Source organism: Saccharopolyspora sp. NPDC050389 (assembly GCF_040655595.1).
Classification (GTDB): Bacteria; Actinomycetota; Actinomycetes; order Mycobacteriales; family Pseudonocardiaceae; genus Saccharopolyspora.
Genome location: NZ_JBFAKG010000031.1, coordinates 56,881 through 100,719, shown reverse-complemented (window position 1 = coordinate 100,719; position 43,839 = coordinate 56,881). Strand labels below are relative to the sequence as shown.

Genomic DNA, 43,839 nt, shown 5'->3' with positions numbered 1-43,839 from the left:
GTGGTGTCGCTGGTGACGCGGCCGAAGCCGGAGGCGGAGTTGGTGGGGTTGGTGTACGGGTTGACGCCGCGGGCGAGCCTGCAGGCCTCGACCAGCGGCGCGGACGCGGGCTGGTACCGGCGCCCGGGCCTGCTGGCGGGGATCGCCCTGGTCCTGATCATCGCCCTCAACATCATCTTCGGCTGAGGAGGAACCGACATGGCGAAGACCTCGGGCACCGTGGGTGCCTTCGACATCCGCACGGTGATCGCGCTGCTGTTCGGCATCTTCGGCGCGGTGCTCGTCGTCGTCGGCGCGACCGACGGCGCGGACGAGATCACCAAGTCCGCCGGTATCAACATCAACCTCTACTCGGGCATCGGCATGCTCGTGTTCGCGGCCGCGCTCGCGGTGTGGGCCCGGCTGCGGCCGATCGCCGTCCCCACCGGGAACGACGCGTCCTGACCCGGGAAAGCGCGAGGGGCGCCATCGGCCGGGCAACTCGGTCGATGGCGCCCCTCGCGTCGCCGTGAACTGCGCGTTTGCCGTGATTTGCCAACCCTGCCGTCCCTCGTTGGGATAGCGTTGCGAGCTGTGATCGCGAGACGTGCGGTGCTCGTCGGGCTCCTGCTGATCCCGCTGGTGGCCGGCTGCACCGCGGAGCCTCCCGAGACTCCCGCGAGCAGCAGCCCGTCACCGTCGGCCTTGCCGGGCCCGCCGGCGCCGCTGCCGGGCTCCACACCGCCGGGCACGCGACTGCGATTCGGCGACAAAGCGGTGATCACCGTTGGATGGGACGACGCCCCGTCGCGGGTGGGCGTCATCGTCACCGGCGTGGAAATGGCCCCGCCCGAGGACACGGCCGCCTTGCGTTCCGCCTTCCCGGAGAGCGTCAGCCGCTGGGCGTACTTCATCCGCACCGTGCGGGTCAACGAGGACGGCGAAACCAGCGGCAACAGCGGACCGTCGGTCTACGGCGAACTGGGCGACGGCGACGCCGGCGAGTTCCGGCTGCTCAACTCGAACCTCTACCTGCCGCACTGCACCGTGCACATCCACCCGCCGGCGGACTGGTACGCCCCAGGAGGTCGGTTCGAGACCTGCCAGGTCGTGTTCGCCGACCCCGACAGGGTCCGGCTTCACATCGATGGCGGAGACATCTACTGGGAGTGATCCGGCTTCCCGGACACGTGCGGGGCGCCCGTTCGGTCATGGGCGCCCCGCACGCCGGCTTTCACGGGTTGGGAATCGCCACGACCATGCCGCGCAGTTCGTAGCCGCCGATCGCGTCGTTGAACGAGACGCGCGGCCCCTTCTGCATGTGCACGCCGGGCACGGCGAACAGCTTCTTGAGGAAGACGTCGGTCTCCATGATCGCGATGTTCGCGCCGGGGCACTTGTGCGCACCGTCCCCAAAGGACAGTCCGGGAGCGGAGGCGTCGTTGAGGGGGCGGGCCGGGCACACCTCGAGCGGCCGGTCGCCCATCGCGTGCGGGTCGGCGTTCGTCGCGCTGACCTGGATGTCGATCACCTCACCGGTCGGCACGGTGACCGTTTCCTCGTCCTCCGTCGGCAGCTCGACCGGTGCCGTGGTGCGCCGCCGGATGTGGCCGACGACCGGCTCCAGGCGCAGCAGCTCGTGCAGGATCGCGAGCCGCTCGGGCTCCTCGGCGGCGCGGTAGCGGTCGCGCAGCGGCTCGTCGGTGAACAGGTGCCACGCCGCGAGGTTGACGAACTCGCGGGTGGTGACCATGCCCGCGGCGGCGAAGGTGATGCACTCGCCGAGGATCTCGGCCGACGAGCAGCCTTCGTCGAGCAGGTGCGAGATCAGGTCGTCGCGGCGCTGCTTGCGGCGCGCGCGGACGGCGGGCCGGACGTCGCCGAAGTAGATCCCGGACCAGTTGGTGGCCTGCCGCCACACCCAGTAGAGCCCGTGGAGGCTGGTGAAGCCCGGTTCGCCGAACTCCTCCGGGAAGAACCGCTCCAGCCGGTGCTGGAGGCCGGGGCGGCTGTCGGTCAGCCCGATCACCGCGCACGCCACGTCGATGGCGAGGTTGAAGCTCAGCTCCGAGAGCTGCGCCTGCCCGGCGCCGCGGAGCTTGTCGAGCTGGGCGTCCGCCACCTGTTCCATGAGCTCGCGGTAGTTCTCGTCCACCCGGCGCGGCGTGAAGTACTTGGCGGTCTGGCGCCGGTGCTCGCGGTGCTCAGGTCCGTCCCGGTACAGCACCGGGCGCCGGATCTTGGCGGGCATCTTCTCGACCGTCTCCACCCCGAGGCCGGCCTGGACGGTGTCGGTGCTGCGCAGCGCGGTGCGCGCCGCGGCGTAGCCCCGGATCGTCCAGACGCCGTCGGAACCGCGGCTGACCGGGCAGCCGTTCTCGGGCTCGTCCCGATCGATCTTGCGTGCGTTCGTCCCGTCGGTCGACATCGGCGAACCGGTCCTTTCCACAGCCGGGTGGTCGAACATGATCCACTTCTTGTAGCAGCCCGGGACCACCCGGCGCACTGGTCTGCGTCGGTTCGTAGCGGAAATTTCACCGGCGACGCCGGGTGGCCGGGTGGTTTCAGTCGGTCACGCCAGTCGGGCGGTAGGGTGCGGCACGCGGGGTGTTCGGGGCCGTTGTGACTCACCCAATAGGATGACGGCCGACGTCGGTCTTGAGGAGTTACGCACCGTGAAGTGGCAGTTCGGCCCTTACCGGGTGGATGGCTTGATCGCGCGGGGTGGGATGGGCGAGATCCTCCGCGCGTACGACACCCGCCACGACCGCGTAGTCGCCCTCAAACTGTTGGCCCAGAACCTCGCCGCCGACGAGGAGTTCCGCGAGCGGTTCAAGCGGGAGGCGCACGCGGCAGGCCGGCTGCGGGAGCCGCACGTCATCCCGATCCACGCCTACGGCGAGATCGACGGCAGGCTCTACCTCGACATGCGCCTGGTCGAGGGCAGCGACGTCGGGTCGCTGCTCGCCGCCCATGGCCCGATGCGCCCGGCGGACGCGGTGGCGGTGCTGGAGCAGGTCGCGGAGGCGCTGGACGCCGCGCACCAGGAAGGCCTGGTGCACCGGGACGTCAAGCCGTCCAACATCCTGGTCAGCCACAGCGGATTCGCCTACCTCGTCGACTTCGGCATCGCCGCGTCGCTGCGCGCCTCCGCGACGCTGACCTCCACCGGCTACACCGTCGGCACGCTCGCCTACATGGCTCCGGAGCGGTTCGACGACGGCCCGCTCGACCACCGCGTGGACGTGTACTCGCTGGCCTGCGTGCTGTACCAGTGCCTGACCGGCGCGAAGCCGTTCGCCGGGGACACCGCGGCGTCGCTGATCAACGCGCACCTCAACCACGCGCCGCCGGTGCCGACCGGCGCCCGCAGCGACATCCCGCGCGAGTTCGACCAGATCGTCGCGCGCGGCATGGCGAAGAACCCGGCCGATCGCTTCGGCAGCGCCGGCGAGCTGGCGCGGGCGGCGCGCCAGGCGCTGACCAGCGTCACGGCGATCCCGCCGCAGTTCGCCGCGCTGCCGGCGGAGCCGAAGCGGAAGGGCGCCGCGCGCTGGGTGTACGTGCTGGCCGGGGTCGGCGTGGTCGCGGCCGTGGCCGGCGTGGCGGCCTTCGCAACCACGATGAGCAACGAGCCGGGCCGGGCGATTCCGGCCGAGGACCGTTCGCCGCTGCTGACGCAGACGAGCACGGTGCTGACCTCGGAGCCGCCGCCGTCCAGCACGCCGCCGCCTCCGCCGCCGTCCTCCGCGCCCGCCCCGCCGCCGGTGCAGGACCCCGCAACGCAGGCGCCGGAAACCCAGGAGCCGGCGGAGGATCCGGAGACGCCGCCGGCGAAGCCGACGCAGACCAAGTGGTGCCAGTCGGTCAGCTACGAGGGAGCCGAACGCGGCAACGGCTGCTTCGAGGCGGTCGGCGACCACCTCTTCGCGCAGGACACCAGCAAAGACGGCATGTGGATCAAGACGGTTTCGGAGACCGACTACGGCCGCAAGGACGAGTGCAAGGACACCAACACCGCCGAGGGGCCCCCGGTCGACTGCAACCTGGATCTGAGCGAGAAGGGCAAGGTTCGCATCAAGGTCGAGCTCTGGGACGGCAAGACCAAGGTCAGCGAGAGTCCCTGGTCGAAGTTCGTCCCGATCGGCCAGTGATCGCGCCGGTTCAGGCGGTGGGCCACAGCTCGGCCGCGGCGATGCGGGTCGGGCTGAACTCCTGGATCGTCGCCACCGCGGCGCCGCTGGTCACGAACGGGTCGCTGGCCACCGCCGCCTTGACCTCGGCCCGGCTGCCGTCGAGCACCATCATTCCGCCGGTCCGCGGCTCCAGTCGGCCCGCCAACCGGACGAGGCCGCGGGCGAAGGCTCCATCCGGGTTGTCGTAGTGCGCGTCGAGCAGCGAGTCGATCTTCGCCAGGTCGGTGTAGTTCAGGAGCACGAGGAACATCTGTCGGCCTTCCGCTGCTTGGCTGTCACAGCCAGCAAAACGTGCCGCGGCGGGGCTGTCCAAGACCGGTTCGCGGGCAGGCCATAGGCTGGTCCTATGGCCTCGGCGTCGGATGATTCGGGTGGGACCGAACTGCGGCATCTGCGGTATTTCGCCGCGGTCGCCGAGGCGGGCACGATCACCGAGGCCGCGCGCCGGCTGCGCATCGCGCAGCCGAGCCTCAGCCAGCAGATCCGGTCGCTGGAGCGCCGGATCGGCGTCGAGCTGTTCCGCCGCAGCGCGCACGGGATGGAACTCACCGGTGCCGGGCGGGCGCTGCGCGACGGCGTCCGGCAGGTCTTCGACGCGCTCGACTCGGCGGTTGCCGCCGCCCGCGACGCACCGCTGTCGGCGGCGGTCGGGGTGTGCTCCGGAGTGCCGAGCGAGCTGATCAGCCGGGTCGAAGCGGCGCTGGGAGAGGCGTGGCGCTCCGAATCCGCGACACCGCTGGAGATCTGCTTCGAGCCGGTGGACTCCGCGCGGCAGGCCGAGCTGCTGCGCCGGGGCGAGCTCGACTTCGGGCTCGTGCGGCGGCCGATCGCGGACGACGGCCTGAAAGCGGTCACCGTGAGCGATGAGCCGCTCGGCGTGGTGGTGCACGGTTCGCATCCGCTGGCATCCCGGACCACAGTGGACTGGGCGGATCTCGCGGGGCAGAACCTCTTGTGGTTCCCCGATTCCCGGGCACCCGGCTACGCGGCGACGATCCTGGCACACCTCGACCGGCAGGGCTGGGCGCCGGAAGTCGTGCGCGCCCGGCACACCAGTCACGCGCTGTTCGTGCACAACCTCCGCAACGACACCGTCGTGGCTCTGCGGCCCAGCGGCGCGGTCGCAGACATACCCGAGCTCGTCTGGTTGCCCTTCGCCGCCGACCCCCCGCGCGAGCGACTCGCGCTCGCCACCACCAGCAGCAGCACCTGGGCGCCGCTGCTGGTGGCCGCGGCGAAGCTCGTCGGGTGACTGGACCCGGGCCGCCGGGTCACAGCCGCGGGTCGACGGGCTCGGATTCCAGTGCCAGCACGGCGAAAACGCACTCGTGCACCCGCCACAGCGGCTCGCCCCGCGCGACCCGCTCCAAGCCCTCCAGGCCGAGCGCGTACTCGCGGGTGGCGAGGCCGCGCTTGCGGCCGAGGGATCGCTGGCGGAGGCGCTCCAGGTTCGCCGCCTCGGTGTAGTCGGGTCCGTAGATGATCCGCAGGTACTCGCGCCCGCGCACCTTCACGCCCGGCTGCGCCAGGCCGCGCTGCCCCCTGGTGAGGTTCGCCGCCGGCTTGACCACCATGCCCTCGCCGCCGTCCCCGGTCAGCTCCTCCCACCACGCGACGCCCGCCGCGATCGAGGCCGGATCGGTGGTGTCCACGGCGAGCCTGCGGGTTGTGGCGAACAGTTCCGGGTCGGTGCCGACGAGCCGGTCCGCCACCGCCAGGTGCCATCCGTGCTCGCGGTCGTGGTAGGTCCGGCCCTCGGTGGCCAGCACCTGGAACGGCGCGAGCCGCACTCCGGTCAGCCCCTCGGTCGGCCAGCAGTACCTGCGGTACGCCTCGCGGTAGGCGTCGGCATTCGCCGCCCGAGCAACGGTTTTGGCGTGCAGGTCGGCGACGTCGACGCCGCGTTGCGACGCGGCGGCCAGGATCTCCACGGCACTGGGCAACGCCGCCGACGCCGCAGCGCCGACCGCGGCGTACTGGTCCATGATCAGGCCGCGAGCCTTCGCGCTCCACGGCATGAGTTCGGCGTCCAGCAGCAGCCAGTCCGTCGACAGCTCCTCCCACAGCCCAGCCGAAGCCACGGCCGCGCGCACGCGGCCGAGCAGCTCCTCGGTCTGGTCGGGCGCGAAGAACGGCCTTCCGGTGCGGGTGTGCACTGCGCCCGGGCCGTCGATGCCGAATCTGGTCATGCCCGTCGAAGAATCCCGGCACACCAGCACGATGGCTCGCGAGCCCATGTGCTTCTCCTCGCACAGCACGTCCTGCACGCCCGCCGCGAGGTAGCCGGAGAAGGCGTCTTCGGGGTGCTCCAGCACGTCGGGACGCCTAGAGGTGGCGACCGGCGCCATGGTCGGCGGCAGGTACAGCAGCCACCGCGGGTCGATCGCGAAGCGGCTCATCACCTCCAGGGCCGCGGCCGCCCGCTCGGACTGGACGGCGATCCGCCCGTGGTGCCGGGTTTCCACCGAACGACGGCCCGCGACGTCGTCGAGGTTGAGCACGTGCGGCTCCCGCCGCGACACCGAATCCGCCGCCGGCGGCAGCTCCTCGGGCGGGAGCAGCGGGCGCTTCGGCTCGTACCAGACTCGGTGCGCCCGCACCGAAACGACCTCGCGCTCCGGGTAGCGCAGCGCCGTGAGCTTGCCGCCGAAGACGCAGCCGGTGTCCAGGCACATCGTGCCGTTCACCCACTCCGCCTCGGGCATCGGAGTGTGGCCGTAGAGCACCATCGCCTTGCCGCGGTAGTCGCTGGCCCACGGGTAGCGCACCGGCAGCCCGAACTCGTCGATCTCGCCGGTGGTCTCGCCGAACAGCGCGAAGCTGCGCACGGCTCCCGACGCCCGGCCGTGGAAGTGCTCGGGCAGCCCGGCGTGGGCCACCACGAGCTTGCCGTCGTCGAGCACGTAGTGCGCGACCAAGCCGTCGCAGAACTCCTCCGCCCGCTTGCGGAATTCCGCGGGCTCGGCGGAGAGCTGCGCCAGCGATTCGGCCAGGCCGTGCGCGATCTTGACGTTTCGGCCGCGCAGCGCGCGAACGAACTTCTGCTCGTGGTTGCCGGACACCACCAGCGCGGTCCCGGCCTCGGCCATGCCCATGACCAGCCGGAGCACGCCAGGGGTGTCCGGGCCGCGATCCACCAGGTCGCCGACGAACACCGCGCGCCGGCCTTCCGGATGCGCGGCGCCGGTGGCGCGCCGCTCCTCGTCGCGCTCGATGGCGTATCCGAGGGATTCGAGCAGCTCCTCCAACTCGGCGCGGCAGCCGTGCACGTCGCCGATCACGTCGAACGGCCCGGTCTCGGCGCGCTTGTCGTTGAGCAGCGGCTCGATCTCGACGGTGGCCGCCGCCACCTCTTCGACGCTGCGCAGCACGTGCACGCGCCGGAAACCCTCGCGCTGCAACGACTTCAGCGACCGGCGGAGCTCGGCGCGGTGCCGCCGGACGACCGGCGCGCCGAAATCCCGGTCGGGGCGGGCCGCGTTGCGCTCCAGGCACACCGACTCGGGCATGTCGAGCACGATGGCGACCGGCAGCACGTGGTGCTTCCTCGCCAGCTCGACCAATGTGGACCGGGAGCCGCGCTGGACGTTGGTGGCGTCGATGACCGTGATCCGCCCGGCCGCCAGCCGCTTGCCCGCGACGTAGTGCAGCGCGTCGAAGGCGTCCGCGCTGGCCGACTGGTCGGATTCGTCGTCGGCGACGAGGCCGCGGAAGTAGTCGCTGGAGAGCACCTGCGTCGGCGCGAAGTGGTCGCGCGCGAAGGTCGACTTCCCCGAGCCAGAGGCGCCGATCAGCACCACCAGTGCCATGTCCGGAATGGACAGCCGCATCACGCCACCGCCGTCCTGGTGAACACCGCGAGCTGCGTCGGCGCCCCGACCTCGGGATCCTCCGGCCCGACGGGCAGGTGCTCGACGGCGTAGCCGTGCCGGTCGGCCACGCCGCCGGCCCACTGCCGGAACTGCGGCCGCGTCCACTCGAAGCGGTGGTCGGAATGCCGGAACGCACCGGCGGGCAGGTTCTCGAAACGCACGTTGTACTCCACGTTCGGGGTGGTCACGACGACCGCGCCGGGCCGGGCGGCGGCGAACACCGCGTGCTCCAGCGCGGCCAGCCGGGGAGGGTCGACGTGCTCGATGACCTCCATGAGCACGGCCGCATCGAATCCGGCGAGGGCGGCATCCACGTAGGTCAGCGCGGACTGGCGCAGCGCGAGCCGCTCGCGCTGGCGCTCGGGAAGCCGCTCGAAGCGGCGCGCGGCGACTTCGAGCGCGCGGGCCGACACGTCCACGCCGACGATCTCGGTGAACGAAGGCTCCTGGATCAGGTCGTGCAGCAGGGCCCCGCCGCCGCAACCGAGGTCGAGCACGCGGCGCGCCCCGCTCGCCTTGAGCGCGGCCAGCACGCTGCCGCGGCGCTGCACGGCCAGCGGAACGTCCTGTTCGGACGTTCCGGTCACCACCGGCTCGGTCAGCGCGTCGTCCAGCTCGTCGGCGCCGGATTCGGCCAGCTGCGCCAGGGCCGAGCGGACGTAGGACTTGCGGTGCGCCAGGTACCGGCTGCTGATCAGCTCCCGCTCGGGGTGATCGGCCAGCCAGCCGTCACCGGCCCGCAGCAGCTTGTCCACCTCGTCCGAGCCGACCCAGTAGTGCTTCGTGTCGTCAAGCACGGGAATCAGCACGTAGAGGTGCTTGAGCGCGGCGGAGACGCGCAGGTCGCCGGACAGCCGCAGGTCCACGTAGCGGGAGTCGCCCCAGCCCGGGATCTCCGGCTCCAGCGGCACCGGCGCGGCCTCGACCCGCCAGCCCAGCGGCTCGAACAGCCGCGCGGCCAGCTCCGCGCCGCCCCGGCACGGCAACGCGGGAACCCTGACCCGCAACGGAATCGGCGTCTCGGCCAACTCCGGCCGCGCATCGCAACGCCCGTTCAGCGCGGTCCGGAACACCGAACCCAACGCCACCGCGAGCAGTGAGCCCGCGGCGTAGGGCCGGTCGTTGACGTACTGGCCCAGCGCGAAGGCGTCGTTGCGCTTGCCTCGCACCAGCTTGACCGGATCGACGTCCAGCAACAGCGCTGCGGTGCACTCGTCCTCCGCGGCGACCGGGTAGAAGACGTGCGCCGTTCCACCGGCCACCGGGAAGGCTTGCGCCTTCTCCGGATGCTTGTGCAGCAGGAAGCCGAGATCGGAAGCCGGTCGGTGCGTGGTGGTGAGGGTGACGAGCACGGCCACAGTGTGCCCCAACACCCGGCACCGGCGAACCTCCATTTTCAGAGGCTCGAGCCGCCCGCGACGTACGCCGACGGGCGTACGGCAGGAGTCGATTGCGGCCCGATGTGCCGGCGGGGGAGCCCGGCCAGAGTTGTTCCTGCGGCGCTCGGACCGTCCCGGCGCCGATCCGCAAGCCTTCGGGAGGCGATCGTGTCGAACCGGCCGGCACCGACCAAGCGCGGCGCGCGTCGGCTTTCACCGCGCGCCTACAAGCTGTGGAGCTCGGTCCACCTCGTCGTCGCGGCCGGATGGCTGGGGGTCACGGCGGCCAAGCTGCTACTCGGCCTGACCGCCGTGCTGACCGCCGCACCGCCTCGCGCGGAAAGCCTGTACCTGGCCACGGACGCGATCGACATCGCATTCCCGCCGCTGGCGATCGCCACGCTGCTGTCCGGCATCGTGCTCTCGCTGGGCACCAGATGGGGCCTGCTGCGGCACTACTGGGTGGTGACGAAGCTGGTGCTGACCGTCGCGGTGATCGTGACCGCGGTGCAGCTCGAAGACCGGTACGTGCGCCGCGCGGTACCGGCCTTGGAATGGCGGGACGAGGGCACGTTCTTCGACGCTCAGCCGTGGTCGGCCGGCCTCCTGCTCGCCCTGCTCGTGCTCCACTTGATCATGCTGCTGGTGGCGACGGTGCTGTCGGTCTACAAGCCGTGGGGCAAAACGCGAAAACCCGCACCGCGCACCGAAACCACCAGTCCGGCACGAATATAAGAGTCTGTCAGGGGTACTTGGTACGTTCTCACGAACTGGTTCGGAGAACTGCGGAGGTACATCGCATGACCAATGGGGCGCCACCGGACATCGAAGTGAAGCCGTGGCGCGAGCGGTCGAACACGATCGGGATCCTCCCGGGAAAGGCCAGCGAGCAGACCGAATCGCTGCGGCGCGTCGTTTCCCAACTGCCACTGCCGGGCGGGAGCCGGATCGACCTCCTGTCGGCCCAGGGCGACCCCAAGACGGTCTCCTGCGACAGCCTCTGCCGGAACCAGCTCACCCGCGGGGCCTTGGTCATGCGCGGGACGGACTCCGAGTGGGTCGCGACCTCTGAGGCGCTGCACTGGTTCGAATCCGACGACAGCGCCTTCCTCGCTCACCACCTGCACGCGAACGTAAAGCTGTTCGGCGAACTCCTCGCGGAGGTGAACGACGAGACCCGAACCGCCGACCTGCTGCAGTTGGCCGGACGCTACGGCCTGCATTGGACGAGCCCAGATCAGATCTTCCGGCGGCTCGGGTGGTTGCAGAGCCTCGGTCTGGTGGAACGCTGGGGCTTCAGCAAGCTGGTGGTTACCGAACAGGGGCGCGACTTCCTGTCGTCGATCGAGCTCTGCCGACCCGAAGAGGCGCTGGGCCAGGTGTCCAACGGCACCGAGGAGCAGGCGGAACTGGACGAGGCGAGCGCGAGCGTGGCCGCGGCGATCGCTGACCTCGACGCCCAGAAGCTCGCCGAGCGCAAGGTCCTGATCGGCTACATCCCGCGCGGGCAGAAGGTCTCCGGCCGTCCCATCGGTTCCGGTCAGGCAGGTGTGCTGGAAGCAATGCGGAACTTCGTCGAGTTGCTGGGCGACGGAGCTTCTACCGACGAGTTCTTCCGGCGGGCCAACGAGCAACTCGGGCTGAAGAAGAGCTCCTTCACGCAAAGCATGCACACGTTCCGGAACATGCGGCTGATCGACATGATCTCCTTCAACCGCTACGCGCTCACCCGCGAAGGGGAGACGCTGTTGCAGGCCGGAAACGAAGTCGATCTCATCCGATTCCTGCACACCCGCTACCGGTTCGTGGGCGAGCTCCTCGCACACCTGGAATCGACCACGCCGGTCGCCGAACTCGTGGCGGCCGCAACCGAGCAGTTCGGTTTCCACCAGGTCGAAGGCGGTGAAATCCGCACGCGCCTCGGCTTGATGGCCGACGCGGGTCTGGTGGAACGCATCGACTGGACCCGGTACCGGTCGACCTCGACCGGCCGGTTGCTCGCGGAAGAGCTGCTCTTGGAATCCCCGACCACAGCGGAATCCGCTCCGCGACAGGAATCACCGGCAGATGGGCCGGACAACTCCGCGCTCGCCCAGGTGACTGCCGATCTGCGGCGCTGCTCCAGGCTCAGCGACGCGACCAGCAGCGACTTCGAGCAGGCGGTGGCGAGGGCCTTCGAGCTCTTCGGCTTCCGCTCCGAACACCTCGGCGGCAGCGGGCGAACCGACGTCCTCGTGACGGCGGAGTTGTCGGCCGCGGACAGCTTCCGCTCCATCGTCGATGCCAAGGCTTCGGCGACCGGCTTGATCGGCGACAATTCGATCAAGTTCGACGCGCTCAAGGATCACCAGCGGAAGCACCGCGCGGATTTCGGCATGGTAGTCGGGCCCGACTTCTCGAGCCGGGTCAAGGAGTGGGCTGCCAACAACAGGTTCACGCTCCTGACCGTGGACGAGTTGATCGGGCTTCTCGAACGCCATCAGCGGACCCCGCTGACGCTGCCCGAGCTGAAGGGGCTGTTCGAGCACTCGGACTCCGATCTCGCGGAAGTCGAAGAGCAGTACGACGAAGCCGAGCACTCCGCCAAGATCCTCACCCGCCTCGTCGACATGCTCTACCAGGAGGCGAACGAAGAGGACCCGGTCGCCGAGGGCTTCATCAGCGTGGAGAACCTCCACTACGTGCTCAGGAAGGAGATGACGCCTCGGCCGTCGCGGACGGCCATCGAGGATGCCCTGCAGTTCCTGGCCAGCCCACTGGTCAAAGCGGTCGTCCAGCGCCAGGACAAGTACAAGCTGGTCGACGCGCCGTCGAACATCATGCGGCGGCTGTGCGGCTTGGGAACCGGGCTCGACGGACTCTCCGTGGACGACGGCGCCGACTAGGCGCGCTAGTCGGCGAGGCCGGATTGGTAGGCGAAGACGACGAGCTGGGCGCGATCGCGTGCGCCCAGCTTGATCATCGCCCGGCTGACGTGGGTTCGGGCCGTCGCCGGGCTGACCACCAGGCGCTCCGCGATCTCCTCGTTGTTCAGGCCCTCCGCGACCAGGCCGAGCACCTCGCGCTCCCGTTCGGTGAGCGTGTGCAGCTGCGGGTGCGGGCGGCGCGACCGCGGTGCCATCGACACGAACTCCCGGACCAGCTGCCGGGTCGCCGACGGCGCCAGCAGCGCCTCGCCGCCGGCCACCAGCCGGATCGCCCGGAGCAGGTCGACCGGTTTGGTGTCCTTCAGCAGGAAGCCGCTGGCACCGCCGCGCAGCGCGGCGAAGACGTACTCGTCGACCTCAAAGGTGGTCAGCACGATCACCTTGGTGTCCGGCAGCTCCGGGTCCGCGGTGATCCGCCGGGTGGCCTCCAGCCCGTCGACGCCGGCCATCCGCACGTCCATCAGGATCACGTCCGGCCGGTGCTCGCGCGCCGCGGCCACCGCCGCCAGCCCGTCGGCGGCCTCGCCGACGCAGGTCAGGTCGTCCTCGTTGTCGAGGAGGGTGCGCAGTCCGATGCGGACGAGGTCCTGGTCGTCGACGATCAGCACGGTGATCATGGATGTCCTTCGATGGGCAGGCGGGCGTGCACTTCGAACCGGCCGTCCCCGGTGGGACCGGCGGCGAACTCGCCACCCAGCGCCGCGACGCGCTGCCGCATGCCGGGAATGCCGAGCCCGCCGCTGTCGCCAGGCGAGCCGGTGAGCGGGTTGGTGACCGTGATGACCAGCGCATCGGCCGCGTAGTCGAGCGTGACCGACGCGCGCTTGTCGCCGCTGTGGCGCAGCACGTTGGTCAGCGACTCCTGCAGGATCCGGTAGCCGGTCAGGTCGACCGAGGCAGGCAGCTCCCGCGGCTCACCGGTGGTGGCGAGCTGGACCTGAACACCGGCCTCGCCCATCCGCTTCCGCAGGTCGTCGAGCCTGGCCAGGCCCGGCGTCGGGCCCTGCGAGGCGGTTCGGCGCACCACGGCCAGTGTCGCGCGCAGCTCCTCCAGCGCATCGCTGCTCGTGCGGCTGATCGCCTCCAGCGCGACTTCGGCCTGCTCCGGTTTCTTCGGCAGCACGTGCAACGCGACGTCCGCCTGCATCTTGATCGCGGCCAGCCCGTGGCCCACGACGTCGTGCACCTCCTGCGCGATCCGCAGCCGCTCGTCGTCGACGCGCTGGCGCAGCGTCTCGGCCCTGGCCCGCGCCGCCGCCTCGCGTTGCAGCCGGACGACGAGGCCCACCGCGAACGGCACCACCACCCACGCCGAACCCGGGATCACGCCGAACAGTCCGGGCAGCGCGCCGCTGGTGAAGATGTGGACCAGCAGCATGAGCAGGGCGGCGAGTGCCGTCGGCGCCGAGGTGGCCGGCGGGCGGTGCCTGGCGGCCGAGTAGACGGCGATCATCAACGCCAGCAGGATCGGGCCGTAGGTGTAGTCCAGCACCAGGTAAGTCGAGGTGAGCGCGGCGGCGACGAGCAGCGTCGCGACCGGCTGGCGCCGCCGCAGCACCAGGACCAGCCCGGTGGCGGCCACCAGCCCCACACCGATGGCGTCGACCGGCCGGTGCGCGGTCGCGGTCCAGCGGTCGGCGCCGAGCGTGCCGACGATGCCGACCAACGTGACCAGGGCCGCGAGGACGACGTCCCCGATCAGCGATTTCATCCCGCGCATGCTGGCAGTTTCCGCGATGCGCGCGCCGCGCGGGTCGTCCCAGGAGCGAACATCCGCCTACTCTCCCCGACGTAGTCGCGGCGCGAGCTCGGGGAGGCGTCGCAGCCACGCCCGAGGTCCGGGAGTCTCGCATTTCAGCGCGGCGACCGCTGCGGCGCTTTCGATCCTGGCCGGGATGCCGGATCCGGGCTCGCAGGCGAAGAAGCAGTAGGCGCCGTGGAAGACGTCGCCCGCGCCGAGCGTGTCGACCGCCTGGATGTGCGGTGGCGGCACCGCGCCGTGATCGCCGTCGTGCCACCAGCGGACCGGGTCGGCGCCGTGCGTGGTGATCACGGTCGGAACGCCCTGGTCGACCAGGGCTCGGGCCGTCGCATCGGCGGTTGGCGAGCCCGGCACCCGGAAGTCGGCCGAGGCGATCACCGCCTCGGCGCGTGGCAGCAGCGGCCCCATGGCCGGCTTCCAGCGTCCGGCGTCCACCACGATCGGCGCCGATGCCGCGTCGACGGCCGCGTCGGCGAGCACCGGGTGGTGGCCGTCGAGCAGGACGATGTCGGCCGCGCCGACGAGTTCGGCCAGATCCGGCGCCCGGTGCACCTGCAGCGCGGTGGTGTCGATGCCGACGACCGAGCGCTCCCCGGTGCCGCGGGTGACCGCGACGGCCGACACCGGGGCGTCCGCGGTCCGGTCCTCGGCCGCGTCGACGACGGTGACCGAGCAGGACTCCAGATCGGCCCGGATGACCGCCGCGACCGGGCTGCGGCCGATCGCCGTGACCAGCACCGCTTCGCCACCCAACCCGGCGAAGGTCACCGCCGCGTTCGCCGCCGGCCCGCCGGCCGCGACGAACTGGGCGGCCGCGGTGGCCTTCTGGTCGGCGGCCGGGCGCGCGTCGACGTGGTGCACCACGTCCAGGGTGGTCAGGCCGACGAACACGCCGCGCGGTGGTGCAGCCATGCTGACAGTGTAGGGAAATCGGGCACCGCTTCCGTCCTCAATGGGCCGATCCGGTGGCCACCGGGGAAAGACTTGTCCGGCCATGGTCGCGTTCTTACGATGCCGGTGTTGATCAGTCGGAAAGAGCTTTGAACGCACGCCCTCGACGTGGAGGCATCATGTTCAAACGGGGCCTGACCATCGCGGCCGCACTGCTGGCGCTGACCGCAGCAGGATGTTCGGCCGAACGCGAATGGGGCGGCGGATCGGCGAGCCCGACCGGCACGGCCAAGATCGGCCTGATCACCAAGACCGACACCAACCCGTACTTCGTGCAGCTCCGCGAGTCCGCGAAGGCCGCCGCCGCGGCGCGGGGCGCCGAATTCATCGCGCTGGCCGGGCAGTTCGACGGCGACAACGACGGCCAGGTGCGGGCGATCGAGAACTTCGTGCAGCAGGGCGTGAACACGATCCTGATCACGCCGAACTCCTCGACCGGCGTGCTGGACGCCATCGCCCGCGCCCGCCAGGCGGGCATCCTGGTCATCGCCCTGGACACCGCGACGGAACCGGCCGACGCCGTCGACGCGACCTTCGCCACCGACAACTTCGAGGCCGGGCGGCAGCAAGGCGCGTACGCCAAGGCCGCGCTCGGCGCGACGCCGCCGAAGCTGCTGATGATCGACGGCACCGCCGGATCCTCCGTCAACACCCTCCGCCACAACGGATTCCTGGCGGGGATCGGCCTGGCCGAAGGCGCGCCGGAGATCCGCGGCACCCAGAACGCCAACGGCGATCAGAACCTCGCCCAGCAGGGCGCGGAAAACCTGTTGGCCCGCACCAGCGACATCAACGTCGTCTACACGATGAACGAGCCGACCGCGCGCGGCGCGCACGCGGCGCTGCAGGCGCGCGGGCTGGCCGAGCCGGTGGTGATGGCGTCGATCGACGGCGGCTGCGAAGGCGTGGCGAACGTGGGCGCCGGGCAGATCCGGGCCACCGTGATGCAGTTCCCGGGCAAGATGGCGCAGCTCGGTGTCGACGCCGCGGTGGAATACGCCAAGACGAAGCAGAAGCCCAGCGGCTTCCACGACACCGGCTCCGTCGTGATCACCGACCACCCGATGCCGGGCGTGCGCAGCGAGACCGTCGCCTGGGGCGAGCAGAACTGCTGGGGCGACAAGTGACGACGCTCCGCGCGCCGGAGACCGGCGAGCGGCCGAGCGCACGCGAGTTCCTCCGGCGTGCGCCCGCGGTCGGGCCCGCGCTGGCGCTGCTCGTGGCGATCGCGGTGTTCTCGGTGTTCACCGACACGTTCCTGAACCCGGACAACCTGTCGCTGGTGGTGCAGCAGTCGCTGGTGATCGCCACCCTCGCGCTCGGCCAGACGCTGATCATCCTCACCGGCGGCATCGACCTGGCCAACGCCTCGGCCGCCGTGTTGGCCACCCTGATCATGGCCAAGCTGGCGCTGGGCGGCGCGCCCGGTTTCGTCGCGCTGCTGCTGGGAATCGCGGCCACGGCGGCCATCGGCGCGGTGGTCGGATCGCTGGTGACGCAGGTGCGGCTGCCGCCGTTCATCGTCACCCTCGGCATGCTCACCATGCTCACCGCGGTGGCGAAGCTGTTCGCCGACGGCGAGGCGGTGCCGACCGGCGACGCGCTCCTGACCTGGCTCGGCACCCGCCGCTACCTCTTCGGCGGCATCGAGATCACCTACGGCATGACGTTGGCGCTGCTGCTGTACCTGGCGGTCTGGTACGCGCTGACCAGAACCGCCTGGGGCAAGCACGTCTACGCGGTGGGCAACGCGCCGGAGTCGGCCCGGCTCGCCGGGATCAAGGTCAACCGCACGCTGCTGTCGGTGTACGTGGTGGCAGGCGTGATCTTCGGATTGGCTGCGTGGCAGGCGCTCGGCCGGGTGCCCAACGCCGACCCGAACGCCTACCAGCTGGGCAACCTCGACTCGATCACCGCGGTGGTGCTCGGCGGCACGAGCCTGTTCGGCGGCCGGGGATCGGTGCTGGGCACGCTGATGGGGGCGCTGATCGTCGCGGTCCTGCGCTCCGGGCTGACGCAGCTGGGCGTCGACGCGCTCTACCAGGACGTCGCCACCGGGGCCCTGGTGATCGCGGCGGTCGTGGTGGACCGGGTGACGAGGAGGAACGGCTGATGGTGCCCACGCTTTCCGCTCGCGGCCTGGTCAAGCGCTACGGCCGGGTGACCGCCATCGACGGCGCGGACTTCGAGGTCCGGCCCGGCGAGGTGCTGGCCGTCGTCGGCGACAACGGCGCCGGCAAGTCGAGCCTGATCAAGGCGCTCTCCGGGGCGCTGATCCCGGAAGCGGGCGAGATCAGGGTGGACGGCGAGGTGGTGCACTTCCGCGGGCCGCTGGACGCCCGCCGGTACGGCATCGAGACGGTGTACCAGGACCTGGCGCTCGCGCCGGCGCAGGACATCGCGTCGAACATGTTCCTGGCGCGGGAGAAGCGGCACCCCGGGCTGCTCGGGAAGCTGTTCCGGAAGGTCGACCAGGGATGGATGCGCGCCGAGGCGCAGCGGGTGCTGGACGAGTTGGGAATCGCGGTGAAATCCATCGCGCAGCCCGTGGAAACGCTGTCGGGCGGGCAGCGGCAGGGCGTCGCGGTGGCCCGGGCGGCCGCCTTCGGCACCAAGGCGGTGATCATGGACGAGCCGACGGCGGCGCTCGGCGTGGCGGAGTCGGGGAAGGTGCTCGCGCTGATCGACCGGATCCGGCAGCGCGGCCTGCCGGTGGTCCTGATCAGCCACAACATGCCGCACGTCTTCGAAATCGCGGACCGGATCCACGTGCACCGGCTCGGCCGCCGGGTCGGCGTGGTGACGCCCGGCGAGCACAGCATGAGCCAGGTGGTGGGGTTGATCACCGGAGCACTGGTGCTGCGGGAAGACGGCGAACTGGAGGAGGTCTCGTCCGCGGTGCGGACGGGCCTGGGGGATTAGGGATGGTGTCGGTACCGGCCGCTGAGACTCGGCGCGGAAGCGCCCGGTTTCAGGTGCGCGATGTCAGGCCCTGGTGAGGCCGCCGTCGACGTCGATCACCGTGCCGTTTACGTAGCCCGCTCCCGGGGTGGCCAGCCAGGCCACCGCGTCCGCCACCTCTTCTGGCGTGCCCAGGCGGCCCGCCGGGATTTCGCTCGTGTCGTAGGCGTGCCCGGCCGTCATCCGGGTGGCGATCGGGCCGGGGGCCACCGCGTTGCTGGTGATGCCCAGGCGGCCCACCTCGCGGGCGATCCAGCGGGTCATGTTGATGACGCCCGCCTTCGACGACGCGTAACCGACACCGGAGCGGCCGCCGCTGCCGTCGGCGTGCACCGGGCCGGTGCCGCCGGTCTTGCCGGAGATCGACGCGATGTTGATCAGCCTGCCGCGGCGGGCGTTCTCCATGTGCGGGAACACCGCGGCCTGGCAGCACAGGAACGCGCCCAGCAGGTTGGTGCCGAGGTCCGCCATGAATTCGGCTGCGGTCGTGTCGGCGAACGAGGTGCGGTGCGCCGTTCCGGCGCAGTTGACCACCACGTCGACGCCGTCGAAGCGCTCCGCCGCCTCGTCGATGGCTCTGCGGACCGCCTCGGCGTCGGTCACGTCCAGCACCTCGGCGTGGCCCGCGCCGAGCTCTTCGCCGACCGCGCTCACCGCCGGGCTCGCGTCGAACAGCGCGAGCCGGTCTCCGCCGAAGCGCTCCGCGATCGCCCGGCCGATGCCGCCCGCCGCCCCGGTGACCACCACCGCGCCCATCAGTGCACCTCCGCGTCGTCGTTCCGGCGTGCCACCACCGCGGTCGCGGCGGCGAGCAGGCCGGCGCCCACCAAGAAGAAACCGAGCACGTAGAAGCCGTCGGCGACCGCGCCGCCCGCGGCCGCGGCGCCGACGATCAGCGGGCCGACGATGCCGCCGAAGTTGCCCGCCACGTTGATCAGGCCCATCGCCGGGCCCGCCTGGTTGCGCGGGATGTACTGCAGCGCCCACGCCCAGAACGGCCCGAACGCCGCGTACAGGCCGACGCCCGCGATGATCAGCATGATCATGTTGCCCAGCAGGCCGAGCGTGACCACGTGCTGCACCAGCAGCGTCGCGCCCGCCAGGAACATCGGCACCACCACGTGGCGGCCCCGCCGGTCCGGCGCCGCGTCCGACGCCTTCGCGTTCAGGTACATCGCCACCGCGGCCAGCACGAACGGGATCGCCGAGAGCACGCCCACCGCCGCGATGCCGCTGGTCGACAGCTGGCTCAGCAGGCTCGGCAGCCACAGGCCGAAGCTGTAGAGGCCGGTGATCCACAGGAAGTAGATCACGCAGAACGTCCACACCATCGGGCTGCGCAGGACCTCCAGGAACGAACCGTTCTCGCGGGACGCCGTGGATGGTCGTTCCGCCAGGAACCGCCGCTCCGCCTCGGACAGGAAACGGTCCTGGGCCGGGTGGTTCGAGCCCCAGTAGGCGAACACCACGGCCAGCACCAGGGGCGGGATGCCCCAGACGATGAACATCGTCTCCCAGTTGAACGCCGCGATCAGCCAGCCCGCGGTGGGCGCCATGATGATCGACGAGATCGGCAGCGCCATCTCCGAGAAGTTGATGGCCCGGCCCCGCTCCGAGTCCGGGTACCAGTTCATGAACATCACCGCGAACGACGGCCACACCGCGCCCTCGGCGAGGCCCATCGCGAACCGCACCGCCAGCAGCTGGTAGTAGCCCGACACCAGGCCGGTGGCGATCGCCGCGGCGCCCCACACCACCAGGGTGCCCACGATCACCCACTTCGGGCCGAAGCGGTTCGCCAGCATGCCGCCCGGCACCTGGGTCAGCACGTATCCCCAGAAGAACGCCGACAGCAGCACGCCGAGGACCGTCGACGACAGCTGCAGCTCCTTCACCATTTCCGGGGCGGCCACGCTGATGTTCTGCCGGTCGGCGAACGCGACCGTGTAGATCAGGAACAGCAGCAGGCCGATGCGCCACCAGCGGGCCCTGGGCACCGAAGCGGCGGCCGGTTTCGCGGCTGCGGCGGGTCTTTCGGACATGGCGGCCTCCTTGCCACCTCGCGGCGGTCGGGTTCGGATGCGTTGGTCAGGCGGCCTTGGCGTGCAGGCCGCCGTCCACCGGCAGGGCCACGCCGTTGATGTAGGCGGCCTCGTCGGAGGCGAGGAACAGCGCCGCGTTGGCGACGTCCCAGGCCGAGCCCATCCGGCCGGTCGGGCTGCTCGCGTCGCGTTCGGCGCGCATCGCCTCGGCGTCGCCGTGCTCGCCGGCCAGTTGCTGGTAGATCAGCGGCGTGTGGATCAGCCCCGGCAGGATCGCGTTGACGCGGATTCCCCTGTCCGCGTACTGCAGCGCCAGCGACTGGGTGAGCTGGTTGACCGCCGCCTTCGACGCCGAATAGGCCGGGTACGGGTAGCCCGTCCAGCGGATCGACGCCAGCGACGAGACGTTGATGATCGCCCCGCCCCGCTCCGCCAGGTGCGGGATCGCGTGCCTGCAGGCGCGGAACACGCTGGTGACGTTGATGTCGAAGGTGCTCGTCCAGTCCTCTTCGGACAGTTCGGTCGGCCCGCCGAGCCTGGTCACGCCGACGTTGTTGTGGACGATGTCCAAGCGCCCGTGGACGTCGACCGCGCGGGCGATCGCGGCGGCGACCTGCGCGCCGTCCGTGACATCCGCGACGACCGGCGTGCAGTCGCCGCCCGCGGCCGTGATCGCCTGGTAGGTGCCGCGCAGCGCGGCCTCGTCGCGGTCCACCGCCACCACCCGTGCGCCGTGCTCGGCGAAGGTGACCGCGGTGGCAAATCCGTTGCTGACGCAGCCTTCCGGCGCCGCCACGGCGCTCGCGCCTGCGCCGAAGACGATCGCGGTCTTCGCGTCGAGCCTCCTGGCCATCGGGTCACCTCGCTTCTTCGCCGGCCGGAATCGGCTCCAGGAACAGCTCGTAGGTGATGGCCACCGGATTCGCCCCGGAGATCAGCTCGCCGCCGAACACCTGGCCGGATTCGCCGACGAGCGTCGCGGTCAGCGTCGCCGCCGGCACGCCGCGCGCATCGGTGCGGACCTCGCCGACCAGGGCGATCACCTCCACCGCCGGCCCCGGCACCTCGATGACCCGGTCGGCCACCCGCAGGCGCGCGCCGACCAGGCTGCCGACGCTGGCCCGCACCAATGCGGCGCGGAAATCCCGCGCCAGGCAGAGCTTTTCCACCGCCTGCACGATGTCCTCGTTGGGTTTGACGCGGGCGACCAGCACCTCCCGCGTCCCGGTGGGTGTCTGCACGGTTGCGGCTCCTTCCGGGCGGTGGTGGAAGATCGGCAGGTTCGTCTCGGCATCCGGCGCGGATTCCAGGCGCACCCCGGACAGCGCGTCGACGACCGCCCGGGGCGGCGGATCGCCGATCTCGGTTTCCGGCAGCAGGTGACCGGCCCGCACCACGCCGTCGGCGTCGACCCACAGCGCGTGGCAGTGCATCCACCTGGCGCCGTCGCGGAGGCCGAGCGTGGCCGAGGCCAGCACGAGGCTCACCGGCCGCCGGTCTTCGATCGGGTCGGAGAAGGTCGCGACCCGGCTGCCGTCCGGGCAGTGCGCCGGGATGCAGTAGCGCAAATGGCCGAAGGTGCCGCCGACGAGTTCGGCCTTTCCCGCGGTTCGGCCCGTCCGCTCCAGCGGCTCCCACAGCGCGTCCAAAATGGACGAATCCGGTGCGAGGTGCTGGATGCGGCGCAGCGCGTCGGCGCGGTGGGCGTCGACGCGCAGCGCGTCGGCCGGGCCGGGATGGCGCAGCAGTTCCGGGCGGGCGAACGGGAGGCTCATGCCGACTCCGCCCGGTCGGCGGCGAGCCGGTCCTTGATGGCCCGCTTGGCGATCTTGCCGTAGCCGGACTTCGGCAGCTCGTCCCAGAACAGCAGCCGCTTCGGCATCTTGTAGCGGGACATCTGCGGCGCCAGCCAGTCGCGCAGCGCCGCCGCGGTCAGCTCGCCGCCCGGCCGCGGCACGCACACCGCGACGCCGACCTCGCCCCACTCCGGGTCCGGCACGCCGACCACCGCGGCCTCGGTGATGCCCGGATGCGCCAGGATCTTCTCCTCGATCTCGCGCGGGTGGATGTTGGAGCCGCCCGAGATGTACATCTCCGAGACCCGGCCGGTGATGTAGAGGAAGCCCTCCTCGTCGAGCATGCCGAGGTCGCCGGTGCGGAACCAGCCGTCGCGGAAGGACGCGGCGTTGGCCTCCGGGTTGTTCAGGTAGCCGTGGAACACCGCCGGGCCGCACACGCAGATCTCGCCCTGCTGCCTGGCGGGCAGCTCCCGCCCGGTCTCGTCCTGGATGCTGATCTGCATGCCGACGCGCGCCACGCCGCAGCTGCCGAAGTTCAGGCCGTCGGGCAGCGGGCGCTCGTGGTCCTCCGGCGGCAGCACGGTGATGTTGCCGGTGACCTCGCCCAGGCCGTAGTACTGCACCAACACCGGGCCGAGCTCCTCCAGCGCGCGCAGCTGGTCCGACCGGTACATCGGCGCTCCGGCGTAGATGACGTGCCGCAGGCCGCGGTGGTCGTGCTGGCGCACCGCCGGGTGCTCGACCAGGCGTTTGAGGATGGTGGGGACGGTGAACATGTTGCTGATCCGCTCGGTTTCCACCAGCCGCCAGGCCTCCGCCGGATCGAAGTGGTCGGCGGCGGGGAGGACCGTCTTGGCCGCGCGCGCCACCTGGGTGAGGAAGTGGATGCCGGCACCGTGCGAGAGCGGGGCCACCGCCAGCGACGCGTCCCGGTGGTCGGTGCCGGGCATCAGGTCGCACAGGTGGTTGGTGACCACGAAACCCATCTGGTCGTGGCCGAGCACCGCGGCCTTCGGCCGGCCGCTGGTGCCGGAGGTGAAGAAGTACCAGCACGGATCGTCCCGCCCGACCGGAGCCGGCCGCACCGCTTCGCCGCGCCGCCGGGCGACCGCCGAGGCCACCGAATCGGAGCCGCCGCCGGCGATGCTCAAATGGAGCCGCAGCCCCGGCACCGCCTCGGCGACCGCCGCCGCGTGCTCCGGGTAGTCGGCGTGGCCGATCCAGGCGACCGGCCGGGCAACCTCGGCCAGGTCGACGACCTCCGCGGGCGTCAGGCGGAAGTTGGTCGGCACGAACACGGCCCCGGCGAACCAGCACGCGAACATCGCCTGGATCAGCTCGACGTGGTTGGGGGAGTGAACGAGCACCGCGTCCCCGGGCCGCGCGCCGGCCGCGCGGAGCTCGGCGGCCAGGGCGCCGACGTCGGCGTGCAGCTCCCGCCAGGTCCAGCGCCGGTCGCCGTGGACCACCGCGTCGCGCTCGCCGTGCCGGCGGGCGGCCTGCACCAGCAGCTCGCCCAGGTTCATCGCGCGCCGGGTGATCGGCAGCCGCTCGCTCACCGGACACGCTCCAGGACGGACGCGTAGTTGGCGACCGCCGCGCCGCCCATGTTGAACACCGCCGCCAGAGCGGCCCGCGGCAGTTGCAGGTCACCGGCCTGGCCGGTGACCTGCATCGCGGCCAGCACGTGCATCGACACGCCCGTGGCGCCGATCGGATGGCCCTTGGACTTCAGCCCGCCGGAGACGTTGATGGGCAGCTTGCCGTCCCGCTCGGCCAGGCCCTCGTCTACCACCCGCCGGCCGCGGCCGCGCTCGGCGAGCCCGAACGCCTCGTACTGCAGCAGCTCGGCGATGGTGAAGCAGTCGTGGGTTTCGATCAGGTCCAGGTCCTCCAGAGTGATGCCGGCCTCGCCGAGTGCGGCGCCGAACGCCTGCCGGGCACCGGCGAACTCCAGCGGATCCCGGCGGCTCAGCGGCAGCGCGTCGTTGGCGTGCGCGCGACCGCGGAATCCGACCGCGCGGGCAGCGCGTGCCGCGACGTCCGGTGCGGCCACCACGACGGCTGCGGCGCCGTCGGAGACCAGCGAGCAGTCGGTGCGGCGCAGCGGATCGGCGACCAGCGGGTTTCGGTCGGAGACGGTGTTGCAGAACTCGAAGCCGAGGTCCTTGCGGATCTGCGCCCACGGGTTGGCCGCGCCGTTGCGGTGGTTCTTCGCCGCGATGCGGGCCAGCACGTCGTGCTGGTCGCCGTGGCGTTCGAAGTAGGCGGCGGCGATGGCGCCGAAGACCGCCGCGAAGCTGCCGTAGGCGGCTTCTTCCTTGCGGTAGCTGGCGGACAGCAGGATGTCGCCGACCTCGTCACCGGGCACTCCGGTCATCTTCTCCGCGCCGAGCACCAGCGCGGTCCGGCCGCGCCCGGCGGCGACGAAGTCCAGCGCCGCGAACAGCGCCGCCGAGCCGGTGGCGCAGGCGTTCTCCAGGCGGGTCGCCGGGATCCGGCTCAACCGCTCGTCGCCCGCGCCCACCAGCGCCGCCTGGAAGTCCTGGCGGGAGAAGCCGTTGTTGTAGACGCCGACGAAGATGCCGTCGACGTCCTCGGCAGGCAGCTCGGCGTGCGCCAGCGCGTTCGCCGACACCGCGGCCAGCAGGCCTTCCGTGTCCGGTTCGGGGCGCTTGCCGAACGTGGTGTGCGACCAGCCGATGATCTGCGGGCTTTCGACCGCTCGGGTCACCTCTACCTCCTCGGGGTCGGTTCGCCGCCGGCGGCTTCCAGCAGCCGGCACTGCACGACGTGGGCCTCGCGGTGCAGCAGTTCGGCCAGCTCGCGCTGCCGCTTCAAGCCCAGGCGCTGCTCGGTGGTGGCGATGCTCAGCGAGGCCCGGACGACGCCGTCGGTGTCGCGCACCGGCACGCCGACCGCCCAAGAGCCGGGGAAGATCCGGCCGTCGTTGAGGGCGTAGCCGCGCTGCCGGGTCCGGGCGACCAGCCGGCGCAGCACGGGCTCGGGCAACAGCCGGTAGGCGCGGCCGAGGACGTCGGCGTTGCGCCCGATCACCGCATCGACCTCGGAGTCGTCCAGCGCGGCGAGGATCGCCAGGCTGCCCGCGCCCGCGCCGAGCGGGTGGAAGTCGCCCGGCTGCAGGGCGTAGTTGCGGATCGGCGCCGAGGCGTCCTCGCGGTGCAGGCAGACCGAGTAGTCGTCGCGGCGCACGGTGAGGAACGCGGCGTCGCAGCAGAGCCTGGCCAGCTTCGCCAGCGACGGCAACGACAGCCGGTGGATACCGAACCGCCCGGCGGCCAGCACCCCGAGCACATGCGACTCCGGCCCGAGGTGGTAACGCTGCGTGCGCGGGTTCTGCTCGACGAAACCGTTGTGCAGCAAGGCGGTCAACAGCCGGTGCACGGTCGGCTTGCGCAGCCCGCTGGCCGCGACCAGCTCGCCGAGCCCGACGCCGCGATCGGTGCCGCCGCCCTCACTGCCGAGCAGCCGCAGCAGGAGCAGCGCCCGGTGCGCGCTCTGCGTGCCCGGCAACGGCTCGCCAGGCGCGGCGCTGATCCGCGATACGGACTCGGAAGTCGCCGCGTTCCGCATGATCACCAGCTCCCTCACCGTTGCCGGAACCGTGCTGTGCGTCACGCTAATCGACCACGAGCGCCGCCGGTCCGACATGTGGACCACCGCGTGCGGGTGCGACCAGCCCAGCGGCGGTGTACAACGAGTGCGTCACGCGGACAACGGCGTGCCTCCTGGTGCGCCTGCGCAGCTGCCCGCCTGTTATCAGGAGGTCGTGCTGTGAGAATTGTGTGCATCGGAGCCGGCCCCGCCGGCCTGTACTTCGCCATTTCGGCGAAACTGCGGGACGCCGGGCACGACATCACGGTGATCGAACGGGACCCGCCGGGCGCCACGTACGGCTGGGGCGTCGTGTATTGGGAAAACCTGCTGGACACCCTGTACCGCAATGACAGGGAGAGCGCGGAGCGGATTCGCGCCGCCTCGACTCTGTGGCAGGAGCAGGTCATCGCGTTGCGCGACCGGGACAAGGCTTATCTCGGGGGATATGGATACAGCATCAACCGCGCCCCGATGCTGGAGATACTCACCGAGCGGGCGATCCAGTTGGGAGTGGATGTCCGGTTCGAACACGCCGCGGAGGATCTGTCGGAGTTCTCCGACGCCGATCTGATCGTGGTGGCCGACGGCGCGAACAGCCGCATCCGGCAGCGCTACGCCGAGGAGTTCGGCACCCAGGTGGACCAGGGCCGCAATCCCTACATCTGGCTGGGCACGGACCGGGTGTTCGACATGTTCACCTTCGACTTCGAAGAAACCCCGGAAGGCTGGATCTGGTTTCACGCCTATCCGTCCAGCGCCGGCATCAGCACCTTCATCGTCGAATGCCAGGACGCCACCTGGCGGCGACTCGGCCTGGACCGGCTCGACCCGGAGGACGGCGTCCGGCTGCTGGAGCGGATCTTCGCCGGCCCGCTGCGGGGCGGCTCGCTGATCAGCCAGTCCCGCGGGAAACCCGCTTCGTGGCAGCGGTTCACCCAGGTCTACAACCAGACCTGGCAGCACGACAACATGATCCTCATCGGCGATGCCGCGCACACCACGCACTTCACCATCGGCTCCGGAACGCGGTTGGCGATGCTGGATGCGATCGTGCTCGCGCAGAACCTGTTCGACCACGGCGATCCGACCGCGGCGGTGAAGGAGTTCGACGAGGAGGGCCACGCCCAGCTTCGCCTGGCGCAAACCGCCGCGCGCACCAGCATGGCGTGGTTCGAGAACCTCGACCGCTACGCCGACCGCAGCGCGGTGGACTTCACCTACGCGATGGCCGGCCGCCACGGCGTGCAGCCGCCGTGGCGGTACCAGCAGCACCTGGTCAACCAGAACCTGTTGGTGCGCAAGGGGAAGCGGTTGGCCGGCGTCGGTCAGCGGTGGGTGCGCGCCCGTCGGCGCGGCGAGTCCTGGCGCTAGTTGGGCAGTCGGCCGTCCGGCCGGGCCGGTGCTTCCGGCCCGGCCGGACTCTCCGGGTGGTGCAACCGGTAGAGGTGGGCGTAGCCGGTGTTGTTGGCCAGCAGCTCTTGGTGGGTGCCGGCCTCGGTGATCGTCCCCCGATCCAGGTAGATGATCTGCTGCGCATCGCGCACCGTGAGCAGGTTGTGCGAGATCACGATGGTGGTGCGGCCGGCCATCAGGCGACGCAGCGGCGCGAGGATCCGCTGTGAGGCTTCGGCGTCCAGGCTGGTGGTGGGCTCGTCCAGCAGCAGGATCGGGGCGTCGCGGATCATCGCGCGAGCGATCGCGATGCGCTGCCGCTGCCCGCCGGAGAGCAGGCGGCCGCGCTGCCCGACGCGGGTGTCGTAACCCTCCGGCAGCCGCTGGATGAACTCGTGCGCGTCGGCCGCCTCGGCCGCTTCGACGAGCCGTTCGTGGCTGGCGTCCGGGCGCCCGGCCAGGATGTTGTCCGCGATGGTGCCGTCCAGCAGCAGCGTTTCCTGCAGCACGATCGCGATGTTGGCGCGCAGCGCGTTGATGTCCACGGCCCGCACGTCGGTGCCGTCCAGCAGGATCCGGCCGTGGGTGGGGTCGTAGAACCGCAGCAGCAGCTTGGTGAGAGTGGACTTGCCCGCGCCGCTGGCGCCGACCACGGCCGTGGTCTGGCCGGGCAGGGCGCAGAAGCTCACCCCGTGCAGCACGTCGGCGGCGGTGTCGGGGTAGCGGAAGGTGACCCGGTCGACCTCCAGGCGGCCGGTGATGCGCCGCGGCAGCGCGATCGGGTGCGCCGGGTTCTCCACCAGCGGGCGCTGGTCGAGCAGGTCGATGATGCGCTCGGCGCTGGCGGCCGCGGCGAAGACGGTGTTGGACAGCTGGCCGAGGCTGCGCACCGGGGTGTAGAGCTGGGACAGGTAGACCAGGAACACCAGCAGGCCGCCGAGGCTGATCCGGTCCGCCGACAGCTCGTAGATGCCGACACCGAGGATCGCCATCACACCGAGGACCTCCAGCAGGTCGACCAGCGGCGAGAACAGCGCGCCGACTCGAACGGAGGTCAGCGCGGCGGCGACGTTGCCGCGGCTCTGCCGGGCGAAGCGGTCGATCTCCGACTGCTCCCGGCCGTAGGCCTGGATCAGCGGCGCGTTGCCGAGGCTTTCCTCGGCGACGGTGGCGATCGAGCCGCTGCGGCCGCGGACCTCGCGGGATGCTTCCCTGATCCGCCGCGCGAAGAACTTGGCGATGACCCAGAACAGTGGAGCGCCGACCAGCGACACCAGGGCCAGCAGCCAGTCGAGGTAGAACAGCACCCCGGCGAACAGCAGGACCTTCACCACCGAGGCGAAGGTCTGCGCGACGCCGGAGAGCACCAGGCTCTCGATGGCGGCCACGTCCCCGGTGAGCCGGGACAGCGTGTCGCCGATGCGCCTGCGGTCGAAGAAGCCGACCGACAGCGTGTGCAGGTGGGCGAAGACCTTGGTGCGCAACTTGTTCAGGAAGTTCTCGCCGATCCACGTCGCCAGGTACTGCCCGCAGAAGTCCAGCACGCCGGACACCAGCGTTATCACCGCGTACGCCGCCGCGATGGCGGGGAAGAGGGAGAAGTCGCGCGGGGCCAGCACGTCGTCGATGAGCACCTTGAACAACCAGATCGCGGCGGCGTCCAGCATCGGCGCCACCAGCACCAGCAGCAGGCTGAGCAGCAGCCAGCCGCGATACTGCCGCGCATCCGGCCAGAAGCGGCGGAAGACCTCGCGCAGCCGCACCGTTGGCGCGCGCTCGACCAGCCCTTCGGTGTCCCGTTCGGCCGGCCGGAACAGCCAGTTCACCAAGCCCGGCAAATCCTCACCCCCCAAGCACAGGCGTAGCTCCCACCCCTCGGGAGTGGGAGCTACGCGCTGACGAAACGGTCAAGTGAACGTCAGGGGTTGCTAGCAGCCCCAGCCGCCCCAGCCGCCCCAGCCGCCCCAGCCGGAGCCGCCCCAGCCGCCCCAGCCGCCCCAGCCCCAGCCGGAGCCCCAGTTGCCCCAGCCCCAGCCGCGGCCTCCGCCCCAGCCCCAGTTGCTGCGGAACCGGTCGAACCTGAACGAATCCTTGATCTGCATTCCAATCACCATTTTCGGAATCGATGCACGTCGCGTGCCGGACACCGTGCGGTCCGGCACGCGCTTGCACGCAGCGCATGGAGATTCCAGTCCTCCGCATGCCATCCGGGCAGATCGATCTGGGCCCTGGATCGAACGTACGCCCGATGGGAGCTTCGTGGCATGCGGACCGGCCGGAAATCATTTTCCCTGCGCCGGGCCACTTCGCCGGTGAGTCGGTCTTCCCCAGTAGCCGATGTCATTTGGCACTGACCTCGGCCGGCTCTTTCCTTGATGTGACCGGTTCCCACCCTAAGTGGTCGACCCGGGGAGGACAAGCCGACTTTCGCTTTGACTGGACGGATTTTTTCGCCTTTGCGACGACACTTCCGCCGCGCCCGCCCGAACCCGGGTATTTGGTCCCTAGCTTTTTCGAAAGCCTGTTTCCGGTGTTGGGCGAGTGGGTATTGGACGCGATCCTTTTATATTCCTGTCCGCTTCTTCAGTGGTCGGAAATGAATCATGGAGATGTTTTCGCCCAACGTGGATGGCGGTGGGTTGATAAGTATCGGACAGCGCGGTTGGTGAATGAATTGTCGGCCGCCGCGCCGACGGCAGGGCCGGTCAGCTGCCGGCGAAGAGGTGCTGGAGGAACGTGGTCAGCGAATTGACCATGGCGCTGATCCCCGCCACCACCATGTCGAACCCGGACCGAACCACGTCGGCCGCACCGACCGGGTCGCGCACCAGCAGCGAGCCGCAGACGATGACCAGGAGTGCCACGATCACGATCACGGCCTTGCGATTCATGAGATCAGCCTCCTGTCCGGCCCCCGGCGCCGACGAGACCTTACCCGGCCCGCGCGCGCCGCCTCTCACCCGCGTGGGGGAAGCCGATCACATCAGGCCGCCGATCACAACCGGCCGCGCCGATGCCGCGCGGGAATGGGCCTGGTCAGCCGGAGGCTGACGCGGGAACTGATCTCCCGCAGCAACTCCACCCACTCGGTGGGGTCGTGCCGGTACTGCTCGGACTGCCAGCCGATGCTCACGCTTCCGTAGGGCTCGTCGCGCAGGAAGACCGGCACCGCGAGGGTCGCGACGCCGAGGTCGTACTCGCCGACGGTGTAGGCCCAGCCGCTCGCCCGGATCTCGGCGAACTGCGCCTCCAGTTCGGCCAGGTCGGTCACGGTGCGGTCGGTGAACCGGGCCAGCGGCCGGTCGGTGAAGATCCGCGACCGCAGCTCGTCGGGGAGGAACGCGTAGAAGGACTTGCTCGTCGCGCCGGCGTGCGCCGGGTAGAGCTCGTTGGTCAGCGGGTAGTCCCGCAGCCTGCCGTCGGCGCCCTCCGCGACTACGACGCAGCGCATGTGCGCGCTGTCCGGTAGCGCCAGCAGCGCGCTGTGCCCGGTCGCCTCGGCGAGCTCGGCGAGTAGCGGCCGCACCAGGATGTCCAGGGCGCCGGCCTGGTCCCACATCCGGCCGAGGTGCAGCGCCGCCGGGCCGATCCGGTAGCGGCGGTTCGCCGTGTCCTGCACCAGGAAGCCGCGGTGCGCGAGCGTCGCCAGCAGCCGCTGCGCGATCGAGGTGTGCAGGCCGAATTCGGCGGCGACCTCGGTGACGCCCCACTCCGGCCTGCCGCGGTCGAAGGCCAGCAGCACCTGCAGTGCGCGGTCGGCGGTCTGCGGCAATCCGGGCGGCGTGCGGCGGTCCGTCTCGAAACCCGACATGACCCCATTCTGCGGGGAGCCCGTCGCGGTGGGTGCCGCGGCGGTGTTTTCTGTGCGAGGCTCGGGAAAACGACGACGAATTCGAGTTTCCTGGAGCGTCGATGAGCAACCCGGAGTACCAGCACCTGCTGACCGAACAGGACGGTGCGACCGTCCGGATCACCATGAACCGCCCCAAGAGCCGCAACTCGCTGTCGGCGGAGCACCTCGCCGAGCTGCGCCGGGCCTTCGAGGCGGCCGCCGAGACGAAGGCGACCGGGATCGTGCTGGCCGGCGCGGGCCCGGTGTTCAGCTCCGGGCACGACTTCGGCGACATGGCCGACCGCGACCTGGCCGGGATGCGCGAGCTGCTGCGGCTGTGCGAGTCGCTGATGCGCACCATCCACGCGGTCCCGCAGGTGGTGGTCGCGCGGGTGCACGGGCCGGCGGTGGCGGCCGGCTGCCAGCTGGTGGCCACCTGCGACCTGGCGGTGGCCGCCGAGTCGGCCGGGTTCGCGCTGCCCGGCGGCAAGGGCGGCTGGTTCTGCCACACCCCGGCGGTGCCGGTGGCCCGCTCCATCGGCCGGAAGCGGCTGATGGAGATGGCGCTCACCGGTGACCTGATCGACGCTGAGACCGCCGAACGGTGGGGCCTGGTGAACCAGGTGGTGCCCGACGCGGAGCTGGACGCGGCCGTCGAGGCGCTGCTGGCGCGGGCCACCCACGGCAGCAGGCACGCCAAGGCGGTCGGCAAGCAGACCATCTACGCGCAGCTGGACCGGCCGGAAGCCGACGCCTACGCGATCGCCACCGAGGTGATGGCGGCGACGTCGCAAACCCCGGACGCGCGCGAGCGGATGCAGGCGTTCCTGGAGAAGCGCACCCCGACCTTCAGCGACTGAGCCGGGAGCGCCTCGCCGTGACTTTCTGCTCTGGACCGATCAGCCGTGTCGTGCGAACGATGGTGCCTGGCCCGGAGTGCGTGAGGTCGTGGTGGTGGTGTTCGGTTCGATCATCGGAAAGCGTCCGCGAGGAGCGCGGCGCTGGTTCGGCGACGGGTGGTTGCCGCGGCTGCCGCGCCGCGTCCGGCGGCTGCTGGCGCTGGGATGACACGCGTCTCGGCCCCGTCGTACGACACCGTGTGCTCGGCGCTGTCCTTGGCGTGCCGGGCGCCTTCAGTCCACAACTGCCAACCGTGGCGGTGGCTGCTCGCTGAACGATCGGTGCAGTTGTTCCTGGACCTGTCCCGGCTGCCCGAGGCGCTCGACCCGACGGGACGCGCGCAGGTGATCAGCTGCGGTGCCGCGCTGCACCACGCGCGGATCGCGTTCGCCGCGCTCGGCTGGCGGGCGCTGGTGCACCGGCTGCCGAACCCGGCCCAACCGGGACACCTGGCGTCGATCCAGTTCAGCCCGCGCGACCACGTGGCCCCGGAGATGGTCGCGCTCGCCGGCGTGGCGGGGCAGCGGCGCACCGAGCGGCGGTCGTTCCGGGCGGAGCCGGTGCCGTCGGAGCTGCTGACGACGCTGCGCGCCGCGGCCGAGACGGAGCACGGCGTCCTGGTGCGGGCCGCTGAGCACCGTTCGGTGGTGCTGGAGGCCTTGCGGCGGGCCGGGCAGTACCGGGAATCCGCCGCGTACCAGAGCTCGGTCGCTGAGCAGGACGATCCCGAGCCGGTGGTTCCGGTGCTCGGCGACGAGGCGGTGTTCGCGGTGCTGGCCACCCGAGGCGACCGCGTCGACAGCTGGCTGGCGGTGGGGGAGGCGCTCAGCGCGGTCCTGCTGGCGGCGGCGCGCGACGGCCTGGTCGGCTGCCCGCTGAACCACCTGGGCGAGGTCGAAGAGGAGCGCGAACGAGTCCGGGCGACGGTGCTCGGTGGGGCGGGCCATCCGCAGCTGGTGCTGCGCCTGGGCTGGCCGGCATTCGAGGCGGCGCCGCCGCCGACGCCGCGCCGAGTGCTCGCGGATTCGATGGAAGTGCTGCCTCTTCGCCGCTGAGCATCCACAGTGGACCTATGCTTCGAGTGGAAGACGGGGATGTCTGCTGAGAGGCTTGGCGCGTGCAGGACAGCGGATTTCGAGCGGGCAAGGCCGATGCGCGGTCGGTGCGCCGCTGGCGACGACGGCTCGCCGACGAACGCGAGGAGGCCGAGGTCTACCGGGAACTGGCCGCCCGGCGCTCCGGTGAGGAGCGGGAGATCCTGCTGGGCCTCGCGGAGGCCGAGGCGCGGCACGCCGCCTACTGGGAGGAGCTGCTCGGCGACGAGGCCGGGCCGGTGCGGCGCGGCAAGTTCCGGATGCGGGCGCTGGTGTTCCTGGCCCGCCGGTTCGGGTCGGTGTTCGTGCTCGCCCTGGCGCAGCGCGCCGAAAGCCGCTCGCCGTACGGCTCCGACCGCGATGCGCCGCCGGCGATGGCCGCCGACGAGCGGATCCACGAAGAGGTCGTGCGGGCGTTGGCCGCGCGCGGGCGCGCCCGCGTGTCGGGCACCTTCCGGGCGGCGGTGTTCGGCGCCAACGACGGCCTGGTCAGCAACCTGGCGCTGGTGCTGGGCGTCATCGGCGGGAACGTGTCGACCTCGACGGTGCTGCTCACCGGCCTGGCGGGGCTGCTGGCCGGCGCGCTGTCGATGGGGGCAGGCGAGTACATCTCGGTGCGCTCCCAGCGGGAACTGCTGGCCGCCGCGGCTCCGAATCCGGAAGCCCGCGCCGTGGTGCCCTACCTCGACGTCGACGCGAACGAACTCGCCCTGGTCTACCGGGCCCGGGGGATGTCCGCCGAGGAGGCCCAGCGCCGCGCGGACGCCTTGCTGCGCAACCCCAAACCGGCGGTGCCGCAGGCCGAGAAGCCCGCCGACGATCACGAGATCATCGGAACCGGCATGAAGGCGGCGATCTCCAGCTTCGTCTTCTTCGCCTCCGGCGCGCTGGTGCCGGTGCTGCCGTTCGTGTTCGGCCTTTCCGGCGGCCTCGCGGTCCTGGTCGCCGCCGTGCTGGTGGGGCTCGCGCTGATGCTCACCGGTGCCACCGTCGGCGTGCTCTCCGGTGCCGCGCCGCTGCCCCGCGCCCTGCGGCAGCTCGCCATCGGCGCGGGAGCAGCGGCGGTGACCTACCTGCTCGGGTTGGTCTTCGGCGCGACCGTCGGGTGAGTCACCGGTCCAGCCGGGCCATCCCGGCGGGCGTGTAGCGCTCGCCGGCGGCGGCACCGGGCGGGAACTTCGCGGACAGCTCCGCCACGACCGCCGGATCCAGCCGCGTCGTGGCGGCGTGGATGTTGGCCTCCACCCGTTCGATCCGGCGGCTGCCCGGGATCGGCACCACGTCCTCGCCCTGCGCGAGCAGCCAGGCCAGCGCGAGCTGCGCCGGGGTGAGCCCGAGGACCTCGGCGCGTTCGCGCAGCGGCCGGGTCAGCTCGATGTTGCGGCGCAGGCTCTCCTCCTCGAAGCGCGGGTACCGCTTCTTGCGGACTTCGAAGTTCTCCACGTCCGAGACGTCGCTGAACGCGCCGGTCAGCACGCCGCGGCCCAGCGGCGAGTACGCGACGAGCGCGACGCCGAGTTCGCGCAGCGCGGGCAGCAGCTCGGCCTCCGGGTCGCGGGTGAACAGCGAGTACTCCTGCTGCACCGCGGCGATCGGGTGCACCGAGTGGGCGCGGCGCAGGGTGATGGCGCTGATCTCGGAGAGGCCGAGGTGCCGCACCTTGCCCGCCTGCACCAGCTCGGCCAGCGCCCCGACGGTGTCCTCGACCGGCGTGGTCGGGTCGAGCCGGTGCAGGTAGTAGAGGTCGATGTGGTCGGTGCCCAGCCGGGCGAGGCTGGCCTCGACCGCCTGGCGCACGTATTCGGGGCGGCCGCCGCCGCTCTCCTTGTTCGCGCCGAACTTGGTGGCCAGCACGACCTCGTCGCGGCGCTTCGCGAGCAGGCCGCTGATCAGCTCCTCGTTGTGCCCTTCGCCGTAGGCGTCGGCGGTGTCCAGGAAGTTGACGCCGAGGTCGACCAGCTGGTCGAGCAGCCGGGCCGACTCGGCGTCGTCGGCGGCGCCGTACACCCCGGACAGGCCCATCGCGCCGTAGCCGATGGCACTCACCAGCGGGCCGCTGCGGCCCAGTTCGCGGCGGGGCAGGGACGGTTGGGACACGTGCGCTCCGATCGGTGTTGTCGATTTCGGGTCCGCCACCAGCCTAGGCCCGCCGCGCCGCCCGGCCCATCATCCGGACTGGCCACAAAGGACTGTCAAAGTTCGAAGCCGGCGCGCTTGTCGGCGGGGACGAGTTCCAGGTAGTCCGGGTGCGTGCTGATCCAGCGGCGGACGAACGGGCAGTACGGCAGCACCGCGAGGCCGCGTTCCCGGACGTCGTCCAGCGCCGCCCGGACGAGCACGCTGCCCAGGCCACGGCCCTCGAACCGGGAGTCGATCTCGGTGTGCACGAACGCGATGGACTTCGGGTGCAGCCGGTACTCGGCGAAACCGGCCTGCTCGCCGTCGGCGCGGATCTCGAACCGGTGGGCGTCGGGGTTGTCCACGACCTCGGTCTTGGTGGGGCTGGTCAAGTTCGGCCTCCAGGTGCGTCGGCGTTGGTCCCGTCGATTGTGCACGCCGCCTGGGATGGGGGAGGCTGACCCGGTGAGCAACGTGGAACACGATCCGGCCGAACTGCGCTGCGGTGGCGTGGCGACCGCGGCCGGGCAGGAATGCGAACTCCTCGAACCGCGCACCGTGCCACTGGGTGGTCCGCGCGCGATGCTGGTGGGCCGCACCCTGCCGAATCGCGACCGGCGCATGGTCGGCGCCTGGTGCTTCGCCGACTTCTACGGCCCGGCCGACATCGCCGGGGCGCCGGGCATGCAGGTGCCGCCGCATCCGCACACCGGCCTGCAGACGGTGAGCTGGCTGCTCGACGGCGAGGTGCTGCACCGCGACAGCCTGGGCAGCGAGCAGCTGGTGCGGCCGGGCGAGCTCAACCTGATGACCGCGGGTTTCGGCATCTCGCACTCTGAGGAGTCGCCGGCCGGTCACGGCCCGGTCCTGCACGGCGTGCAGCTGTGGGTGGCGTTGCCCGGCGACCGGCGCGACGTCGCGCCGCACTTCGAGAACCACGACGACCTGCCGGTGCTGTCCACGGCGGACGGTGCCGTGACGGTGCTGATGGGCGAGCTCGCCGGCGCCGAGTCGGCCGCGCGGACCTACACGCCGCTGGTCGGCGCGGACCTGTCGATCGCGGCGGGCCGCACGCTGCGGCTGCCGGTGGAGGCGGAGTTCGAGCACGCCGTGCTGGCGGTGTCCGACGGCGTTTCCGTCGACGACCGGCCGCTGGCCCGCGGCAACATGCTCTACCTCGGGCGCGGCCGCCGCGAGGTGTCGGTGCGGGGCGACGGCCCGGCGCGGGCGATCCTGCTCGGTGGCGTGCCGTTCGGGGAGGAGCTCGTCATGTGGTGGAACTTCGTCGGGCGCTCGCACGACGAGGTCGCCCAGGCCCGGGCGGAGTGGGAGCACGGCCGCGTCACCGCCGAGCCGGACGGCCGGTTCGGGGTCGTGCACGGCTACGACGGCCCGGCCCTGCCCGCGCCGGAGCTGCCGAACGTCGAGCTGCGGGCCCGCGGCCGGACCCGCCGGCCGAGCTGAGCCGATCGGCCGAGCATCCACTTCGGCCGGACCGGCGCACGATTATCCACAGTGGACCGGACCGGGCGCCGTCGCGGAGGTGCTCCGCGCCGAGGAGTTGGCCGACCGGTGCAAGTCAACTGACGTTGTGCACGGTTCGCGTGACCGGTGTGGACACGTTGCCAACTTTCCTCGGGCTGCGCTCTGGCCGAGACTCGGGGTTTCGGACGCGAGCGAGGAGACGTGGCATGACGGAGCTGGCCGACCTCCCGGCCGTGGATCTGGTGGCGGCGTACCGGGCGGGCGAGGCGTCGCCGGTCGAAGCCGTCGATGCGGTGCTGGCGCGCGCCGATTCCTGCGAGCCCAAGCTGTGCGCTCTCTACGCGCCGGATCCCGAAGGGGCCCGCGCCGCGGCCCGGGCGTCGGAACGGCGCTGGCGCGCCGGTGAACCGGCCGGGCCGCTGGACGGGGTGCCGGTGACGGTCAAGGAGAACATCGCCACGAAGGGGACGCCGGTGCCGCAGGGCACCGCGGCCACCGAGCTGATGCCGGCCGTCGAAGACGCTCCGGCGCCGGCGCGGCTGCGCGAGAGCGGTGCGGTGATCTTCGCCAAGACCACCATGCCCGACTACGGCATGCTCTCCTCCGGCGCGTCGAGCTTCCACCACCTCTCCCGCAATCCGTGGGATCTGACGCGGACCCCCGGCGGTTCCAGCGCCGGAGCGGGCGCGGCCGCCGCCGCGGGCTACGGGCCCCTGCACGTGGGCACCGACATCGGCGGCTCGGTGCGGCTGCCCGCCGGTTGGTGCGGGGTGGTCGGGCTCAAGCCCAGCTTCGGCCGCATCCCGGTCTCCCCGCCGTATCCCGGCCGGGTCATCGGCCCGCTGGCCCGCACGGTCGCGGACGCCGCGCTGCTGACGTCGGTGCTGTCGGCTCCGGACGCGCGCGACCACACGTCGCTGCCGCCGGCCGATGTCGACTGGACGCGGCTGGACCGCGACGTCCGCGGCCTGCGCATCGCCTTGCTGCTCGACCACCGGGTGGGGCTGCCGGTCGAGCCCACGATCACCGCCGCCGTGACCGCCGCGGCGCAGCTGTTCGCCTCCGCCGGCGCGGTGGTGGAACCCATCGACCCGTTCCTGTCCCGCGAGATGCTCGACGGCATGAACTTGTTCTGGCGGTTCCGGTCCTGGACCGACATCTCGGCGCTGCCCGCCGAGCGCCGCGCCAAGATCCTGCCTGGCATCGCGCAGTGGGCGAGCAGCGCCGAAGACGTCTCGGCTGCCGAAGTGTTCCACGGCTTCAGCCAGATGGACGCGATCTCGGTGGCGGCAAACCGGGTGGCCCGCGACTTCGACTACGTGCTGTCCCCGGTGGCGCCGATCCCGGCCTTCCCGGCCGAGCAGGCCTACCCGACCGGCGACCCGATGCGGGGAATGGAGCACATCGCGTTCACGCTGCCCTACAACATGTCCGGGCAGCCGGCGGTGTCGGTCAACTGCGGCTGGACCCCGGAGGGCCTGCCGATCGGCCTGCAGATCGCGGGAAAGCGCTTCGACGACCTGGGCACCCTCGCGCTGGCCAGGGCTTACGAACGACTCCGCCCCGCCCAGCGCCCCTGGCCCAGGCTGTGAGCCGGCAGTGTTTCACCAGGCGTGCGGGTCGTCGCCCCAGCGCCGCGGGATCCCGGCGGTGGCCAGGTCGATGGCCTCTTCGACGAGCTCGACCAGTCGTTCCAGGTCGCGGCGCGGGTCGGCGCACATCGTCTCCAGGCCGATGCGCAGTGCCGCGCAGACCATCCCGACGAGCACGCGCGGCCGCAGGTCGTGGGCCTGGTCGACGCCCTGGCGTGCGGCGATCTCGATGGTCAGGCGCTCTTCGCTGCCCGCCGCGCGGCGCAGGTTGCCGGCCAGCAACGCCGGCGTCTTGTTGATCAGGTGCTGGACCTGGAGGAACCGGCGGACGCCGTCGCTCGCGGCGGCCTCGCGGATCATCGCCAGCACTGCGTGCCGCAGGGCGATCAGCGGTGGTTCGCCGGTGGGCCGGGCGGCGAGGGCGTCGAGCACCAGGTCGTCGAACTCGGCGCCCTTGGCCAGCGCGACGTCCTCCTTGCCGGCGAAGTAGCGGAAGAACGTGCGCGACGAGATCTCCACCTCGGCGGCGATCTCGTCGATGGTCGTCGCGTCGTAGCCCTTCACCAGGAACAGATCCAGGCCCGCGTCGATCAGCGCGGCCCGCGTGCGCTGCTTCTTGCGGGCTCGCAGGCCACCCTGGTCTGTCGGGGCACTCATGCACGCCATTATGCCAGACGACGACATAAGTCATATAGCGACAATTGGCAGCGGCTGACACTTTATGTATCGTCGGAGTCGACCGCACCGATGGAGGAGCAACGATGAGCAAGGGCCTGGAGATCCGCCTCGCGTCCCGCCCGAAGGGCTGGCCGACGCAGGAGAACTTCGACGTCGTCGAGGTCGAGCAGCCGCAGCCCGGCGACGGCCAGCTGCTGGTCCGCAACGTCTGGATGAGCGTGGACCCGGCCATGCGGGGGCGGATGAACGCGGGCAAGTCGTACGTGCCGCCCTTCGAGGTGGGCAAGGCGCTGCAGGGCGGCGCGGTCGGCGAGGTCATCGCCGCCAACGCCGAGGGCTTCCAGCCTGGCGACTTCGTGCTGCATTACTTCGGCTGGCGGGACTACGCGACGCTCGACGCCAAGCACGCCGTGAAGGTCGACCCGCAGGTCGCTCCGCTGAGCGCCTACCTGTACGCGCTCGGCATGCCCGGCATGACCGCCTACGTCGGGCTCGCCGACGTCGCCGAGCAGAAGGAGGGCGACGTGGTGTTCATCTCCGGCGCCGCCGGGGCGGTGGGCTCGCTGGCCGGGCAGATCGCCAAGCTGCGCGGCGCTTCCCGGGTGATCGGCAGCGCCGGATCGGCCGAGAAGGTCCGCTACCTCCTCGACGAGCTCGGCTTCGACGCGGCGTTCAACTACCACGACGGCCCGGTCGTCGAGCAGCTCAAGGCAGCCGCGCCCGACGGCATCGACGTCTACTTCGACAACGTCGGCGGCGAGCACCTGGAGGCCGCGATCGAGGTGCTCAACGACTTCGGCCGGGTGGCCGAATGCGGCATGATCTCGCAGTACAACAACGCCGAGCCGAAGCCCGGCCCGAACAACCTGTTCAAGATCGTCTCCAAGCGGCTGAAGCTGCAGGGCTTCATCGTCATCGACCACGCGCACCGCAAGGACCAGTTCTTCGCCGAGGTCGGCGGCTGGCTGGGCGAGGGCAAGATCAGCTATCGGGAGACGGTCGTCGAGGGCCTGCGCAACGCCCCGGAGGCGTTCCTCGGCATGATGCGCGGCGAGAACACCGGCAAGATGCTGGTCAAGATCGCCTGATCGCTAGCCGCGGCTCGCGACGAACGCCTCGATGCCGTCGAGGATCCGCTGCAGGCCGAATTCGAAATTGTGCTCCGGGTTGTGCGCCGAGCCGTGGGCCTCGCCCGCGGCGGCGCCGACCCGGGCGGCGGTCGGGTAGCGCTGCGGGTCGAGCAGCCTGCCGAGCAGTGGTGCGTGTGCCTGCCACCACTGCTCGTCGCTCATCCCGCTGCGCTGCTCCACCTGCGCCATCTCCACCGACCGGCGGGCGGCGGCCTCGGCGTGCCCCAGCACCAGGCTCAGCAGGGAGTCCATCTCGACCTCGGCGAGCCCGAGTTCCGCGACCGCGGCCAGCTCGTAGTCGTACTTGGCGATCGCGTTCGGTCCCAGCACGGCGCGTCCGGCCGCGACCTGCAGCATCCACGGATGCCGGTGGTACATCGCCCAGTTCTCCCGCGCCACCTGCGCCAACCGGCTCCGCCAGGCCGGATCGGGCTCGGGGCGGGCGGTCTCGCCGTAGACCGTGTCGAGCATGACGTCGATCAGTTCGGCCTTGCCCGGCACGTAGGTGTACAGCGACATGGTGCCGACGCCGAGGTGATCGGCGACCCGGCGCATGGACAGCGCGGCGAGCCCGTCGGCGTCGGCGATCTCGATCGCAGCCCGCACGATGCGGCCCACGCCCAGATCGGACCGCCCCTTGCGCCCACTGCTCGGCCCGTCCTGGGTCCGCCACAGCAGCGCCAGGCTGCGCGCCGGATCTCCGCCGCCGCTGTACTCGGTCGCCATCGCACCCGCCTCCGTACTCCGTACGTCTAGATCGTAGGAGAGCGGTCGGCACGTGCAGCGCGGGCGGTCACTCGGCGGGATGGGACCGCAGCCAGTCCGCCCAGGTGGTCTTGCCGCGGCGACCGCCGGGACAGGTCATGTCGGTGGCGATCCGGCGCAGCCGCCGCGGCGCGGGCACGTTGAGCACCCGGCGGTTGCTGCCGCGGGCGCGCTGCCAGGTGCGCAGCGCATCGCGGAGGGTGAGCACCTCCGGTCCGCCGAAGTCCTCGCGCCGCTGCCCGGCACCGTCGCGGATGCATTCGACCAGGTACTCGGCGAAGTCGCGGGTGTCGACGGGCTGCGTGGGCAGCGCGCCCGGCAGCGGCAGCACTGGGAGCCGGGCGGCGCGGTTGAGCATCCGGTCCAGCAGCCAGTGGAACTGGGTCGCCCGCACGATCGACCACGGCACGTCGGCCACGCTGACGAGCTCCTCGGCGGTGTGCTTAAGCCGCAGGTACGGCATGGCCGGCCGGTCGACGCCGACGATGGAGACGTACAGGAAGTGGCGGACCCGGGCCGCGGCGGCGGCTTCGAGCAACCGGCTGGTGCCGTCGACGTCGATATCGGGCGGGCTGCGCCAGAAGTCGACCGGATGCATGAAACCGCGCTGCGCGGCCGGGGAGTAGGTCGCCGCGTGCACCAGGGTGTGCGCGTCGGCCACCGTTTCGGCGACCCCTGCGCCGGTGGCGAGGTCGCCCTGCACCCACTCCAACTCGGGATCGGTGCCGGGGCGGCGCGTCAGGATCCGCACCCGATGCGTGGGTTTGAGCAGGCGCACCAGCTCGCGCCCGAGGTGTCCGGTCCCGCCGGTGATCGCGACTGTGTCCATGTCGGCACCTCCCGGGATCAACTGTCCCACCGGGGTGCCGGGGCCGCGACGGCTAGTGCTTCAGCAGCGGCCCGGTGAGGCCGTCGACGATGCCGCCGAGCGCGGGCAGCAGGCCCGGCCGCTCGGGCTCGGAGCTGCTCGGCGGTTCGGACTGCGACGGCGGCGAGGTCTCGCTCGGCGGGTCGGTTTCGCTCGGCGGGTCGGACGGCTGCGTGGTCGGCGCCGGCTCGTCGGACGGTTGCGTCGTCTGGCTCGGCTCTGGCCGCGAGGTTTCCGCAGGCGCAGAGGCCTGGGTGGTCGGCTTCGACGCCTTCGTCGTTTCCGGGGCTTCCTCGGCCTGCCGCTTGGCGACCGGCGTCTTGGCGGGTGCCGGAGCCGGGGTTTCGCTGGCGAGCAGCCGAGGTTCCGGCGTCGAGGGCGCCAGGTCCGGCGCCGTGGCCGTGACCTGCGGCGCGAGGAACTGCGCGGCGGGCTGGGCGGCGGCCGGCGGCGGGGCCGGGGCCGCCTGCGGTGCGTCGGTGCGGTGGTAGGCGCTGCTGACCGCGATCACGGTGAGGAACACCGCGACCGCGTAGCCGATCACCCGCGGGGGCGTGGCGTGCTGCCACGTCTTGGGTTCCACCCGCCGGTGGCGGCCCCGAGCGCGGGCTCGCGGCAACGACGACTTACCCACTTCTGCACCCACCTGTCCGGCTGATTGGTCTGTTCGCGGCGTCGCCTTCGCCCAAACGAGTGATGGCGGCCGGTCGCACAATACGTCACCGCGGGCCCGGGTGACCAGCCCCCCGGGTCGACGGGTCGCAAGATCGCCGCTGGTGGGAGCGGTCGGCGGCGCCGCGGGCGCCCGGCGCGATCATCCACAGTGGATCCAAAGCAGAACGGCCTCGCCGCGGGGCGAGGCCGGAGTCCATTCTGGACGATCAGCGATGGCCGAGCAGGCGGATTTCCCGCCGCAACTGGGCCACCAGGTTCTTCAGACCGCGGCTCGGCGAACTCTTGCCGTCCAGCACATCGGTGAACATGACGGCACCCAAAACAAGTACGAGCAACAAGGCAACAACGACGACGAACACGATCACTCACCCCTTCTGCCCATAACATCGATCAGGGGCGGCCTTCGTTACCGGTATCCCCCAGGTGTGTCGCGGGACGCATGTCGCGGCCGGGGACGGGTGCCGGCGCGGAGCCCGGCCGGGCCTAGGATTGCGGCGTTGTCAGGTCCGGCCGAATGGGCGGCTCCGACCGGAATCGCGAAGACTAGCCTGGAGAACATGGCGACCAATCGACCCAATCCGGCGCAGTGGGTCTGGTACGCCTTCGGCGGCAGGCTGCCGGACCGGTGCGCAGAGTGGGTGCTGCACGACGTCACCTGCTCGACCTGGGTGCTGCGGCACTTCGCCCGCGCCCTGACCCAGCTGGCGCCCTTCTGCCTCCTCGTGCTGCTGCCCGGCCCGCTGTGGATCCGGCTGACCTCGATCCTGCTGGGCTTGCTGGTTGGGCTGTTCTACTCGGTCTGCTACGTGGGCGAGACCGCCGAACACCGGGCGATCAAGCACGGCTTCCCGCCCGGTGTCGCGCGCGAAACCCGGGAACTGCGCCGCGACGTCAGCCGTGCGGCGAGGCACGGCGTCGGCTACCGGCCGTGGTGGGACTAGCGCCGGATGGACGAGCTCGACGCGGCGTTGCACGACGCCGAGATCACCGCGTACTGGACGGATCGCGCCGACCGGCCGCCTCCGCGCGAACCGCTGCCCGGCGACGACCGCGCGGATCTCGTCGTGGTCGGCGGCGGCTTCACCGGGCTGTGGGCGGCGATCCTGGCCAAACGACGACGCCCGGACCTCGACGTGTTGCTGCTCGAAGCGCACCGGCTCGGGCACGGCGGCAGCGGCCGCAACGGCGGCTTCGTGTCGGAGTCCCTGACGCACGGCCTCGCCCACGGCCGCTCCTGCTGGCCCGCGGAGAGCGACCGGTTGGTGCAGCTGGGGTGGGAGAACCTGCACGCGATCGACGAGTTCGTGCGGGATGAGGCGATCGACGCGGATTTCCGGCTGTGCGGCAAGACGAGCGTCGCGACCGAGCCCCACGAGGTCGCGGAGCTCAGCGACGAGGCCGAGCTGTACCGCGAGCACGGGATGGCGGCGCGCTTCCTGGGCACCGGAGGCATTCGCGCGGACGTGAATTCACCGACGTACCGGGCGGGCGTGCGCCTGCCGGACGCGGGCGGGCTCGTCGACCCGGCGCGGCTGACCTGGGGCCTCGCTGCGGCGGCGCAGCGGCTCGGCGTGCGCATCCACGAAGGCAGCCCGGTGCGCGCTCTGCGGCGCAGCACCGAGGTCCGGCTGAGGACTCCACAAGGGACGGTGCGGGCCGGCGGCGCCGTGCTGGGCACCAACGCGTTTCCCGCTCCGCTGCGCTCGATCCGCCGGTACGTGCTCCCGATCTGGGACTACGTACTGGTCACCGAGCCGCTGTCGGTGCAGCAGTGGAGCTCGCTGGGGTGGCGGGACCGGCAGGGCGTCACCGACGGCGCCAACC

At 71.4% G+C, this 43,839-nt stretch carries 44 protein-coding genes and 1 pseudogene (1 of these 45 only partly in view); 20 read left to right on the top strand and 25 right to left on the bottom strand.

The features are described 5' to 3' along the window. From AB0I53_RS21740 to AB0I53_RS21730, 3 genes and pseudogenes are all read left to right on the top strand, one after another. Window positions 1-186 (top strand): annotated as a pseudogene (locus tag AB0I53_RS21740) (Na+/galactose cotransporter); the annotation flags it as partial. A 12-nt stretch (window positions 187-198) separates the two neighbouring features. Continuing rightward, the gene (locus tag AB0I53_RS21735; protein ID WP_358605700.1) at window positions 199-444 is read left to right on the top strand and encodes a hypothetical protein; all 246 of its coding nucleotides are present in this window, start codon (window positions 199-201) and stop codon (window positions 442-444) included. A 129-nt stretch (window positions 445-573) separates the two neighbouring features. Further along, window positions 574-1,152 carry a hypothetical protein gene (locus AB0I53_RS21730; RefSeq protein WP_358605697.1) on the top strand — a complete coding sequence of 193 codons (579 nt, stop codon included), beginning with the start codon at window positions 574-576 and terminating at the stop codon, window positions 1,150-1,152. 61 nt (window positions 1,153-1,213) lie between these two features. On the opposite strand, the gene AB0I53_RS21725 is transcribed toward AB0I53_RS21730, so the two are convergent. Continuing rightward, complete coding sequence (locus AB0I53_RS21725) at window positions 1,214-2,446, bottom strand: cytochrome P450 (RefSeq protein WP_358605694.1); 1,233 nt, start codon at window positions 2,444-2,446, stop codon at window positions 1,214-1,216. 208 nt (window positions 2,447-2,654) lie between these two features. Between AB0I53_RS21725 and AB0I53_RS21720 the strand changes: the two genes are divergently transcribed. Next, a complete protein-coding gene (locus AB0I53_RS21720) occupies window positions 2,655-4,133 on the top strand; it encodes a serine/threonine-protein kinase (RefSeq protein WP_358605691.1) in 1,479 nt (492 codons plus the stop codon). 10 nt (window positions 4,134-4,143) lie between these two features. On the opposite strand, the gene AB0I53_RS21715 is transcribed toward AB0I53_RS21720, so the two are convergent. Continuing rightward, window positions 4,144-4,425: a YciI family protein gene (locus tag AB0I53_RS21715; RefSeq protein WP_358605688.1), complete on the bottom strand. Its 282-nt coding sequence runs from the start codon at window positions 4,423-4,425 to the stop codon at window positions 4,144-4,146. 96 nt (window positions 4,426-4,521) lie between these two features. Between AB0I53_RS21715 and AB0I53_RS21710 the strand changes: the two genes are divergently transcribed. Beyond that, window positions 4,522-5,427, top strand: a complete 906-nt coding sequence (locus AB0I53_RS21710) for a LysR family transcriptional regulator (protein WP_358605685.1) — start codon at window positions 4,522-4,524, stop codon at window positions 5,425-5,427. A 19-nt stretch (window positions 5,428-5,446) separates the two neighbouring features. Here the strand turns inward: AB0I53_RS21710 and AB0I53_RS21705 are convergent, their stop codons facing one another. Both AB0I53_RS21705 and AB0I53_RS21700 read right to left on the bottom strand, forming a co-directional pair. Beyond that, the gene (locus AB0I53_RS21705) at window positions 5,447-8,005 is read right to left on the bottom strand and encodes a polynucleotide kinase-phosphatase (protein ID WP_358605682.1); all 2,559 of its coding nucleotides are present in this window, start codon (window positions 8,003-8,005) and stop codon (window positions 5,447-5,449) included. Continuing rightward, window positions 8,005-9,399 carry a 3' terminal RNA ribose 2'-O-methyltransferase Hen1 gene (locus AB0I53_RS21700; protein ID WP_358605715.1) on the bottom strand — a complete coding sequence of 465 codons (1,395 nt, stop codon included), beginning with the start codon at window positions 9,397-9,399 and terminating at the stop codon, window positions 8,005-8,007. Before AB0I53_RS21700 ends, AB0I53_RS21705 begins: the two co-directional genes overlap by 1 nt. Before the next feature lie 195 nt (window positions 9,400-9,594). On the opposite strand from AB0I53_RS21700, the gene AB0I53_RS21695 reads away from it, so the two are divergent. Then, on the top strand, window positions 9,595-10,161 hold the full coding sequence (locus AB0I53_RS21695; RefSeq protein WP_358605679.1) for a hypothetical protein: 567 nt from the start codon (window positions 9,595-9,597) through the stop codon (window positions 10,159-10,161). Next, on the top strand, window positions 10,101-12,311 hold the full coding sequence (locus tag AB0I53_RS21690; protein WP_358605676.1) for a restriction endonuclease: 2,211 nt from the start codon (window positions 10,101-10,103) through the stop codon (window positions 12,309-12,311). The genes AB0I53_RS21695 and AB0I53_RS21690 overlap by 61 nt, the downstream gene beginning before the upstream one ends. Window positions 12,312-12,316: 5 nt before the next feature. Here the strand turns inward: AB0I53_RS21690 and AB0I53_RS21685 are convergent, their stop codons facing one another. The 3 genes from AB0I53_RS21685 to AB0I53_RS21675 all read right to left on the bottom strand — a co-directional run bounded on the left by AB0I53_RS21685 (window position 12,317) and on the right by AB0I53_RS21675 (window position 15,027). After that, entirely contained in the window at window positions 12,317-12,970 is a 654-nt protein-coding gene (locus AB0I53_RS21685) for a response regulator transcription factor (RefSeq protein ID WP_358605673.1), read from the bottom strand. Further along, window positions 12,967-14,064: a histidine kinase gene (locus tag AB0I53_RS21680; RefSeq protein WP_358605671.1), complete on the bottom strand. Its 1,098-nt coding sequence runs from the start codon at window positions 14,062-14,064 to the stop codon at window positions 12,967-12,969. The genes AB0I53_RS21685 and AB0I53_RS21680 overlap by 4 nt, the downstream gene beginning before the upstream one ends. A gap of 66 nt (window positions 14,065-14,130) precedes the next feature. Next, window positions 14,131-15,027 carry a PfkB family carbohydrate kinase gene (locus tag AB0I53_RS21675; protein ID WP_358605668.1) on the bottom strand — a complete coding sequence of 299 codons (897 nt, stop codon included), beginning with the start codon at window positions 15,025-15,027 and terminating at the stop codon, window positions 14,131-14,133. A gap of 158 nt (window positions 15,028-15,185) precedes the next feature. Between AB0I53_RS21675 and AB0I53_RS21670 the strand changes: the two genes are divergently transcribed. Genes AB0I53_RS21670 through AB0I53_RS21660 form a run of 3 tightly spaced genes read left to right on the top strand, consistent with a single transcriptional unit; the run spans window position 15,186 to window position 17,988 of the window. Further along, window positions 15,186-16,193, top strand: coding sequence for a substrate-binding domain-containing protein (locus AB0I53_RS21670; RefSeq protein ID WP_358605665.1), 1,008 nt, complete (start codon window positions 15,186-15,188; stop codon window positions 16,191-16,193). Next, a complete protein-coding gene (locus AB0I53_RS21665; RefSeq protein ID WP_358605662.1) occupies window positions 16,190-17,179 on the top strand; it encodes an ABC transporter permease in 990 nt (329 codons plus the stop codon). Before AB0I53_RS21670 ends, AB0I53_RS21665 begins: the two co-directional genes overlap by 4 nt. Beyond that, window positions 17,179-17,988: an ATP-binding cassette domain-containing protein gene (locus AB0I53_RS21660; protein ID WP_358605660.1), complete on the top strand. Its 810-nt coding sequence runs from the start codon at window positions 17,179-17,181 to the stop codon at window positions 17,986-17,988. The genes AB0I53_RS21665 and AB0I53_RS21660 overlap by 1 nt, the downstream gene beginning before the upstream one ends. 63 nt (window positions 17,989-18,051) lie before the next feature. Here the strand turns inward: AB0I53_RS21660 and AB0I53_RS21655 are convergent, their stop codons facing one another. From AB0I53_RS21655 to AB0I53_RS21625, 7 genes are read right to left on the bottom strand one after another with little or no spacing between them, the layout of a single operon-like run. Next, window positions 18,052-18,783 carry an SDR family NAD(P)-dependent oxidoreductase gene (locus AB0I53_RS21655; protein WP_358605657.1) on the bottom strand — a complete coding sequence of 244 codons (732 nt, stop codon included), beginning with the start codon at window positions 18,781-18,783 and terminating at the stop codon, window positions 18,052-18,054. Then, on the bottom strand, window positions 18,783-20,069 hold the full coding sequence (locus AB0I53_RS21650; protein ID WP_358605654.1) for an MFS transporter: 1,287 nt from the start codon (window positions 20,067-20,069) through the stop codon (window positions 18,783-18,785). The genes AB0I53_RS21655 and AB0I53_RS21650 overlap by 1 nt, the downstream gene beginning before the upstream one ends. 46 nt (window positions 20,070-20,115) lie before the next feature. Next, window positions 20,116-20,922 (bottom strand): SDR family NAD(P)-dependent oxidoreductase, encoded by an 807-nt coding sequence (locus tag AB0I53_RS21645; RefSeq protein WP_358605651.1) that lies wholly within the window; start codon window positions 20,920-20,922, stop codon window positions 20,116-20,118. A gap of 4 nt (window positions 20,923-20,926) precedes the next feature. Next, window positions 20,927-21,844: a PPC domain-containing DNA-binding protein gene (locus AB0I53_RS21640; protein ID WP_358605648.1), complete on the bottom strand. Its 918-nt coding sequence runs from the start codon at window positions 21,842-21,844 to the stop codon at window positions 20,927-20,929. Then, on the bottom strand, window positions 21,841-23,427 hold the full coding sequence (locus tag AB0I53_RS21635) for an acyl-CoA synthetase (protein WP_358605645.1): 1,587 nt from the start codon (window positions 23,425-23,427) through the stop codon (window positions 21,841-21,843). The genes AB0I53_RS21640 and AB0I53_RS21635 overlap by 4 nt, the downstream gene beginning before the upstream one ends. Next, on the bottom strand, window positions 23,424-24,602 hold the full coding sequence (locus AB0I53_RS21630) for an acetyl-CoA acetyltransferase (protein ID WP_358605642.1): 1,179 nt from the start codon (window positions 24,600-24,602) through the stop codon (window positions 23,424-23,426). Before AB0I53_RS21630 ends, AB0I53_RS21635 begins: the two co-directional genes overlap by 4 nt. Before the next feature lie 2 nt (window positions 24,603-24,604). Continuing rightward, a complete protein-coding gene (locus AB0I53_RS21625) occupies window positions 24,605-25,480 on the bottom strand; it encodes an IclR family transcriptional regulator (RefSeq protein ID WP_358605639.1) in 876 nt (291 codons plus the stop codon). Window positions 25,481-25,663: 183 nt separating this feature from the next. Between AB0I53_RS21625 and AB0I53_RS21620 the strand changes: the two genes are divergently transcribed. Beyond that, window positions 25,664-26,857 carry an FAD-dependent monooxygenase gene (locus AB0I53_RS21620; RefSeq protein ID WP_358605636.1) on the top strand — a complete coding sequence of 398 codons (1,194 nt, stop codon included), beginning with the start codon at window positions 25,664-25,666 and terminating at the stop codon, window positions 26,855-26,857. On the opposite strand, the gene AB0I53_RS21615 is transcribed toward AB0I53_RS21620, so the two are convergent. From AB0I53_RS21615 to AB0I53_RS21600, 4 genes are all read right to left on the bottom strand, one after another. After that, complete coding sequence (locus tag AB0I53_RS21615) at window positions 26,854-28,704, bottom strand: ABC transporter ATP-binding protein (protein ID WP_358605712.1); 1,851 nt, start codon at window positions 28,702-28,704, stop codon at window positions 26,854-26,856. The two genes, AB0I53_RS21620 and AB0I53_RS21615, sit on opposite strands and share 4 nt — an antisense overlap. A 102-nt stretch (window positions 28,705-28,806) precedes the next feature. Beyond that, on the bottom strand, window positions 28,807-28,980 hold the full coding sequence (locus tag AB0I53_RS21610) for a hypothetical protein (protein WP_358605633.1): 174 nt from the start codon (window positions 28,978-28,980) through the stop codon (window positions 28,807-28,809). A 603-nt stretch (window positions 28,981-29,583) separates the two neighbouring features. Then, window positions 29,584-29,769 carry a hypothetical protein gene (locus AB0I53_RS21605; protein WP_358605630.1) on the bottom strand — a complete coding sequence of 62 codons (186 nt, stop codon included), beginning with the start codon at window positions 29,767-29,769 and terminating at the stop codon, window positions 29,584-29,586. 104 nt (window positions 29,770-29,873) lie between these two features. Beyond that, window positions 29,874-30,689: an IclR family transcriptional regulator gene (locus AB0I53_RS21600; RefSeq protein WP_358605627.1), complete on the bottom strand. Its 816-nt coding sequence runs from the start codon at window positions 30,687-30,689 to the stop codon at window positions 29,874-29,876. A gap of 101 nt (window positions 30,690-30,790) precedes the next feature. Between AB0I53_RS21600 and AB0I53_RS21595 the strand changes: the two genes are divergently transcribed. From AB0I53_RS21595 to AB0I53_RS21580, 4 genes are all read left to right on the top strand, one after another. Continuing rightward, complete coding sequence (locus AB0I53_RS21595) at window positions 30,791-31,570, top strand: enoyl-CoA hydratase-related protein (protein ID WP_358605624.1); 780 nt, start codon at window positions 30,791-30,793, stop codon at window positions 31,568-31,570. Window positions 31,571-31,646: 76 nt separating this feature from the next. Next, entirely contained in the window at window positions 31,647-31,778 is a 132-nt protein-coding gene (locus AB0I53_RS21590; protein ID WP_358605621.1) for a hypothetical protein, read from the top strand. After that, window positions 31,775-32,665, top strand: coding sequence for a nitroreductase family protein (locus tag AB0I53_RS21585; protein WP_358605618.1), 891 nt, complete (start codon window positions 31,775-31,777; stop codon window positions 32,663-32,665). The genes AB0I53_RS21590 and AB0I53_RS21585 overlap by 4 nt, the downstream gene beginning before the upstream one ends. A 62-nt stretch (window positions 32,666-32,727) precedes the next feature. After that, a complete protein-coding gene (locus AB0I53_RS21580; RefSeq protein WP_358605615.1) occupies window positions 32,728-33,813 on the top strand; it encodes a VIT1/CCC1 family protein in 1,086 nt (361 codons plus the stop codon). Between the two features lies 1 nt (window position 33,814). Here the strand turns inward: AB0I53_RS21580 and AB0I53_RS21575 are convergent, their stop codons facing one another. Continuing rightward, window positions 33,815-34,801, bottom strand: a complete 987-nt coding sequence (locus tag AB0I53_RS21575) for an aldo/keto reductase (RefSeq protein ID WP_358605612.1) — start codon at window positions 34,799-34,801, stop codon at window positions 33,815-33,817. A 95-nt stretch (window positions 34,802-34,896) separates the two neighbouring features. After that, window positions 34,897-35,259, bottom strand: coding sequence for a GNAT family N-acetyltransferase (locus AB0I53_RS21570; RefSeq protein ID WP_358605609.1), 363 nt, complete (start codon window positions 35,257-35,259; stop codon window positions 34,897-34,899). 28 nt (window positions 35,260-35,287) lie between these two features. On the opposite strand from AB0I53_RS21570, the gene AB0I53_RS21565 reads away from it, so the two are divergent. After that, window positions 35,288-36,286, top strand: a complete 999-nt coding sequence (locus tag AB0I53_RS21565) for a pirin family protein (RefSeq protein ID WP_358605606.1) — start codon at window positions 35,288-35,290, stop codon at window positions 36,284-36,286. Between the two features lie 227 nt (window positions 36,287-36,513). After that, window positions 36,514-37,899, top strand: a complete 1,386-nt coding sequence (locus AB0I53_RS21560; protein ID WP_358605603.1) for an amidase — start codon at window positions 36,514-36,516, stop codon at window positions 37,897-37,899. Between the two features lie 12 nt (window positions 37,900-37,911). On the opposite strand, the gene AB0I53_RS21555 is transcribed toward AB0I53_RS21560, so the two are convergent. Continuing rightward, window positions 37,912-38,556, bottom strand: a complete 645-nt coding sequence (locus AB0I53_RS21555; RefSeq protein WP_358605600.1) for a TetR family transcriptional regulator — start codon at window positions 38,554-38,556, stop codon at window positions 37,912-37,914. Window positions 38,557-38,660: 104 nt separating this feature from the next. Here AB0I53_RS21555 and AB0I53_RS21550 point away from each other — a divergent pair, with 104 nt between their 5' ends. After that, window positions 38,661-39,665 carry an NADP-dependent oxidoreductase gene (locus AB0I53_RS21550; protein WP_358605597.1) on the top strand — a complete coding sequence of 335 codons (1,005 nt, stop codon included), beginning with the start codon at window positions 38,661-38,663 and terminating at the stop codon, window positions 39,663-39,665. Window positions 39,666-39,668: 3 nt separating this feature from the next. Here the strand turns inward: AB0I53_RS21550 and AB0I53_RS21545 are convergent, their stop codons facing one another. The 4 genes from AB0I53_RS21545 to AB0I53_RS21530 all read right to left on the bottom strand — a co-directional run bounded on the left by AB0I53_RS21545 (window position 39,669) and on the right by AB0I53_RS21530 (window position 42,380). Further along, window positions 39,669-40,433 carry a TetR/AcrR family transcriptional regulator gene (locus AB0I53_RS21545; protein ID WP_358605594.1) on the bottom strand — a complete coding sequence of 255 codons (765 nt, stop codon included), beginning with the start codon at window positions 40,431-40,433 and terminating at the stop codon, window positions 39,669-39,671. 67 nt (window positions 40,434-40,500) lie between these two features. Further along, entirely contained in the window at window positions 40,501-41,301 is an 801-nt protein-coding gene (locus AB0I53_RS21540; protein ID WP_358605591.1) for an NAD(P)H-binding protein, read from the bottom strand. 52 nt (window positions 41,302-41,353) lie between these two features. After that, window positions 41,354-41,923 carry a hypothetical protein gene (locus AB0I53_RS21535; RefSeq protein ID WP_358605588.1) on the bottom strand — a complete coding sequence of 190 codons (570 nt, stop codon included), beginning with the start codon at window positions 41,921-41,923 and terminating at the stop codon, window positions 41,354-41,356. 298 nt (window positions 41,924-42,221) lie between these two features. Further along, entirely contained in the window at window positions 42,222-42,380 is a 159-nt protein-coding gene (locus tag AB0I53_RS21530) for a hypothetical protein (protein ID WP_358605585.1), read from the bottom strand. A gap of 192 nt (window positions 42,381-42,572) precedes the next feature. Between AB0I53_RS21530 and AB0I53_RS21525 the strand changes: the two genes are divergently transcribed. Then, the gene (locus AB0I53_RS21525) at window positions 42,573-42,956 is read left to right on the top strand and encodes a DUF5313 family protein (RefSeq protein WP_358605582.1); all 384 of its coding nucleotides are present in this window, start codon (window positions 42,573-42,575) and stop codon (window positions 42,954-42,956) included. 6 nt (window positions 42,957-42,962) lie between these two features. Beyond that, window positions 42,963-43,839: the 5' portion of an FAD-dependent oxidoreductase gene (locus AB0I53_RS21520; RefSeq protein ID WP_358605579.1), read on the top strand. 512 nt of this gene lie beyond the right edge of the window; the window shows 877 of its 1,389 coding nt (coding positions 1-877); the start codon lies at window positions 42,963-42,965; the stop codon falls past the right edge of the window.

What these genes read in the sequence shown, in the direction of transcription:
- AB0I53_RS21685 (WP_358605673.1), bottom strand. Translation starts at nt 12,970, where the DNA reads ATGATCACCGTGCTGATCGTCGACGACCAGGACCTCGTCCGCATCGGA.
- AB0I53_RS21670 (WP_358605665.1), top strand. Translation starts at nt 15,186, where the DNA reads ATGTTCAAACGGGGCCTGACCATCGCGGCCGCACTGCTGGCGCTGACC.
- AB0I53_RS21710 (WP_358605685.1), top strand. Translation starts at nt 4,522, where the DNA reads ATGGCCTCGGCGTCGGATGATTCGGGTGGGACCGAACTGCGGCATCTG.
- AB0I53_RS21680 (WP_358605671.1), bottom strand. Translation starts at nt 14,064, where the DNA reads ATGAAATCGCTGATCGGGGACGTCGTCCTCGCGGCCCTGGTCACGTTG.
- AB0I53_RS21555 (WP_358605600.1), bottom strand. Translation starts at nt 38,556, where the DNA reads ATGAGTGCCCCGACAGACCAGGGTGGCCTGCGAGCCCGCAAGAAGCAG.
- AB0I53_RS21540 (WP_358605591.1), bottom strand. Translation starts at nt 41,301, where the DNA reads ATGGACACAGTCGCGATCACCGGCGGGACCGGACACCTCGGGCGCGAG.
- AB0I53_RS21585 (WP_358605618.1), top strand. Translation starts at nt 31,775, where the DNA reads ATGACACGCGTCTCGGCCCCGTCGTACGACACCGTGTGCTCGGCGCTG.
- AB0I53_RS21660 (WP_358605660.1), top strand. Translation starts at nt 17,179, where the DNA reads ATGGTGCCCACGCTTTCCGCTCGCGGCCTGGTCAAGCGCTACGGCCGG.
- AB0I53_RS21610 (WP_358605633.1), bottom strand. Translation starts at nt 28,980, where the DNA reads ATGCAGATCAAGGATTCGTTCAGGTTCGACCGGTTCCGCAGCAACTGG.
- AB0I53_RS21550 (WP_358605597.1), top strand. Translation starts at nt 38,661, where the DNA reads ATGAGCAAGGGCCTGGAGATCCGCCTCGCGTCCCGCCCGAAGGGCTGG.
- AB0I53_RS21715 (WP_358605688.1), bottom strand. Translation starts at nt 4,425, where the DNA reads ATGTTCCTCGTGCTCCTGAACTACACCGACCTGGCGAAGATCGACTCG.
- AB0I53_RS21640 (WP_358605648.1), bottom strand. Translation starts at nt 21,844, where the DNA reads ATGAGCCTCCCGTTCGCCCGCCCGGAACTGCTGCGCCATCCCGGCCCG.
- AB0I53_RS21545 (WP_358605594.1), bottom strand. Translation starts at nt 40,433, where the DNA reads ATGGCGACCGAGTACAGCGGCGGCGGAGATCCGGCGCGCAGCCTGGCG.
- AB0I53_RS21645 (WP_358605651.1), bottom strand. Translation starts at nt 20,922, where the DNA reads ATGGCCAGGAGGCTCGACGCGAAGACCGCGATCGTCTTCGGCGCAGGC.
- AB0I53_RS21605 (WP_358605630.1), bottom strand. Translation starts at nt 29,769, where the DNA reads ATGAATCGCAAGGCCGTGATCGTGATCGTGGCACTCCTGGTCATCGTC.
- AB0I53_RS21705 (WP_358605682.1), bottom strand. Translation starts at nt 8,005, where the DNA reads ATGCGGCTGTCCATTCCGGACATGGCACTGGTGGTGCTGATCGGCGCC.
- AB0I53_RS21560 (WP_358605603.1), top strand. Translation starts at nt 36,514, where the DNA reads ATGACGGAGCTGGCCGACCTCCCGGCCGTGGATCTGGTGGCGGCGTAC.
- AB0I53_RS21735 (WP_358605700.1), top strand. Translation starts at nt 199, where the DNA reads ATGGCGAAGACCTCGGGCACCGTGGGTGCCTTCGACATCCGCACGGTG.
- AB0I53_RS21600 (WP_358605627.1), bottom strand. Translation starts at nt 30,689, where the DNA reads ATGTCGGGTTTCGAGACGGACCGCCGCACGCCGCCCGGATTGCCGCAG.
- AB0I53_RS21655 (WP_358605657.1), bottom strand. Translation starts at nt 18,783, where the DNA reads ATGGGCGCGGTGGTGGTCACCGGGGCGGCGGGCGGCATCGGCCGGGCG.
- AB0I53_RS21525 (WP_358605582.1), top strand. Translation starts at nt 42,573, where the DNA reads ATGGCGACCAATCGACCCAATCCGGCGCAGTGGGTCTGGTACGCCTTC.
- AB0I53_RS21725 (WP_358605694.1), bottom strand. Translation starts at nt 2,446, where the DNA reads ATGTTCGACCACCCGGCTGTGGAAAGGACCGGTTCGCCGATGTCGACC.
- AB0I53_RS21650 (WP_358605654.1), bottom strand. Translation starts at nt 20,069, where the DNA reads ATGTCCGAAAGACCCGCCGCAGCCGCGAAACCGGCCGCCGCTTCGGTG.
- AB0I53_RS21675 (WP_358605668.1), bottom strand. Translation starts at nt 15,027, where the DNA reads ATGGCTGCACCACCGCGCGGCGTGTTCGTCGGCCTGACCACCCTGGAC.
- AB0I53_RS21595 (WP_358605624.1), top strand. Translation starts at nt 30,791, where the DNA reads ATGAGCAACCCGGAGTACCAGCACCTGCTGACCGAACAGGACGGTGCG.